Annotated in this window: 59 protein-coding genes, 1 rRNA gene, 1 pseudogene and 2 riboswitches (1 of these 63 cut by a window edge); of the genes and pseudogenes, 21 read left to right on the forward strand and 40 right to left on the reverse strand. The window is 38.2% G+C overall.

From position 1 onward, the window contains the following. Both ACH6EI_RS23235 and ACH6EI_RS23240 read right to left on the reverse strand, forming a co-directional pair. Positions 1 to 219 (reverse strand): 16S ribosomal RNA (locus ACH6EI_RS23235); the annotation flags it as partial. 343 nt (positions 220 to 562) lie between these two features. Beyond that, a complete protein-coding gene (locus ACH6EI_RS23240; RefSeq protein WP_013055174.1) occupies positions 563 to 1,429 on the reverse strand; it encodes a nucleotidyltransferase-like protein in 867 nt (288 codons plus the stop codon). A 222-nt stretch (positions 1,430 to 1,651) separates the two neighbouring features. Here ACH6EI_RS23240 and ACH6EI_RS23245 point away from each other — a divergent pair, with 222 nt between their 5' ends. After that, positions 1,652 to 2,011, forward strand: coding sequence for a YgzB family protein (locus ACH6EI_RS23245; protein ID WP_014461817.1), 360 nt, complete (start codon positions 1,652 to 1,654; stop codon positions 2,009 to 2,011). 22 nt (positions 2,012 to 2,033) lie between these two features. Here ACH6EI_RS23245 and perR read toward each other — a convergent pair whose 3' ends face one another. The 6 genes from perR to ACH6EI_RS23275 all read right to left on the reverse strand — a co-directional run bounded on the left by perR (position 2,034) and on the right by ACH6EI_RS23275 (position 6,340). Continuing rightward, positions 2,034 to 2,468, reverse strand: coding sequence for a peroxide-responsive transcriptional repressor PerR (gene perR / locus ACH6EI_RS23250; protein WP_013055172.1), 435 nt, complete (start codon positions 2,466 to 2,468; stop codon positions 2,034 to 2,036). Between the two features lie 254 nt (positions 2,469 to 2,722). Beyond that, positions 2,723 to 3,193 carry a thioredoxin-dependent thiol peroxidase gene (bcp, locus tag ACH6EI_RS23255; RefSeq protein WP_028412424.1) on the reverse strand — a complete coding sequence of 157 codons (471 nt, stop codon included), beginning with the start codon at positions 3,191 to 3,193 and terminating at the stop codon, positions 2,723 to 2,725. 69 nt (positions 3,194 to 3,262) lie between these two features. Then, complete coding sequence (locus tag ACH6EI_RS23260; RefSeq protein ID WP_013081554.1) at positions 3,263 to 3,655, reverse strand: ion channel; 393 nt, start codon at positions 3,653 to 3,655, stop codon at positions 3,263 to 3,265. 92 nt (positions 3,656 to 3,747) lie between these two features. After that, positions 3,748 to 4,533: an ABC transporter permease gene (locus tag ACH6EI_RS23265; RefSeq protein ID WP_013055169.1), complete on the reverse strand. Its 786-nt coding sequence runs from the start codon at positions 4,531 to 4,533 to the stop codon at positions 3,748 to 3,750. A gap of 9 nt (positions 4,534 to 4,542) precedes the next feature. Beyond that, positions 4,543 to 5,334, reverse strand: a complete 792-nt coding sequence (locus tag ACH6EI_RS23270) for an ABC transporter permease (RefSeq protein WP_013055168.1) — start codon at positions 5,332 to 5,334, stop codon at positions 4,543 to 4,545. Next, positions 5,327 to 6,340 carry an ABC transporter ATP-binding protein gene (locus ACH6EI_RS23275; protein WP_028412425.1) on the reverse strand — a complete coding sequence of 338 codons (1,014 nt, stop codon included), beginning with the start codon at positions 6,338 to 6,340 and terminating at the stop codon, positions 5,327 to 5,329. Before ACH6EI_RS23275 ends, ACH6EI_RS23270 begins: the two co-directional genes overlap by 8 nt. Before the next feature lie 202 nt (positions 6,341 to 6,542). Between ACH6EI_RS23275 and ACH6EI_RS23280 the strand changes: the two genes are divergently transcribed. Together ACH6EI_RS23280 and ACH6EI_RS23285 are read left to right on the forward strand one after the other, a co-directional pair. Further along, positions 6,543 to 7,841: a glutamate-1-semialdehyde 2,1-aminomutase gene (locus tag ACH6EI_RS23280; protein ID WP_028412426.1), complete on the forward strand. Its 1,299-nt coding sequence runs from the start codon at positions 6,543 to 6,545 to the stop codon at positions 7,839 to 7,841. A gap of 327 nt (positions 7,842 to 8,168) precedes the next feature. Beyond that, the gene (locus ACH6EI_RS23285; protein ID WP_028412427.1) at positions 8,169 to 9,257 is read left to right on the forward strand and encodes an FUSC family protein; all 1,089 of its coding nucleotides are present in this window, start codon (positions 8,169 to 8,171) and stop codon (positions 9,255 to 9,257) included. Positions 9,258 to 9,292: 35 nt separating this feature from the next. Here the strand turns inward: ACH6EI_RS23285 and ACH6EI_RS23290 are convergent, their stop codons facing one another. From ACH6EI_RS23290 to fabL, 5 genes are all read right to left on the reverse strand, one after another. Further along, positions 9,293 to 11,044 (reverse strand): ABC transporter ATP-binding protein, encoded by a 1,752-nt coding sequence (locus ACH6EI_RS23290; protein ID WP_013081549.1) that lies wholly within the window; start codon positions 11,042 to 11,044, stop codon positions 9,293 to 9,295. 169 nt (positions 11,045 to 11,213) lie between these two features. Continuing rightward, complete coding sequence (ntdP, locus tag ACH6EI_RS23295) at positions 11,214 to 11,750, reverse strand: nucleoside tri-diphosphate phosphatase (protein WP_013055163.1); 537 nt, start codon at positions 11,748 to 11,750, stop codon at positions 11,214 to 11,216. 195 nt (positions 11,751 to 11,945) lie between these two features. Continuing rightward, entirely contained in the window at positions 11,946 to 12,206 is a 261-nt protein-coding gene (locus ACH6EI_RS23300; RefSeq protein WP_014461824.1) for a YgaB family protein, read from the reverse strand. Positions 12,207 to 12,395: 189 nt separating this feature from the next. Beyond that, on the reverse strand, positions 12,396 to 12,689 hold the full coding sequence (locus tag ACH6EI_RS23305; protein WP_028412428.1) for a gamma-type small acid-soluble spore protein: 294 nt from the start codon (positions 12,687 to 12,689) through the stop codon (positions 12,396 to 12,398). A 97-nt stretch (positions 12,690 to 12,786) separates the two neighbouring features. Continuing rightward, entirely contained in the window at positions 12,787 to 13,536 is a 750-nt protein-coding gene (gene fabL / locus ACH6EI_RS23310) for an enoyl-[acyl-carrier-protein] reductase FabL (RefSeq protein WP_028412429.1), read from the reverse strand. A gap of 116 nt (positions 13,537 to 13,652) precedes the next feature. Here fabL and ACH6EI_RS23315 point away from each other — a divergent pair, with 116 nt between their 5' ends. Further along, positions 13,653 to 13,877, forward strand: a complete 225-nt coding sequence (locus tag ACH6EI_RS23315; protein WP_014461827.1) for a hypothetical protein — start codon at positions 13,653 to 13,655, stop codon at positions 13,875 to 13,877. Positions 13,878 to 13,911: 34 nt separating this feature from the next. Here ACH6EI_RS23315 and mutY read toward each other — a convergent pair whose 3' ends face one another. Further along, on the reverse strand, positions 13,912 to 15,006 hold the full coding sequence (gene mutY / locus ACH6EI_RS23320; protein WP_397378171.1) for an A/G-specific adenine glycosylase: 1,095 nt from the start codon (positions 15,004 to 15,006) through the stop codon (positions 13,912 to 13,914). Positions 15,007 to 15,248: 242 nt separating this feature from the next. Between mutY and ACH6EI_RS23325 the strand changes: the two genes are divergently transcribed. Further along, on the forward strand, positions 15,249 to 16,229 hold the full coding sequence (locus tag ACH6EI_RS23325) for a metal-dependent hydrolase (protein ID WP_074682687.1): 981 nt from the start codon (positions 15,249 to 15,251) through the stop codon (positions 16,227 to 16,229). A 63-nt stretch (positions 16,230 to 16,292) separates the two neighbouring features. Here the strand turns inward: ACH6EI_RS23325 and ACH6EI_RS23330 are convergent, their stop codons facing one another. Then, positions 16,293 to 16,562, reverse strand: a complete 270-nt coding sequence (locus ACH6EI_RS23330) for a YfhJ family protein (RefSeq protein ID WP_028412432.1) — start codon at positions 16,560 to 16,562, stop codon at positions 16,293 to 16,295. A gap of 135 nt (positions 16,563 to 16,697) precedes the next feature. Here ACH6EI_RS23330 and ACH6EI_RS23335 point away from each other — a divergent pair, with 135 nt between their 5' ends. After that, on the forward strand, positions 16,698 to 16,853 hold the full coding sequence (locus ACH6EI_RS23335) for a small, acid-soluble spore protein K (protein ID WP_028412433.1): 156 nt from the start codon (positions 16,698 to 16,700) through the stop codon (positions 16,851 to 16,853). An 84-nt stretch (positions 16,854 to 16,937) separates the two neighbouring features. Here ACH6EI_RS23335 and ACH6EI_RS23340 read toward each other — a convergent pair whose 3' ends face one another. Beyond that, positions 16,938 to 17,252 carry a YfhH family protein gene (locus tag ACH6EI_RS23340; RefSeq protein WP_028412434.1) on the reverse strand — a complete coding sequence of 105 codons (315 nt, stop codon included), beginning with the start codon at positions 17,250 to 17,252 and terminating at the stop codon, positions 16,938 to 16,940. Positions 17,253 to 17,334: 82 nt separating this feature from the next. Here ACH6EI_RS23340 and ACH6EI_RS23345 point away from each other — a divergent pair, with 82 nt between their 5' ends. After that, positions 17,335 to 17,988, forward strand: coding sequence for an SDR family NAD(P)-dependent oxidoreductase (locus tag ACH6EI_RS23345; RefSeq protein ID WP_028412435.1), 654 nt, complete (start codon positions 17,335 to 17,337; stop codon positions 17,986 to 17,988). 108 nt (positions 17,989 to 18,096) lie between these two features. Here ACH6EI_RS23345 and recX read toward each other — a convergent pair whose 3' ends face one another. After that, positions 18,097 to 18,906, reverse strand: a complete 810-nt coding sequence (gene recX, locus ACH6EI_RS23350; RefSeq protein WP_098999469.1) for a recombination regulator RecX — start codon at positions 18,904 to 18,906, stop codon at positions 18,097 to 18,099. Positions 18,907 to 19,003: 97 nt separating this feature from the next. On the opposite strand from recX, the gene ACH6EI_RS23355 reads away from it, so the two are divergent. The 4 genes from ACH6EI_RS23355 to ACH6EI_RS23370 all read left to right on the forward strand — a co-directional run bounded on the left by ACH6EI_RS23355 (position 19,004) and on the right by ACH6EI_RS23370 (position 22,128). Continuing rightward, positions 19,004 to 19,906 (forward strand): TIGR01777 family oxidoreductase, encoded by a 903-nt coding sequence (locus tag ACH6EI_RS23355; protein WP_098999468.1) that lies wholly within the window; start codon positions 19,004 to 19,006, stop codon positions 19,904 to 19,906. 60 nt (positions 19,907 to 19,966) lie between these two features. Next, positions 19,967 to 21,094 (forward strand): amidohydrolase, encoded by a 1,128-nt coding sequence (locus ACH6EI_RS23360; RefSeq protein ID WP_033580772.1) that lies wholly within the window; start codon positions 19,967 to 19,969, stop codon positions 21,092 to 21,094. 255 nt (positions 21,095 to 21,349) lie between these two features. Further along, positions 21,350 to 21,910: a GNAT family N-acetyltransferase gene (locus tag ACH6EI_RS23365; RefSeq protein WP_013055149.1), complete on the forward strand. Its 561-nt coding sequence runs from the start codon at positions 21,350 to 21,352 to the stop codon at positions 21,908 to 21,910. A gap of 101 nt (positions 21,911 to 22,011) precedes the next feature. Continuing rightward, on the forward strand, positions 22,012 to 22,128 hold the full coding sequence (locus ACH6EI_RS23370) for a YfhE family protein (RefSeq protein WP_013055148.1): 117 nt from the start codon (positions 22,012 to 22,014) through the stop codon (positions 22,126 to 22,128). A gap of 423 nt (positions 22,129 to 22,551) precedes the next feature. On the opposite strand, the gene ACH6EI_RS23375 is transcribed toward ACH6EI_RS23370, so the two are convergent. The 7 genes and pseudogenes from ACH6EI_RS23375 to ACH6EI_RS23405 form a co-directional block, all read right to left on the reverse strand. Further along, a complete protein-coding gene (locus ACH6EI_RS23375; RefSeq protein ID WP_028412439.1) occupies positions 22,552 to 24,693 on the reverse strand; it encodes a PAS domain-containing sensor histidine kinase in 2,142 nt (713 codons plus the stop codon). A gap of 229 nt (positions 24,694 to 24,922) precedes the next feature. After that, positions 24,923 to 26,266, reverse strand: coding sequence for an amino acid permease (locus ACH6EI_RS23380; RefSeq protein WP_028412440.1), 1,344 nt, complete (start codon positions 26,264 to 26,266; stop codon positions 24,923 to 24,925). Between the two features lie 159 nt (positions 26,267 to 26,425). Further along, positions 26,426 to 26,506: riboswitch (glycine riboswitch) on the reverse strand. Positions 26,507 to 26,705: 199 nt separating this feature from the next. After that, positions 26,706 to 28,055, reverse strand: a pseudogene (locus ACH6EI_RS23385) (FAD-binding oxidoreductase). A 282-nt stretch (positions 28,056 to 28,337) separates the two neighbouring features. After that, positions 28,338 to 29,723 (reverse strand): 23S rRNA (uracil(1939)-C(5))-methyltransferase RlmD, encoded by a 1,386-nt coding sequence (gene rlmD, locus ACH6EI_RS23390; protein WP_098999467.1) that lies wholly within the window; start codon positions 29,721 to 29,723, stop codon positions 28,338 to 28,340. Between the two features lie 162 nt (positions 29,724 to 29,885). Further along, a complete protein-coding gene (gene pdaA, locus ACH6EI_RS23395; RefSeq protein ID WP_028412443.1) occupies positions 29,886 to 30,695 on the reverse strand; it encodes a delta-lactam-biosynthetic de-N-acetylase in 810 nt (269 codons plus the stop codon). Positions 30,696 to 30,789: 94 nt separating this feature from the next. Then, positions 30,790 to 32,331: a fumarate hydratase gene (locus ACH6EI_RS23400; RefSeq protein WP_098627107.1), complete on the reverse strand. Its 1,542-nt coding sequence runs from the start codon at positions 32,329 to 32,331 to the stop codon at positions 30,790 to 30,792. A gap of 162 nt (positions 32,332 to 32,493) precedes the next feature. Further along, positions 32,494 to 32,679 (reverse strand): SE1561 family protein, encoded by a 186-nt coding sequence (locus tag ACH6EI_RS23405; RefSeq protein ID WP_013081532.1) that lies wholly within the window; start codon positions 32,677 to 32,679, stop codon positions 32,494 to 32,496. 203 nt (positions 32,680 to 32,882) lie between these two features. Between ACH6EI_RS23405 and yfkAB the strand changes: the two genes are divergently transcribed. Next, positions 32,883 to 34,001, forward strand: coding sequence for a radical SAM/CxCxxxxC motif protein YfkAB (gene yfkAB / locus ACH6EI_RS23410; RefSeq protein ID WP_028412445.1), 1,119 nt, complete (start codon positions 32,883 to 32,885; stop codon positions 33,999 to 34,001). A gap of 36 nt (positions 34,002 to 34,037) precedes the next feature. Here the strand turns inward: yfkAB and ACH6EI_RS23415 are convergent, their stop codons facing one another. Beyond that, on the reverse strand, positions 34,038 to 34,838 hold the full coding sequence (locus tag ACH6EI_RS23415) for a YfkD famly protein (protein WP_028412446.1): 801 nt from the start codon (positions 34,836 to 34,838) through the stop codon (positions 34,038 to 34,040). A gap of 140 nt (positions 34,839 to 34,978) precedes the next feature. Beyond that, positions 34,979 to 36,034: a calcium/proton exchanger gene (gene cax / locus ACH6EI_RS23420; RefSeq protein ID WP_034263745.1), complete on the reverse strand. Its 1,056-nt coding sequence runs from the start codon at positions 36,032 to 36,034 to the stop codon at positions 34,979 to 34,981. A 200-nt stretch (positions 36,035 to 36,234) separates the two neighbouring features. Here cax and ACH6EI_RS23425 point away from each other — a divergent pair, with 200 nt between their 5' ends. After that, positions 36,235 to 36,648, forward strand: a complete 414-nt coding sequence (locus ACH6EI_RS23425) for a pyridoxamine 5'-phosphate oxidase family protein (protein ID WP_034263743.1) — start codon at positions 36,235 to 36,237, stop codon at positions 36,646 to 36,648. 19 nt (positions 36,649 to 36,667) lie between these two features. On the opposite strand, the gene ACH6EI_RS23430 is transcribed toward ACH6EI_RS23425, so the two are convergent. From ACH6EI_RS23430 to ACH6EI_RS23440, 3 genes are all read right to left on the reverse strand, one after another. Next, on the reverse strand, positions 36,668 to 37,051 hold the full coding sequence (locus ACH6EI_RS23430; protein WP_034263756.1) for an OsmC family protein: 384 nt from the start codon (positions 37,049 to 37,051) through the stop codon (positions 36,668 to 36,670). Positions 37,052 to 37,257: 206 nt separating this feature from the next. Further along, complete coding sequence (locus ACH6EI_RS23435; RefSeq protein WP_048021570.1) at positions 37,258 to 37,746, reverse strand: phenolic acid decarboxylase; 489 nt, start codon at positions 37,744 to 37,746, stop codon at positions 37,258 to 37,260. A gap of 25 nt (positions 37,747 to 37,771) precedes the next feature. Then, a complete protein-coding gene (locus ACH6EI_RS23440) occupies positions 37,772 to 38,227 on the reverse strand; it encodes a DUF3237 domain-containing protein (RefSeq protein WP_028412450.1) in 456 nt (151 codons plus the stop codon). Positions 38,228 to 38,408: 181 nt separating this feature from the next. Between ACH6EI_RS23440 and ACH6EI_RS23445 the strand changes: the two genes are divergently transcribed. Further along, a complete protein-coding gene (locus tag ACH6EI_RS23445; RefSeq protein ID WP_098999466.1) occupies positions 38,409 to 39,593 on the forward strand; it encodes an MFS transporter in 1,185 nt (394 codons plus the stop codon). A gap of 14 nt (positions 39,594 to 39,607) precedes the next feature. On the opposite strand, the gene ACH6EI_RS23450 is transcribed toward ACH6EI_RS23445, so the two are convergent. Both ACH6EI_RS23450 and ACH6EI_RS23455 read right to left on the reverse strand, forming a co-directional pair. After that, positions 39,608 to 40,534 (reverse strand): cation diffusion facilitator family transporter, encoded by a 927-nt coding sequence (locus tag ACH6EI_RS23450; RefSeq protein WP_098999465.1) that lies wholly within the window; start codon positions 40,532 to 40,534, stop codon positions 39,608 to 39,610. A 15-nt stretch (positions 40,535 to 40,549) separates the two neighbouring features. Beyond that, complete coding sequence (locus ACH6EI_RS23455) at positions 40,550 to 40,867, reverse strand: ArsR/SmtB family transcription factor (RefSeq protein WP_098999464.1); 318 nt, start codon at positions 40,865 to 40,867, stop codon at positions 40,550 to 40,552. Between the two features lie 208 nt (positions 40,868 to 41,075). Here ACH6EI_RS23455 and ACH6EI_RS23460 point away from each other — a divergent pair, with 208 nt between their 5' ends. Both ACH6EI_RS23460 and ACH6EI_RS23465 read left to right on the forward strand, forming a co-directional pair. Beyond that, complete coding sequence (locus ACH6EI_RS23460; RefSeq protein ID WP_013055132.1) at positions 41,076 to 41,225, forward strand: BH0509 family protein; 150 nt, start codon at positions 41,076 to 41,078, stop codon at positions 41,223 to 41,225. A 225-nt stretch (positions 41,226 to 41,450) separates the two neighbouring features. Then, positions 41,451 to 43,370 (forward strand): heavy metal translocating P-type ATPase, encoded by a 1,920-nt coding sequence (locus tag ACH6EI_RS23465; protein WP_028412454.1) that lies wholly within the window; start codon positions 41,451 to 41,453, stop codon positions 43,368 to 43,370. A gap of 229 nt (positions 43,371 to 43,599) precedes the next feature. Here the strand turns inward: ACH6EI_RS23465 and ACH6EI_RS23470 are convergent, their stop codons facing one another. The 3 genes from ACH6EI_RS23470 to ACH6EI_RS23480 are packed head-to-tail and all read right to left on the reverse strand — an operon-like array spanning position 43,600 to position 45,305. Then, on the reverse strand, positions 43,600 to 44,439 hold the full coding sequence (locus ACH6EI_RS23470) for a YihY/virulence factor BrkB family protein (protein WP_034267022.1): 840 nt from the start codon (positions 44,437 to 44,439) through the stop codon (positions 43,600 to 43,602). A gap of 14 nt (positions 44,440 to 44,453) precedes the next feature. Next, positions 44,454 to 44,792: a hypothetical protein gene (locus tag ACH6EI_RS23475; RefSeq protein WP_013055129.1), complete on the reverse strand. Its 339-nt coding sequence runs from the start codon at positions 44,790 to 44,792 to the stop codon at positions 44,454 to 44,456. A gap of 39 nt (positions 44,793 to 44,831) precedes the next feature. Continuing rightward, entirely contained in the window at positions 44,832 to 45,305 is a 474-nt protein-coding gene (locus ACH6EI_RS23480) for a low molecular weight protein-tyrosine-phosphatase (protein WP_028412456.1), read from the reverse strand. Between the two features lie 176 nt (positions 45,306 to 45,481). Between ACH6EI_RS23480 and ACH6EI_RS23485 the strand changes: the two genes are divergently transcribed. Next, entirely contained in the window at positions 45,482 to 45,709 is a 228-nt protein-coding gene (locus ACH6EI_RS23485; RefSeq protein WP_013055127.1) for a DUF1128 domain-containing protein, read from the forward strand. A 182-nt stretch (positions 45,710 to 45,891) separates the two neighbouring features. Further along, positions 45,892 to 45,993, forward strand: a riboswitch (purine riboswitch). An 83-nt stretch (positions 45,994 to 46,076) separates the two neighbouring features. Beyond that, on the forward strand, positions 46,077 to 47,813 hold the full coding sequence (ade, locus tag ACH6EI_RS23490; RefSeq protein ID WP_099330594.1) for an adenine deaminase: 1,737 nt from the start codon (positions 46,077 to 46,079) through the stop codon (positions 47,811 to 47,813). 238 nt (positions 47,814 to 48,051) lie between these two features. Here the strand turns inward: ade and ACH6EI_RS23495 are convergent, their stop codons facing one another. The 4 genes from ACH6EI_RS23495 to hmpA all read right to left on the reverse strand — a co-directional run bounded on the left by ACH6EI_RS23495 (position 48,052) and on the right by hmpA (position 52,355). Beyond that, positions 48,052 to 48,798 (reverse strand): CAP domain-containing protein, encoded by a 747-nt coding sequence (locus ACH6EI_RS23495; RefSeq protein WP_028412458.1) that lies wholly within the window; start codon positions 48,796 to 48,798, stop codon positions 48,052 to 48,054. 358 nt (positions 48,799 to 49,156) lie between these two features. Then, a complete protein-coding gene (locus tag ACH6EI_RS23500) occupies positions 49,157 to 49,669 on the reverse strand; it encodes a type 1 glutamine amidotransferase domain-containing protein (protein WP_013081517.1) in 513 nt (170 codons plus the stop codon). A 143-nt stretch (positions 49,670 to 49,812) separates the two neighbouring features. Further along, positions 49,813 to 51,102 (reverse strand): lysine N(6)-hydroxylase/L-ornithine N(5)-oxygenase family protein, encoded by a 1,290-nt coding sequence (locus tag ACH6EI_RS23505; protein ID WP_028412459.1) that lies wholly within the window; start codon positions 51,100 to 51,102, stop codon positions 49,813 to 49,815. A gap of 71 nt (positions 51,103 to 51,173) precedes the next feature. Beyond that, positions 51,174 to 52,355 carry an NO-inducible flavohemoprotein gene (gene hmpA / locus ACH6EI_RS23510; protein ID WP_099330593.1) on the reverse strand — a complete coding sequence of 394 codons (1,182 nt, stop codon included), beginning with the start codon at positions 52,353 to 52,355 and terminating at the stop codon, positions 51,174 to 51,176. A gap of 216 nt (positions 52,356 to 52,571) precedes the next feature. On the opposite strand from hmpA, the gene ACH6EI_RS23515 reads away from it, so the two are divergent. Next, positions 52,572 to 53,021 carry an Rrf2 family transcriptional regulator gene (locus tag ACH6EI_RS23515; RefSeq protein ID WP_028410145.1) on the forward strand — a complete coding sequence of 150 codons (450 nt, stop codon included), beginning with the start codon at positions 52,572 to 52,574 and terminating at the stop codon, positions 53,019 to 53,021. 172 nt (positions 53,022 to 53,193) lie between these two features. Continuing rightward, positions 53,194 to 53,325 carry a YflJ family protein gene (locus ACH6EI_RS23520; protein ID WP_016762840.1) on the forward strand — a complete coding sequence of 44 codons (132 nt, stop codon included), beginning with the start codon at positions 53,194 to 53,196 and terminating at the stop codon, positions 53,323 to 53,325. A gap of 48 nt (positions 53,326 to 53,373) precedes the next feature. Here ACH6EI_RS23520 and ACH6EI_RS23525 read toward each other — a convergent pair whose 3' ends face one another. Both ACH6EI_RS23525 and ACH6EI_RS23530 read right to left on the reverse strand, forming a co-directional pair. After that, the gene (locus ACH6EI_RS23525) at positions 53,374 to 54,459 is read right to left on the reverse strand and encodes a nitric oxide synthase oxygenase (protein ID WP_098999462.1); all 1,086 of its coding nucleotides are present in this window, start codon (positions 54,457 to 54,459) and stop codon (positions 53,374 to 53,376) included. A gap of 99 nt (positions 54,460 to 54,558) precedes the next feature. Further along, positions 54,559 to 55,491, reverse strand: coding sequence for a D-2-hydroxyacid dehydrogenase (locus ACH6EI_RS23530; RefSeq protein WP_098999461.1), 933 nt, complete (start codon positions 55,489 to 55,491; stop codon positions 54,559 to 54,561). Positions 55,492 to 55,752: 261 nt separating this feature from the next. Between ACH6EI_RS23530 and ACH6EI_RS23535 the strand changes: the two genes are divergently transcribed. Further along, positions 55,753 to 56,707: the 5' portion of an ABC-F family ATP-binding cassette domain-containing protein gene (locus ACH6EI_RS23535; protein WP_028412463.1), read on the forward strand. 602 nt of this gene lie beyond the right edge of the window; the window shows 955 of its 1,557 coding nt (coding positions 1–955); it begins with the start codon at positions 55,753 to 55,755; its stop codon lies beyond the right edge, outside the window.

Below are 56,707 nucleotides of genomic sequence, written 5' to 3' on the forward strand. Positions count from 1 at the left end.
AAACCATCTTTCAATCATCTCCCATGAAGGAGAAGATCCTATCCGGTATTAGCTTCGGTTTCCCGAAGTTATCCCAGTCTTACAGGCAGGTTGCCCACGTGTTACTCACCCGTCCGCCGCTAACGTCATAGAAGCAAGCTTCTAATCAGTTCGCTCGACTTGCATGTATTAGGCACGCCGCCAGCGTTCATCCTGAGCCAGGATCAAACTCTCCGAAGAAATGTTTGACTTGCTCATTTTAAAAAATAAAAATTAACGTTGACGTTTGTCGCTTTGTTCAGTTTTCAAAGTTCAAGCGCCGCTCTTAAGCGACTTTTTAATCTTACCAGTTTATCTCTTTCTTGTCAACAACTTTTTTAAGAAGTTTTTTCAAGTTTTTGATAAATTTAGTATCGCTCATCAGCGACGTATATAAATTTACCACGGATATTTTAAAGCGTCAATAGATTTTTTAAAATAAATCGTGTTTTTTTAGAAAAACCTTTTATCCAGACTATAAAATCATGTGTCAGGGCATCTATACGTCATAACCATACCGTATCAGATACCCTTTCTCTCTCTATCATTTCGCCACATAGTGTCTATGGTACAAACTCTTTCCTTTGGTTTCTACTTTTTTTACCATAATGATATCTTTTTCAATTAAAAACTCAAGGAGTATTCCTAAGTCAATAGCATAAGGGCGTATTTCGGGATGGTGAACAAGTTCATTAAACGTCCATTCCTGCTTTTCACTTTTCATAATATGAACAAGATGCTTCGCACCCAATTCAGTTTTTTTATTGACTAGAAATTCACTTGCTAAGAAAAGCAGCTCCAAACGCTTGCTAACCTCTTCTTGGCTAATAATTAGCTCTTCGTAAAGACGATGAATTTCAGGTTCTATTTTTTTCACTTGGTTCCACACTGTCACTTCTGGGTGAAATCCATTTTCCAACACAGACAGTCGTGCTAAATGATGAAGAGCATGAATGACATGATTGAATGCATCTAAATAATGATTAGACGCATAAAAGTCTTTTCCTTCTTTAAATCGGCGAATCAACTTAGCAAACTCGACACCTATTCTCTTTGTCCGATCTTCTCTAGGGAAATCAATTAAGCGTTTCTTTAAGTTTTCCATATATTCGTTTCGATCAAATAGCACTTTACCATTTAAGATCCAATCAATAATACGGCGGTTCGTCCCATTCATAATCCATTCACTCATTTGCTGTTCAGAAGCCATATAAAGTGCAGCACGCTCATTTTCATATTCGTATTGTTTAATAAAAAGAGAAGTTTCTGTGGTTTTGGTCACAATAAATAAGATAGCATCCAAATTATCCGTCACTGGAGATTCTGATTTCTTTTTTTCAATCAGTAAAATACCGAGTGTGTCTTTATTGCTAGCTCTTTCTTGATATATTGGCCGTAAAACATCTTCCATTTTGAGCTCTCCTAACTGTAATAGACAAATATTTTTCAAAATTTTAAAGGCTATGGACTAAGATTTCTTTTTTTATTATATACGATGTATAACGGATATCCCACTCAGAATTATGGAAATCATTCAGAAAGCTCAAAAACTACGGATAATTTTCCGAAGATTCAATTTTTATTACCATTCACTGTCTCACTCTATGATATATTGGTAACAGGGGGGATACTGATGGGGATAAAGTATTCAAATAAAATTAACAAGATTCGCACGTTTGCACTCAGCCTGATCTTTGTTGGTTTCATTGTTATGTATGGGGGAATTTTCTTTCGGTCTTCAGTCTGGCTAATGACTATTTTTATGCTTTTAGGTTTACTGTGCATCGTAGCTAGTACCGGCGTTTATTTCTGGATTGGCATGCTTTCTACAAAAGCAGTTCAAGTAACCTGCCCTACATGTCAAAAGCAAACCAAAATGCTAGGGCGCGTAGATATGTGTATGTATTGCAACGAGCCGCTTACGCTTGACCGGTCTCTTGAAGGAAAACAATTCGATGAAAAGTATAATAGAAAAAAACAAAAAGAAAGCTGATAGTATCACTACTATCAGCTTATTAATGCGCTTTTTTAGCCGTACAATCAGGACACGTTCCGTAAATTTCCATTCGGTGGTGACTAATATCAAAGTCAGTAATATGAGCAGCCAGCTTTTCTACTTCGTCTAAACCAGGATAATGAAAATCCACAATTTTTCCGCAGCTTTCGCAAATCACATGGTAATGCTCTGTTGTAACATAATCAAACCGGCTTGATGCATCACCGTATGTTAGTTCCTTTACAATACCTACTTCGCGAAATACTCTTAAATTATTGTAAACGGTTGCTACACTCATATTTGGAAACTTACCTTCCAGCGCTTTATAAATATCATCTGCTGTTGGGTGTGTCATAGAATTGATTAAATACTCTAAAATAGCATGACGTTGTGGTGTAATACGAACGCCAGTACCTTTTAACGTTTCAAGGGCTTCTTGTAAATGATTTGACACGTCATGCACCCCTCTTCTATAAGTATTATTACTTTATAATTCTTATAATTAGTCTACATGTTTTACCCACGTTTTGTCAACTTGATGCCTATTCCTATTTTATGTAATAAGTAGAAATTATTCATATATGTTATGCAAAAAAAGAAGTGTGGAAATCAATCCACACTTTTAAATATATTAACATCTGAGGAGGTATGCCCTACACTGATATTGTATGTTCAAAGACTAAAACTGCTCTAGTTATCTGCCTGTTTTTATGCCATTTTTTCTTTAATAAATGATAAAGCTTCTTCCACATGCCCTTTTACTCGAACCTTGCGATACTCTTTTACGAGCGTTCCTTCTTTATCAATGATAAAAGTGGAGCGTTCAATGCCCATATATTCTTTTCCAAAGTTTTTTTTCAGTTTCCATACTCCATATTCTTCAGCTACGCTGTGATCTTCGTCAGCTAAAAGCAAGAATGGGAGACCGTGCTTATCAATAAACTTATGGTGTTTGTCGATTGGATCCGGGCTCACTCCTAAAATCACCGCATCTAGCTCTTCAAAATTTTCATGCTGATCTCTGAAATCACAAGCTTCCGTTGTACAGCCTGGCGTCATATCTTTCGGATAAAAATACAGCACAACGTTTTTTCCTTTCATCGAAGCGAGTGATACTTGCTCTCCATTTGTAGACATTAATACAAAATCGGGTGCTTTTTCTCCAACTACAGCTGTCATATTTATCTGCTCCTTTACGCTTTTCATTTTCTTTGAATAGCGTACCCAATATTAGATAAGATGACAAGTTTAAGTGCGGGTAACAGTTCGCATCACAAAGATTGCAGGCATAATGTAGCCGATAAACGCTTCAAAAGTTGCAAATAATTTCCCAATTCCAACCGGATACATATCTCCGTATCCTACTGAAAATAACGTCGCTGCGCTGAAATACATGCTGTTAAACAGCGTATAAAAGTAATGACCTTCATGTTCAAACCCTCCGCTTAACACTGGAATACTTCCCATCTCACACACTGTATAAATAAGGCTAAACCCCAATAAAACTGTGATATATGAATAAAACAAGACAAAGAAATGACCAATTGAGAAAAAATGAAATTCTCCAAGTTCTTTTTCAAAAAGAAACTTCATACTACCAATTACAAAAACAATGATAACGAGGATTAGAAAAATAACCATCATTCTACTCCTTTAATTTATACTCTACTACCACTATACGCGCATCCTTGTCCATTCATTACTACTCAGAAGCCACGAAAAAGAGCAGGCATTTAATTGCCTGCTCCTCTGTATTTTTTGACACCTGTATTCCATAAGAAAATAGAGATTACAAAAAAGACGATTCCCATCACCGGGGTTAAAAATGCATATCCGTACCATTCTGACCTTCCTAAGAAATAAGCAGCTGGATATACGCCTACAAATGCAAAAGGAAGAATCCACGTTAAAACATATCGGATGACATTGTTATAAATATCTACAGGATACCTTCCGTAGTTTCCAATATTATAAATAGTAGGCATAATAGAGGTTCTGGCATCCGACCAGAAGCCTATGCTTGCTAAGGCGATGAAAATTCCTGCGTATACAAGCGCTCCTCCTAAAATAAACAATAGAAAAATAAAAACATCATACCACTGGAAATGAAGATGTAAAGAAGACGCAGCATAAGCCATTACGGCAATCCCTGTGATACCACCAAACAATGATTCCAGTTCCATCCGCTCTAAAATAACTTGAAACAAACTGTGAATCGGCCGCGTTAAAATTCGGTCCATTTCACCTTTAACAATGTAGCGCTCGTTGAAATCCCAAATGTTAAAGAAAGACGAAAAAATAGCAAAAGGGACCAAAAAGAAACCATAAATAAAGATAATTTCCTCTCGTGACCATCCGTGCAGCGACTGAGTATGTCCAAATACAACTAAAATAAAAATCAAATTAACTGTTTGAAACAATAAGTCTGAAATGATTTCAACTACCATATCGGTGCGATACTGAAGCCTTGTTTTCATATATTGACTAATGTACTGAAAGAAAATCGAAAAATAAAACATTTTCATAGACTACCCTCCTTGAATAACCATTTTTTTCTTCGCTATGTTCCACAAACACGCAATAGGAATAAATAGAAGCCCTGACCAAACTGCTTGTGTAATAAGAGCATTTATTACTTCCTGCCCTTTAAATCCATTTGTGAAAATCATGCTCGGAATATAACTAATGGCCTGAAAAGGGAAATAGCTCATAATATGTTGCGCCCATAAAGGATAGAAACTGATGGGCAGAAGAAGTCCTGAAAACAAATCAATAACAACGCGCTTCGCTCGAATGAGTCCGTCATTGTTAAAGAGAAAGAAAGTAGTAATACCCGTTAATAAATTAATTTGTGTATTAATAATGAAACTAAAAATTAAAGACAGTCCAAAATAAAGCCATGTTGCGGCATTGGCTGAGAACTGTACTGGAAATAAAAACGCGACAATAATCATACCGGGCACTGAGAAAAACAGCAGCCGAAAAATCCCTTCTCCCAGTCCTTGCATTGTTTTCATACCAAGGTAGCTATAAGGCTTAATTAACTCTACTGCCACCTTGCCATCTTTAATTTCCATTGCCATTTCACGGTCAATGTTATTAAAATAAAAGGCTCTTGCCATCCATGAAACGGCTACATACGTTGTCATTTGGGTAATGGATAACCCTTGAATATTCTCTTTTCCTCCATAAATAGCGGACCATAAAAAGTAGTAAGCACCAATATTAATCGCATAAATCAATATTCCGCTGTAATAATTCGTCCGATACGCCAGCATCATTAAAAAGCGAATGCGTATCATCTCTATATATTTATCCATTCACAACACCTTCTTCATAAATGTTGCGGATGATTTCTTCCGTTGAAATTTCTTCAATGTTAATATCACTGATTTCGTGCTTTGCCACCACTTTAGCAATCAGCTGTGACAGTAAGTCTCCTTTATTTTGAAGCTGCGCTGTCCACAAATATTTTTGATCACCTTCAATCCAGTTAACAGGCATCCCTTGCGTCAATAGCTTCAACTGCTCTTTATTTGGCGCGGTTCCAAATTCAAACGTGACTTGTTTAAGGTCTCCCCAATTCGAACGCAGCTTTTGCAGTGATCCGTCATAAATAATACTGCCTTCATCGAGCATTACAACGCGTTCACATAAAGCTTCAATATCTGCTAAATCATGTGTCGTAAGCAAAATCGTCGTATTATATTTTTCATTAATTTCTTTTAAAAATTGGCGGATTTTTAATTTAACCAGCACATCTAAACCGATCGTCGGTTCATCTAAAAATAGAAGCGGCGGATTATGAATAAGAGCAGCAGCCAGCTCACAGCGCATTCTTTGACCTAGAGAAAGCTTTCGCACCGGCTTATCTAGCAGCGGTCCAATATCTAACGTTTGAATAACATGTTCCATATGAGCGTTATAATCTTCATCTGACACTTTGTATACTTTTTTTAACAAGCGAAAAGATTCTTGTACGGCAATATCCCACCACAGCTGAGAGCGTTGACCAAAAACAACTCCAATCGTTTGGGCAAACTTCTCCCTTTCTTTATGAGGATTCATTCCATTTACGGTAATCTCCCCTGAAGTAGGAGTTAAGATTCCTGTCAGCATTTTGATTGTGGTCGATTTCCCCGCTCCGTTTTCTCCTATATAACCTACCATTTCCCCTTGTTTTACGGTAAACGAAATATCGTTCACAGCTTTCATAACTCTATAATTACGGGTAAATAAGTCCCGGAATGCCCCTTTAAGGCCAGAGCGGCTAGAATAGGCTTTAAATTCTTTCCGAAGTTGATTCACCTCAATAGCATTTTTCATTGTATTCCCTCCGTTACGTCGACGTATTAGTGGTTTCTTTTATTGTTTCCGGCGCCCTTGCTAGCAACTCCTCTGCGAGATGAGGAACTATTTTCTAGCAGTTAGCTCACAAATTTCTATCATACACGTTCTCGAATGTTTTTCAAGAAACAAATAAGTTTGATAGAATAAAGAAGTTGAACTTTTCATTAGGAGGCATAACATGCAATTTACAAAATCAGAACAATTACACGCTGAAGCGCTCGAACATATTGTAGGCGGCGTTAACAGCCCTTCACGTTCATATAAAGCCGTAGGAGGCGGAGCGCCTGTTGCAATGGAAAAGGCAAGCGGAGCTTATTTCTGGGACGTCGATGGAAATAAATATATTGACTATTTAGCAGCTTACGGCCCTATTATTACAGGACACGCTCATCCTCATATCACGAAAGCTATTACAAAAGCAGCTGAAACTGGTGTTCTTTACGGTACGCCAACTGCTCATGAAGTCACATTTGCTAAAATGCTCAAAGAAGCGATGCCCGCATTAGATAAAGTGCGCTTCGTCAACTCTGGAACAGAAGCAGTTATGACAACAATCCGTGTAGCACGCGCTTATACTGGACGCGATAAAATCATTAAATTTGCAGGTTGCTATCACGGCCATTCCGACCTTGTATTGGTAGCAGCTGGATCTGGCCCTTCTACGCTCGGAACTCCTGACTCTGCAGGTGTACCAAAAAGTATCGCTAATGAAGTCATCACAGTTCCTTTTAACGATATTGAGCCTTACAAGGAAGCATTAGAAAAATGGGGCGATCAAATTGCAGCTGTTTTAGTAGAACCAATCGTTGGAAACTTCGGAATTGTTGAGCCAGAACCTGGCTTTTTAGAACAAGTTAACGAATTAACTCACGAAGCTGGAGCACTTGTTATTTATGATGAAGTGATTACAGCATTTCGCTTTATGTACGGCGGAGCTCAAGATTTACTTGGTGTAAAACCTGATCTGACTGCATTTGGAAAAATCATCGGCGGAGGTCTTCCAATCGGAGCCTACGGCGGTAAAAAAGAAATCATGGAAAAAGTGGCGCCGCTTGGACCGGCTTATCAAGCAGGTACAATGGCAGGAAACCCAGCGTCTATTCTTTCTGGGATTGCTTGCCTGGAAGTACTAAAGCAAGAAGGTGTTTATGAACAGCTAGATAAGCTAGGGGCGATGCTCGAAGAAGGTATTTTAAAACATGCTCGTACATATAACATGCCTATTACGATCAATCGATTAAAAGGCGCTCTTACTCTCTACTTTACAACAGAAACGGTTAAAAACTATGAACAAGCAGAAAATACAGACGGCGAATTATTCGCACGCTTCTTTAAACTAATGCTCCACCAAGGCGTCAACTTAGCTCCTTCGAAATATGAAGCATGGTTCCTTACTACAGCTCATACAGAAAAAGATATTACCGACACTTTAGAAGCTGTAGAAAAAGCATTTAAACAGTTAAGTGAAGAACGCTAATTTTTACTCTAAAGCACTCGTTTGAAAATGAGTGCTTTTTTATCTTGCCTTTGGGTTTCCTTATAGAACATTCCCACCTTTCATAACCATTTCTTACGCGTCATCTCCTTTTTGTCATCCTGTCGAAAAATCCCGAGAAATACCCTTATTTTTCTGCTTGTTTTCTCTTGATATCCATTCTTAAACCTTGTATAGTATGTTATTGTTTATATTATTTCCAACAGGTTATGTAATAAAGAAGGATTGATTTTTGCAATTTATCATTTGTTTTGGGGAACATTCTTCATAACGAAAAAACTTTTTTACAGAAAGGAACTACGAACGCACATGAAACTTGGTGCCCGCATCTTAAAAACGGGAATTGCCATTACACTTTCATTGTTATTAGGTGAATTTCTAAGTTTACCATCTCCAATATTTGCGGCAATTGCGGCAGTTTTTGCAATTCAACCGTCTATTTACAGATCTTATTTAACAATATTGGAGCAAATACAGGCGAATGTGATTGGAGCTGCTTCTGCAGTTTGTTTTGGACTTATTTTTGGTACCCACCCCATCATTATTGGTTTTACCGCTGTTGTTGTCATCGCAGTCAACTTAAAATTACGTATTAATAATACAATTGGGCTTGCGCTTGTGACAGTAATTGCAATCATGGAAAATCCAGGAGATAATTTCGTTGAATATGCGCTTATACGCTTTGGTACAGTGTTACTTGGGGTATTCTCAGCATTTATTGTCAATCTTATTTTTATTCCGCCAAAGTATGAAACAAAGCTGTATTATAAAATTGTAAGCACAACGGAAGAAATTATTAAATGGATTCGCATGAATCTTTATCACGCATCTGAGCACACATTGTTAAAAGAAGACATTGAAAAAATGAAAGACAATGTGGCTAAAATGAATCAACTTTTCGATTTTTACAAAGAAGAACGCACTTATTCAACCAAAAAACGTTTTGTTAAGTCACGCAAGCTCGTTTTATTTCGTCAAATGATTACCGTTACAACACGCGCTCTTACAACCCTGAAACTACTTCATCGAGTGGAAAATGACCTTCAAGTCATGCCGCAGCAATTTCAAGATTTAATCAAATCTGAAGTTGAGTGCCTGTTAATGTATCATGAGCAAGTATTATTAAAATTCATTGGGAAATTACGCGTACAGCCAACCACTACTGTACCAAACGAAGCCTGCGTTGGAAAACGAGCTTTAATCGATAAATTTATGCAGTACAAAATATACGATAATGATGAAGAGAATAAGATTATTTATCATATCTTCCCTTTAATTTCCGTCATCATTGAGTATAGTGAAGAGTTAGAGCATCTTGATAAGCTGATTGATACGTTCCAAAACTATCACAAAGATGATAACTCATTTGATATTAATCATCAGCGACAAGAAGATTAAAAACACCACCTATTGTTAGACAATAGGTGGTGTTTTTAAATTGTATCAAGCTGCTGAACGTTAAAGAGCTGATAGTAATGACCTTTTTTCTTAATTAACTCCTCATGAGAACCTCGTTCGACTACTCTTCCATTTTCTAAAAGTACAATTTCATCAACATGAGTAATTGTAGATAAACGGTGGGCTACAATGAAAGTCGTACGGTCTTTTGCTAGTTCAGCTAATGCTTCTTGAATATAGTGCTCACTTTCCAAATCTAGAGCTGAAGTGGCTTCATCAAAAATAAGAATAGCTGGATTTTTTAAAAATACGCGCGAAATGGAAATACGCTGCTTTTGTCCCCCTGATAGCTTCATTCCCCGCTCTCCCACTTTTGTATCATATCCTTCGGGCAAATTCATAATAAAATCGTGGGCATTTGCGGCTTTTGCCGCAGCAATTACTTCTTCATCTGTCGCTCCTGGCTTTCCAAGCAGTATATTGTTTTTAACCGTGTCACTAAACAACACCGTATCCTGCAGGACGATTCCAATCTTATCTCGCAGGCTGCGTACTTTATAGGTTTTGATATCAATGTCATCAATGAGAATTTTCCCCTCTGTCACATCATAAAAGCGCGGAATTAAGCTGATAAGCGTGGATTTCCCTCCTCCGCTCATTCCAACAAACGCAACGGATTTTCCTTTTTCTACATCTAAATTAATATCATGAATCACAGGTTTTTCTTCTTCTTCATAAGCAAATGAAACGTGCTCAAACTGCACCTTTCCATGAAGCTCAGTACATTCTTTTGCATCTTTCTTGTCTGTAATATCGTATTCTTCATCAATGAACTCAAACACCCGGTCCATAGATGCAACAGACTGCGTGAGCGTAGTCGATGAATTGACCAAGCGGCGAAGCGGATTATACAAGCGGTCAATATAGGCCACAAATGCTACCATCGTTCCTACGCTAAGACTTTCTGTGATGACTTGATATCCAGCAAATGTAATCACGATTAAAGGTGCCAAATCGGTAATGGTGTTCACTACTGCAAATGTTTTGGCATTCCAATTCGTATGATTGATTGCTTTTTGTAGAAAATTTGAATTTTGCTTATCAAATTGTTTCTGCTCATGAGGCTCAATAGCAAAGCTGCGAATAACAGAGATTCCTTGAACCCTTTCATGCAAGTGACCCTGTACTTCCGCTAAAGCCTGCGAACGGACTCGCGTTAAATGGCGCAGACGACTGTAAAAATATTTTACAGAGAACGCATAAACCGGCAGCAAAATAATCGATACCAGTGTTAAAGGTACATTCATCGTAAACATAATCACAATGGCTATTACAATCGTCATCATATCAAGCCATACGTTCATTAAGCCTGTGATAACAAAGTTTTTTGTTTGCTCTACATCATTAATGACTCGTGAAATCACTTCACCCGCTCGCGTGTTTGCATAGTAACGCAAGCTAAGCTTTTGAATATGGCTAAACAGCTGATCCCGAATATCATATAATACTTTGCTCGATACCCACTGAGCATAATACTGCCTGTAATATTCAATGGGAGGTCTTAACACTAAAAATATAACAAACGAAATCCCCATAATCGTCACCATTTTATGAACTTTTTCAGAGGAAGACATGCCATGTCCATTTACGATATCGTCCAAAACATATTTCAAAAGCAGCGGAATTAATAAAGGAATAGCAAATTTAATAATACCAATTAAGACAGTGCCGACAATTTGCCATTTGTATGGCTGTACAAACTTCATGTAGCGTCTTATACTTCCCATAAAATCTCCCCTTTCTATCTATGAGGGCAAGCTTTCTTAGTATATGTACACGCGTCGATTTTTTAGTGCTTTTATCTCTTCTAAAAGATGGCGACCATAACGCCAAAAAGAACATTATATCAAACAGTCAGCTTTAGACGGCCTAACATAATGTTCTCTAGCTCATTCATCAAGAATGCCGATATGTTAAAAAACGTTCATACCAAATGTCAATGAAATCTGGAGCAAACGGGCCTTTTCGCTGTCGAATCCAACCTTTTAACTCCTCGACGTGATTATGTAAAATACGGTCAATCACTTCTGGATAATTCATTTCTTTTCGATGCTTCTCATATTCATCTTCATCAAGAAGGGTGTATGTCATATCTGGATAGACTTTAATATCTAAATCATAATCAATATATTTGAGCGCTTCATTGTCATCATAAATGAACGGCGAACTGATATTGCAGTAATAATAAATTCCATCTTCACGGATCATCCCAATGACGTTAAACCACTGCTGAGCATGAAAATAACAAATTGCCGGCTCTCTTGTGACCCATGTTCGTCCATCTGATTCTGTAACGACTGTACGATCATTTCCTCCAATCACTAAGTTATTGGTTGCTTTTAATACGGTTGTCCGATCCCACACGCGATGAATATGTCCATTATGCTTGTAGCTGTGTATTTGAATTGTTTCTCCTTCCACCGGAATTCCCATCTCCAATACCTACTTTCATTTTAGCACTTAAAAAAATTCATATAACGTCTCCATTTGTCTTATGTTTATTATAACGGTTTCTCTCTCATTTTAACACAAATGTGCTAACCTTCTTGAGTTCAAAAAAGTCACTCCCCCTACTTTTCCTTTGCTTAGCAGCCTTAAAAAAGAGAGGAAGTGACACATCAATGTTCATTAAGCAAGTGTAGAGCAAGCCCCTTCACTTTTATATGTACGAATAATGTCTTCGGTTTGTGCTTCAAACGTCAATTGAATCTCTTTTAATTTTAGCTTCATTTCACTAATTTCATCTTGCACAGAATGAAGTTTTGCTTCTTCATGAAGTTTTACTAGTTCACCTTCGATTTCCTGACAGCGCTCAATCTCAGACTGCAAAAACAGAAGTTGATCCATGGTCTCCAATTGTTGAGTCACTAGCTGATCAAATTTTTTCATACGATAGCTCCTCCCTATTTGCTTTAACCATACACGCGGCACTTCTGTTAACATTCTGTTTAGGTGAGACAGATTCCTTTGACGAGTTGTGTAAAGTTTCAAGAAGTTTTGTCATACTTTGTTGCTTTTTATATAAGAAAAAGCGAACTTAACATCGCCGTTTGAAAGACGTTAAGTTCGCTTTTGATATTAACCTTGGTATTTACCAGCGTTTTGGTTTTTCTTTGCTTCAGCTTGTGCGTTTTGTTGTCTCACTTCTTGAGCACTTGTTTCGCTAGCAAATTCAGTACCGAAGTTGTTTTTAGATGCTTGAGCATTTTGGCTTTTGTTTGCCGCTGCTTGTGCATTTTGTTGCTTCACTTCTTGTACATTTGTTTCGCTACCAAATTCAGTACCGAAGTTGTTTTTAGATGCTTGAGCATTTTGGTTTTTCACGTGTTGTGTGCTTGTACCAGATGCTGTTTTGTTAGTTTGTTTTGCCATTGTAATCACCTCCACGAAAATTAATATGCCCGGGAGGTAAATAGGGTATGCAAACTTTTTTCAGTATTTTAAGGCGCAAGCACAAAATACATTTACCTTACATTAAAAGTGAACGCCCTCCGTCAATAATAAGCGTTTGACCGCAAATCATATTTGCTTGATCGGAGACTAAGAACATCACTGCATCTACCATGTCTTTTGGCTCCACCATACGACCAGCTGGAGTATGTTTGCGCGCATCATCTAACAGTTCATCACGATTTGGGAAGTGCTTTAATGCTTCTGTATCCACAGCACCTCCAGATACAGCATTTACCACAATATTTTTTGGAGCAAGCTCCACTGCTAAATAGCGGGTCAATGCTTCTACAGCAGCTTTTGACACGCCTACTGTTGTATAATTTTCCAAATAGCGAATAGAACCGAGCGAACTGATGGTAACAATCTTTCCTCCGCCTACTTTTTCCATACGTTTAGCCGCTTCTTGTGCACAGAATAAATATCCTTTGCTATTGATGTCCATTGTCCAATTCCAGTGAGTTTCTTCTAATTCCATAATAGGACGTAAAACTCCTGAAGCTGCATTACTTACAAATACGTCTAAGCGACCGAATGCGTCATCAATTTGCTCAAACATTTCTTTAATTTTCTCTACTTTTCCTACGTTTGCTTTAACAACTAATGCTTCTCTGCCTAATGCTTTAATTTCTTCCGCTACTTCCTGCGCTGCACTTTTGCTTCGTGCATAGTTTAATACAATATCGTATCCTTCTTTAGCAAGACGTAAAGCAATCTCTTTACCAATACCTCTGCTGCTTCCCGTAACTAGTGCTACCTTTTGTGACATGATGTCATCTCCCTTATGTATCATATTATCTTTACATTGTACTGATTTTATCGCATAAGAAACAAGTAATATAGGGAAAATAGATAAAACTTGATAAAATGAACGAGGTGAATAGAATGTATGTAGGTAGAGACATGACGGCTCTTTCAATGATTTCTAAAAGCGAGTGGAAAGACAGCGAGCTTGCGTTTTTCCATCACTCTTTACAGCAAATGACGCCGTATTTAAATGCTGAAGGACAAAGTATTCATCAGCAAATTATTAAAGAAATTGAAGCACGAGGCGGGTTACAGCGCCACGAAGCAGATTATACACACGGCACGCACGTATCATATGATTAAATAAAAAGAAGCGCGGAGTTTATCCACGCTTCTTTTATTTAACAAGCAAATATTCTTTTAAGATTTTTTGATGGGAAACCGGAAATGCATATTGTTCTAAGTCTTTTTCAGAAACTACTTTCAAATTTTTTAATGCACTGATATCACTTGCAAGCTCTGCTTCATATACTGTGATGTTCCAGACGATATGAGAAAACACGTGCTGAATTGTGGTAAAAGGCGCATGGATTTTAATATCAGCTCCGTACTCATTTTGAATAAACGCCTGAAGCTGCTGATGATCTGGCGCTATACTAAGATCTACTTCTATATTTGGAAATTCCCATAGATTAGCTAAAAGTCCTTTGCTTGGACGCTTATGAATTAGATAATTTCCTTCACCGTCTTTAATCACCGCTGCAGCAAGCTGAAGAGCACGCGGCGCTTTTTTCTTTGATTTAACGGGAAGCTCATTCTGCACTCCTTCTTCAAAAGCGCGGCAGTGTTCGCGAACTGGACATAACAAACAGGAAGGAGAAGTTGGTGTACAGACAATGGCACCAAGTTCCATCATACCTTGATTGAAATAGGAAGGGTTATCTGTTGAAATAATTTCATGCACGATTTCTTCAAACAACTTTCTTGTTTTCGTTTTTGCAATATCATCCCAAACGGATAAAATGCGCGATAGCACACGCATGACATTTCCATCTACAGCAGGCTGCGGCACTCCGTATGCAATACTTAAAATGGCCCCTGTTGTATAAGGACCCACTCCTTTTAGTTTGGAGATTTCTGCTGGCGTATTTGGAACTTCTCCCCCGTATTGTTCGTGAACTTCTCGAACCGCAGTTTGCAAATTACGGGCACGGGAATAATAGCCTAATCCTTCCCACGCTTTTAACACATCATCTTCATTCGCATAAGCTAAGTCTTTGATAGTGGGAAATTTGCTAATAAAATTATTAAAATAAGGAATGACCGTATCTACTCTCGTTTGTTGAAGCATAATTTCAGATACCCACACCTTATAAGGGTCCTGATCTTGACGCCAAGGTAAAATGCGCTGTTCCTGCTCAAACCAAGAGATTAAGTCATTTTGAAATGCTTGAATATCAAAATTTTGTACAATATCTTTACTTTGTTTCACGTCATAGCCTCCGAGGTATTAACTATACATATACAATGTGTTGCTTTTTGAATCTTAGTAACTTTATGATAACCTTATAACAACTACAAATATGAATAGTAAAATGAATTGTTCAAATAATGAATAAAAACAGCCGATTTGCTGCGTTAATAATAAAATGAGATTTTTTGCTTTAAATCAAGCTCTCATGCTGAATTAGAATAATCTAAGATCGTCATCATCTTACAAAGGAGGAGTTCGCTCTGGATACTGGTACACACATTGCAATGGGAATCGCTCTGGGCGGCCTTGCAACATTAGACCCCACTGTATCTGCGAATACAGCCACAATGGATGCTGTGATGATTGGCGTAATGGCCGGGTCATTAGCACCTGATTTAGACACTGTTTTAAAGCTGCGAAACAATGCACAGTATATCCGCAATCACCGTGGAATTACACATTCTATCCCGGCTGTTATTTTATGGCCTTTGCTTATCGTGCTCATTCTTTCGCTTCTGCTGCCAGGAGCTAACTTGCTGCACCTATGGATGTGGACCTTTGCAGGCGTCATTATTCACGTTTTTGTTGATATCTTTAACGCTTATGGCACGCAGGCTTTACGGCCTTTCACAAATAAATGGATTGCGCTTGGCGTAATCAACACGTTTGATTACGTGATTTTCTCAGCCCACGTGCTCGCAATTTTAATCTGGTTTATTGGAGCAGAGCCAGGACCAACATTCATTACGCTATATGTGTTATTGGCGTTTTACTATGGACTGCGCTTTTATATGCGCCACCAAATCGCCAAGAAGCTTCGAAAACAGTTTCCTGATGTTATCAAGCTCAATATCTCTCCTACGCTGCGTTTCACTCACTGGCACTTAGCCGTGACGACCGAAAAGTACTTTCATGTAGGAAGAGCAATCGGAGAAGAAATTTTTATTTATGATACGTTTGATAAAGTTCCAATTCCTGAATCGGCCGTAATTGAAGTAGCGAAAAAAGATGAAAATTTATCTGCTTTTCTTTCCTTTTCACCTATTTATAGATGGGAACTGGACGAATATAACGACCACATTGAAGTGCGTTTTATTGATTTACGCTACCGCAGCAAAGACTACTATCCATTTGTAGCCGTGGTCCAGCTTGATTACGATTTAAATATTATTTGTTCGTACACTGGTTGGATTTTCAGTGAGAAAAAATTGCGTAAAAAGCTTGATTACCTCCCGCACTAATCATAACAAGAACAAATATGAAACCCAAAAACGAACCGTCTTGAGAAGACGGTTCGTTTTTATTTAATGTTTTAAATAGTCATCGTTATTTAATAAATGCTGATATTTAGGGTTTTTAACCGCGATTTCATGAAGTTTGTCACCGTAGCTGTTGATGTACATCGTAACAACCTTTTCCGTCGCTTCTTTCCCTTTATAATCATATCCTGCTTTTGCGTAAGATGACTCAAAATCTTCCCAGAAAAGTTCGACCCATGTACGGGCTTGAGCGTATGAAAGCGAACTATTTTTGCTTAATAGCTGATTCGTTAATCTTTCGAATATATCGTTCATAAGAACACCTCGATTACCAAAATTCTTTATGAGTATGTTTGCACTTTTAACTTACACTATAAATGCGGAGTTATTCACTCCCTCATGTACTATATCATAACCGCAACGCTTTCTGTTGTAAAAGGAGAGGTATCGATGCGCAATAAAGCAAAAGATTTTACAAACCAACATCATACTAAGTTTGAAGGCGAACCTCGAGCAAAAGCAGAATACGCTTCAAAACGTGCAAATGGAACGATCAATACGCATCCGCAAGAACGTATGCATGCTTCTAATGAGCGCGAAGAATAACCGCTTGCTTTGCTTATTTGTTTAAAAGTAAAGCGAATATAGATATCAAACAAGCAGCACACTTCGTGCTGCTTGTTCGTCCCTTTATTTTTTCAACATGGAAATAGGCAATGCCTCTTCGTTTTGCGGTGAGCCAAGTCTAAACCCCCATGCAAAAACTCCGTTCATATAATCAATTTTAAAATATGAACCCGGATCTCCTTGAATTTCATATACTTCCCCTGCTTGAAACGTTTCAGGATCCAATAAGTACGATCTAGCCATTGTTACTTTTCTTTCTAATACTGCATACTCATTGACCATGCCAAGCTGTTCAGCTTTTCGTGCTTTTTCTTGAAGAGACCCAATTTCTTGTTGAAGTTCATACGTCGTCATATCACTGTAACGTTTTTCAGACATGCTGCTTTCCCCCTTGTTTGCTTTCATTTTATTATAACAAAAGGTATAACTAAAGGGAGACTATGAAAAGGGAGTTTTGGGAATGAAAACAGTGCTAATCACAGGCGGTGCGACGGGTCTTGGAAAAGAACTCGCAAAACTTTACGCAAAAGACTGCAACGTCATTCTAGCTGGACGCAATCAACAGAAATTAACTGAGGCCCAGCATGAGCTAGGAGAAAACGTATATACGATGTCTGTAGATATTACACAGTATGAAGAAGTAGGAAAATCTGTAGAAAAACTGCTGATGCAGCATTCAGTAGATATCCTTATCAACAACGCAGGCATTGGACATTTTGGTCCTTTGACAGATTATACAAAACAAGCAATCGATGAAGTCATCGATACAAATGTAAAAGGAACTATTTTTTTAACACAAGCGCTTATGCCTCATCTCTTGACGAGACCTGAACCTAAAGTTATGAATATCATTTCAACTGCAGGACTTCGAGGGAAAGCCAATGAAAGCGTCTATGTGGCAAGTAAATTTGGCGTAAGGGGATTTACAGAAAGTTTAAAAGTGGAGTACCAAGATACCAACCTTCATGTGACGGCAGCTTATATGGGAGGCATGAATACTCCTTTTTGGGATCACAACAACCACATTAAAGATAAAAGCCGCTTGCGCTCAGCTTCAGAAATCGCTGAGATTATTTATAAACAGCAGAATGATTCAGAAGATATTTTGTTTTAAAAAGATTGAAGCATCACAATAAAAAAATCCGAACGAGTTGGATTCTCTATCAAGAATCTCGATTCATCGTTCGGATCTTCCTTCAACTAACATACTTTTTTCCCCGCTCTATTCCTCTTCAATAGAATCTAGAAATGATTGAATTTGTTCAATGGAGAATCCTTTTCTATAAAGAGCCTGCTTCATTTTTTGCTGATATTCCCAGCCTTCATACTTTGAAAAACGACGATGAGCTTTCATTCCTTGATATTGCAGAGCTTCCCAAACCTCATCGCTTTCTTTTTCTGTATCCGTTCGCTGAAATGCTTCTTGAATAACAGAAAACGAATAGCCCTTCACTGCCAATGCTTGTTCCATTTTTTGTTTCATCATTACTTGAGATAATTTTTTATATTTCCCTTTTAACTTTTCAATTAATTTTACAGCAGTTTGAATTTGCTGTTCTTCAGGGTATTCACATAAACTAAGGGTAATAATGGAATCAGAAATCCCCTTTTCTTTTAATTCTCTTTGAATCACATTTGGTCCTTTTGGTGTTGTGTTCATCTGAGTTAACACAAATGCTTTGGCAAACTCTTCATCATTTAAATAACGGTGGCTGACTAGTTTCTGAATAACTTGTTGAATAATAGTAGAGTTAATTTCTTTTTTCTTTAAATAATCGTGTACCTCTTTTTCAGAGCGCATTCGATAAGATAAGTAAATGATCGCTAAATTATAAGCTTTTTTCTCATCATCTGCGTACTGAATTTCCGTTAATTCAAATTCATCAAGCTCACGACCTTTTTTTAAGTCATATTTGATGAGGACATTTTCGTCAACACCAAAGCCAAACTCTTCACCTTTACCATAATCTAAATACACATTATAACGTTCACCGCTATTCTTTTGCGTTGTGATCTTTGTGACAACAGGCATTAACCTTCACCTCATATTTCTTATTAAATTGATGGCTGAAGAACCGCCAAACGTATCATACACATTTTTATTTATCTCAATAAAGGAGGAAGTTCGTATGAAAATTGTTATTGCTGGAGGAACTGGATTCGTAGGTAAAGCTTTAACAAAACATTTTTTAACACAAAAACACTATGTATATATTTTAACACGCAATGCAGATAAAGCTGCAAGAGATCCGAAACTTCAATATGTAGAGTGGATGCAAGAAAACAGCCAACCTGAAGAGCATGTAGAAGGAGCAGACGTTTTTATCAATTTAGCTGGCGTTTCACTTAACAGTGGCCGCTGGACGGACGAACGCAAAAAAGCCATCGTGGAAAGTCGCCTTTCTTCTACTCAAGAAATTCTTCGCATTATGGCTTCTTTACCCGAAAAACCGTCACTTTATGTAAATGCAAGCGCCGTTGGTTATTACGGGACATCAACGAAAGAAACGTTCACAGAAGCTTCTCCATCGATCGGGACAGACTTTTTGGCTGAAACGGTAAAAAAGTGGGAAAATGAAGCGCTAAAAGCCATGGAACTCAATATTCGTACTGTCTTAACAAGGTTCGGCGTTATATTAGGGAAAGATGGCGGAGCACTTCCTTCTACGGCCCTTCCTTATAAATTATTTGCAGGAGGAACAGTCGGTTCCGGAGAACAGTGGATGTCTTGGGTGCATCTTCAAGACGTCGTGAAGATCATTGATTACTGTATTCATACCGAACAAATAGAGGGAGCTGTTAACGTCACTGCCCCAAATCCCGTTCAAATGAAAGAGTTTGGAAAGACGATTGGAAAAGTGTTGAATCGTCCTCATTGGATGCCCGTACCTAGCTTTGGCCTTCAGCTGCTGATGGGAGAAATGAGTATGATTATTTTAAAGGGACAGCGCGTTTTACCTGAAAAATTGATTCAACAGAATTACATTTTTACATATACTGTATTAGAAGATGCATTGCGAGATTTACTCTAGTTATTTTCTGTTATTTCCCTAAAACAGGTGACTAAGCTGCCGATAGATAGGAGTAACTTTATGAAAACCATTCTCTTAAAAAATGCAACGCTCTATCCTATTACGTCAAAACCTATTTATAATAGTGATGTGCTCATTCAAGATGGAAAAATTGTTTTAATTGGGCCAAACTTGCAGCCACCTCTTCGAGTAGAAGTCATTGACTGCAAACAGCGTTATTTATTCCCTGGATTTATTGATGTTCATACACATCTAGGATTATATGATGAAGGAACCGGCTGGGCCGGGAATGATGCTAACGAAACCATTGAACCTATGACTCCACATATCCGAGCTTTTGACAGTGTACATCCTTTAGATCCTGGGTTTAAAGATGCCATTGAAGCGGGTATTACGTCTGTACACATTATGCCAGGAAGTGCAAATGTGATTGGAGGCACAACTTCCGTTATTAAAACAGCTGGAACAAGCATTTCTCAAATGTTAATTCAAGAGACAGCTGGACTTAAGATTGCGCTAGGAGAAAATCCAAAACGAATTCACAGCCACGGCAATAAAGAATCGATTACGCGAATGGGTATTATGGGGATGCTGCGAGAAGCCTTTTATCACGCAGCAAGCAGTGACAACAAAGATGATTTGCGCATCAAACCTCTCACTCAAGCACTGAATAGAGAAATTCCAGTTCGGATTCATGCTCATAGAGCCGATGATATTCTATCAGCTCTTCGCTTAGCAGATGAATTTCATTTAGACGTCCGTATTGAGCACTGTACAGAAGGCCATTTAATTGCTAAAGAGCTGGGTGGAAGAAATTTAAAAGTGAGCGTAGGTCCAACTTTAACACGCCGCTCAAAGGTTGAACTTAAGAATAAAACGTGGAAAACCTATCAAGCTCTTTGCAATGAAGGAGTAGAAGTTTCCATTACAACGGACCATCCTTATACGCCTATTCAGTATTTAAATATTTGCGCATCCATTGCCGTACGTGAAGGACTCGAAGAGCAAAAAGCATTAGAAGGCATCACGATTACTGCTGCTCGGAATCTCCGTATTGATCATCGAATCGGCAGTATCGAAGCAGGAAAAGACGCTGATTTAGTGCTATGGAGCCATCATCCCTTTCACTACTTAGCAAAGCCTATTTTCACCATGATAGATGGTAAAATATTATTTAAAAAAAATTAACATTTTACCTATTTTCTTTTTTTATTTTTTTTAGTATGATACGTTTAGAAGCATGTGAATTTCACAAAAGCATAAACATCACACGTTGACTTTTTATGTTTGTTGACTTGTAATGGGAAGGCAAATGGTGCGCCACCAGGTAACTGGTTCTAGTGGGTTCGATTCCCACCCCGAAATTTTTTTAATTATTAAAAAATTTCGAGGGTGGGGACTTGATTGGAGTCTGTATATACCCTCGATCAGGAGGGAAAAGTTATGTTAAAAAAACGTGACCTAAATGACTGTCAATCTCTATACGAACTCATGGTACATCCTGATGTCTTCCCTTTTGTTCGTCATAAAGCCCATTCCTATGAAGAATTTTTATTTGTGACTAAACAAACGATGGAAGCAGAAGATCATGGAGAAATTATTTCTCGCACGATTTTAGATGAATGGGGTAACCCTATCGGCACCATTAATTTATTTGATGTACAGGATCAAGCTGGTTTTTTAGGCACTTGGCTTGGCAAACCGTTTCATGGAAAAGGATATAATCAAATTGCAAAAGAAGCGTTCTTTAATGAACTGTTCTTTGAGTTAAATATAGAGCGAATTTTTATGCGAATCCGCAAAATCAACATCAGGTCTATTAAGGCTGCCGAAAAACTGCCTTATGCAGTACTTGCGAATGAAACACACAAAGCTTTATACGATGAAATTAATCAACATGAAGACGTATATGATTTATACGAAATTCCAAAAGACTTGTATACATTATACTACCTGCGTCACGAACAAGACGTTCAAGAAGATCACCAGCTTAAAGAAGCGTAAGAGTCTCTCCGTTACACGGGGAGCTTTTTTTATGATTAAAAACGAGAGATTCTGGAAAAAATAAGTAGCATGATCGAAAAACGTTAATTGGAGGTTTTTTTATGTCTGAAAAAAAACGAAAAGAAAACGCAAAAAATACGTTAAGTAGCGCTCAAGAAATCTATTACGGCCGCGAGTTTAAAAAAGCAGACCGTGCAGGCGGCTACACGAAAAAATAAGTGAGGCAAAACATCTCTATCCAACGCTTGATCATCCCAACGTCCTTTCTGTACACTGTGTATCGGAAGGACGTTTTATATTATGTAAAGATAATAACGCAAAGATTTCATGCGTATGATTTACGATTTTTTAATACTTTACTATATCCACAAAGTTTACCCACAATTATGTGGATAATGTGCATAACTTTATCAGATATGTATATTACCGCTTTCATAACTTGAAATAACAGTGGGTAATTTTTATGTAAATTTTCTGAAAAAATGTGAATAATGTGGATAAAGTTGTGAATATCCTATACAATTCAGCAGTTAACTTCTTGTTAACCTGTGGATATCTTCTTTAGCACTTTCGTTTGTTTTAGTAACATGAAAGCTTTTGATATATTATAAGTATAATAATAAAAAGTAGGGGAACTTCCCCTACTTTTTTATGATTGGAAACAATATATCCACACTTGTTCCTTGATTTAACTGACTAGAAAATGTCATCTGCGCATGATGAGCTTTAATAATCCGATAGCTGACCATCAGCCCTAAACCTGTACCTTTTTCTTTTGTACTATAAAAAGGCTCACCTATCTTCGCTAACCGTTCAGGAGGAATACCTTGCCCTTCATCAGCAAGCTGCAGCCAAAGGTGGTTTTCTTTTGCTTTAATCGTAATATGAATACCCCCTCCTTCAGGCATTGCTTCGATAGAGTTTTTAATAATATTAATAAATACTTGTTTTAACTGATTTTTATCTCCATATACCTGCGGTAATTGCTCATCCCTTTCAAATATGAAAGCTACCTTTTTTTCTACTGCTTCAGGTTCAAGAAGCGAGCACACTTCTTGAACAAGCGCTTGCATATTCAAGGGTTCAACATTCATAACCTGAGGTTTTCCTAACATCAAAAATTCTTCTACGATTCCATTCATTCGTTCTAATTCAGTTTCCATGATATCTATATACAAAGCATCTTTGGGATTTTGTTCTTTTAATAAGTGAACAAAACCTTTTAAAGAAGTCAAAGGATTTTTGATCTCGTGAGCAACTCCAGCTGCAAGTTCTCCTACAACGGCAAGCTTCTCAGAAGTTCTAAGCTTCTCTTCTGCTTTTTTACGCTCCGTAATATCTGTCGATACGCACAGCATTTGAATCACTTCCTGTTTTTCATTCATAATAGGAAGTTTTGCTGTTTCGACCCAGCGCCGGTTTCCTTTCGAATCTTTAAACTGTTCTTCTAATACCATCCCTTTTTGCGTACAGTTTGAAAACGTCCCTTTATATAAAAGATCTGATTGAAGGTTGAATTGATATTTATCAATTGGTTGTCCAATCAAGTCATCAGATTTTTCACCTAGCAGCATCGCAAAAGATTCATTAACAAGAATGAACTCCCTTTTTTGATTAATGGCATAAATATAGCTTGGATTAATGTCAATGACTTGTCTTAAAAACGTTTTTTGTTCCTGCAGCTGATTTTCTTTTTGCTGTAAATTTGCTTTAGAATGGCGTATATAGCTAATCATTTCATTAAACTGTTTAGATAAAGTACCGATTTCCCCCCGCTCAATTTCTCGTTCCGGAATTTTTTGATTAAAATTCCCGCGAGCTACTTGTCCCGCCAATTCATATAGTTTACGAATAGGATTCACAATTTGCCTTGCATATAACGCAGTAAAAAAAGAAAGTAGTAAAATTGTAATACCTGAAACGGTCCAAAGCGTTTTTTCAAACGTTTCATAAGGCCTGTAAATTTCTTCAACGGGTAATTCAGCGACAATTCCCCAATCCAAAACAGGAATATATTCAAATGACGCAAAGAAGTACTTACCTTCGGTGTTCACAACGCGCTGATATCCTGATTTATGATTCATCGTTTCCTGAACGATTTCATTTTCCCTGGCATTTTCACCGATTCTCTGTTTCTCAGGGTGTGAAATAATTCTACCATTGCGGTCTACAATAAACGTATAGCCGTTCTCTCCTATATCGAACGTTTGAAAAATGGATTGAAAGCTTTTATTTTCTTCAATGCGCAGCGCTAAATTTATAACTTTTTTTACATTTTGCTGCTCATCCAAAATAGGAATTGCCATCACCACAATGTAATGCTTTGTGTCTGCTGAAACGACATCGCTTAAATATATTTTTTTAGTTCGCAGCGCTTCTTGAAAATATTTTCTTTTACTTAAGTTCACGTGCTTCATACTCTTTAAATCATCTGGGTAATAATGCTCCACATACCCTTTTGTATTAAAAATGGTTCCGCTATCGATATACGGTGAAATATTAACTATTTTCTGCAGTTCTTTGTCTATCTCTTGTTCATCATCTGATAAAAAAATAGGATCTTGCTGTACCTCGTCGCCCAAGCTCCAAATATCTTTAATAACGATGTTAATTTGCTCTTTCATTCTCTTGACGGTTTTATCAGTTACCTGTCGATATTGATCTTGAGAAATATTAGGCAGCATCACTCTTGAAACTATAAACATTAGCGTCAGTACGGTACAAATAAGAAGCACATTAATCGTGAAGATTTTCCAAAACGTATGAGATTTAAACCATTTCATGTTTGTTCACCTTAATTCAATGAAGTCTACCTCCATTGTACTGCAAAATGAAAACTTTTCCATGTAAATGATAGAATTCCACCTTTAGACATAGAAGAAAAGCATTTGGTTCTACATTACTATCAGAAAACTATGAGCTTTTTCACTGCATTTTCTTCATACAGTAGAAATCAATTATTTATCTTCCAATAAAAAGACCCCATCACGAAATGATGAGGTCACCCATTTACTATTTCTTCTTCCTTCTAGCCCCGTAAAAACCAAATAAGAGAATAAACCAAACGGGTGTCAACAATAAGGCTGGGCGCGTCGCATCAGAAAACAGCATAATAATAAGAATCACTGCAAACAACGCTAGCACAACATAGTTTATAAATGGTGTTAACGGTGCTTTGAATGTTGATGCTGCATGCAGCTGCGGACGTGTTTTTTTATATCTTAGATGGCAAATCAAAATGATACTCCACACCCAAATGAAACAAATAGCGCTGATGGTTGTTACGATGCCAAAAGCTTGATCTGGTATCAGTTTGCTTAACAAAGCTCCCGCCGAGATAACCAGCGTAGATACAAACAATCCGTTGCTTGGTACGTGGTTTTTGTTCAGTTTTGCAAACGTAGATGGCCCTTGGTCATTTTTACTTAAGTTATATAAGATACGGCTCGTTGAAAACATTCCGCTATTACAAGCAGAAGCGGCTGAAGTTAATACAACAAAATTAATAATTCCAGCAGCAAGCGGAATTCCGACTAAACTAAAGGTTTTAACAAATGGGCTTTCTGCTGCATTCAATTCCATCCACGGGTTAATAAATAAAAGGACGATAAGCGCTCCAACATAGAAAAATAAGATTCGCAGCGGAATTTTATTAATGGCCGATGGAATATTTTTTTGGGGATTTGATGTTTCTGCTGCCGATACCCCAACCAATTCAACCCCGACGTATGCGAAAATAACCATTTGGAATGAAAGTAAGAAACCTGAAACACCGTTTGGAAACAGTCCTCCATGATTCCAAAGATTTTGAACCGTAACGGATCCTGCATCTGTTTTAAATCCGATTACCAGTAAAATAACGCCAATAACAATTAACGCAAGAATCGTAATAACCTTTATTAAAGCAAACCAAAACTCTAATTCTCCAAATAATTTTACGGTTAATAAGTTAAGTCCTAATAAAATGATTACACAAATAAGTGCAGGAATCCACTGAGGAATATTGAACCAATATTTCACATATACGCCAACGGCAATCACATCAGCCATAGCTGTCATGATCCAGCAAAACCAGTACGTCCACCCTGTGACAAATGAAGCCCATGGTCCAAGATACTCTTCAGCAATATCTGTTAACGATTGATAACCTGCTTTAGACAGCAGTAGTTCTCCTAGCGCTCTCATCACAAAGAAAAGCGCAATACCCACAATTAAATAAGCAAAGATGATAGAGGGACCTGCAAGCTGTATGGCTTTACCAGAACCTAAAAATAATCCCGTCCCAATGGTTCCTCCAATCGCGATTAGCTGAACATGACGATTGGATAAATCCCTCTTTAATTCTCGTTGTTCCAACTCTAACTCCTCCTAACAATAAAACCTTTGATACGATCGTGCGAACTACAAAATAAAGTCCAATAAAAAAAGAGATTGGATGCGCTCCAATCTCATGGTCATAAGAATAACAAATATTATGGTACATGCTACCAATTAGTAACATACCAAATAAATATCCGGTACTCTTCTGTCCTTTTGCCTGAGATTGTGAACCCTTCGGCGTCGCGAAACTATCGCGATCTCTCCAGAAGCTGCTCCTGCTATAGTGTGATCCATAGCAATCATAGCTTTCTACGTATTAAATTTTTCGATCAAGATAATGACTGTCGAATAGTTGTTTATTCTAATACCAGTTGGATGCTTTGTCAACAAGAAAGATGACTTTCATTTATTTACCTTCTTCGAAAGAAGGTAATGAAACAGGTTCAATCGTCAACTTAGTATCCTTTTCTACATGCTACCTGAGTCCCTGCGGAAACCTAAATACGTTAAATGGATCGTACTTTTTATTTACTCTTTCTAACCGCTCTGCGTTGTCTCCAAAATACTCACGCTCATAGTTTCTAAGGTTGCTGATAGGGAAATTCACATAGGAACCTACCGTAATACTTTTAATATATTCAAATCGCTTGCGAAGCCATTCTCTGTTTGCGCTTGCAAACGCATCGTCTGTCCACACGGATTGAAAGCCCAGAATATATCTGGAGTTTCTGTAAAAGAAGGCTGTTTCTCTTTTACCAACACTGCGAATTTCTCCTCCTAGTGCATAAAAAGAAATCGCGGCGTAAACGGACCCTTCCGCTGGACGCTGTATGAGATCTGCAAGATTTTCAAGCTCGCCAACTGAATAACTTCTTTGCACAAATCTTCCCGTTGACTTAAATTTTTCAGACGGAGGATAGGTTGCTTCTATCTTTTGTACCGCTTCAAGAAAAGATAATGACTCTAGCTCGACTCGGAACCCCTCCACCTCTGCAAAAGGCTGCAAGATCTTTCGAGCTCTTTCTGGAGATCCGTAAAAGAAGCCGTTCGCAAATATGCCCAATCCTTCTCCTTCTGCATTATAAAAACTGGCAACTAGCGTCATACGTTTGTCCAGTTCAGGCAGCCAGTTTTGCCATATATTCATCACTTGTGCCTGTTTTTCCTTTGTAGTACCTACATAAAAGAACCGAACGAGCGTCACAGAGCGGTTCGCTGGCTTTGGAAGCTGAAACGTCATGCTTACTACAACGCCAAAATTACCGCCACCGGCACCTCGGCATGCCCAAAAAAGATCAGCGTTACACGATTGGTTTGCCTTAATGAGCTTTCCTTCATAATTGACCAATTCTAGCTCCATCAAGCTGTCACACCCTAATCCGTAAAGTCTGCTCGAAAGCCCCCAGCCGCCTCCGAGCGTAAAGCCTGATACACCAACAGTCGGACACGTTCCTCCTGGAAACACATATCCGTTCGAACCGATGAAATCATACACTTCCGTATTCTTTGCTCCCGCTTCCACCTTTAAGATGTTCCGTTTCCTATCCAACTTCAACGCGTTTAACCGACTAATATCAATGACTAAAACACAGTCACCTGTAGAATACCCTTCATAATGATGACCGCCAGATCAAATCCGAATCTCTACACGATGCTTACGTGCCCAGTGGATCGCATTTACAACATCCTGCTTTTTTTCACAGTACACAATCACAAGCGGAAATTTATCAATAGCGCGATTCCATTCCTGACGAGCTTCCTCATAAATGGGGTCTTTCGGCGTTACCACTTTACCTGTAAGCCCTTTCAAAAACATTGAGTCCATTTGACCTCTGCCCCTCTGTATATACTTTTTAGTAGTTTTATTACTATAGTATTCTTGGGGTGGTTGAGGGTTTGGGTTTTCAAGACTAGATTGGCGTTTATCATCTCTATAAAAAATGAAATATAAGTACTAATAAAACTTCTTTTCGGTGCTCCGATGCTTTCTAAAACATAACTTTCCAATAATTCAAATTAGATATATTAGAATATTTTTTCTTCCAACAAGAGTCCACTTCAAATAAAAAAAGAGCAGAACCAAATCTGCCCTTTACTCTTCATCTATTTATTTCTTTAACGTCAAACTCACCACATTCTCCACGTGCGCCGTATGAGGGAACATATCAACAGGCTGAATGTAATCAACGTTATAAGCCTTCGACAGCTGCTGCACATCTTTCGCTAATGTGGATGGATTACAAGAAACGTAAACCACTTTCTTTGGCTTTACTTGTAAAATTGTTTTTAGAAGCTTGTCATCACAGCCTGTTCGCGGCGGGTCAACAACGATAACGTCTGGCTTCCAGCCTTCTTTTACCCACTGCGGCATCCATTTTTCAGCTGGACCTGTCACGTATGTGGCATGTTCAAATCCATGATCTTTGGCATTTTTTCTCGCGTCTACAATGGATTCTTCAATCGTGTCCATTCCGCGAATTTCTTTGGCATCTTTAGCAAGCCATAAGCCAATCGTCCCTACTCCGCAGTAAGCATCTACGATTTTTTCACTGCCTGTTAGCGCAGCTGCTTTTTTTACTTCGTCATATAGCTTCACCGTTTGAAGAGGATTCAGCTGGAAAAATGCACGCGCTGAAAGTTCGAATGAGATATCACCTAACGTTTCTTGAATCACCGATTTTCCAGCGAGCGTAAACGTTTCGTCTCCAAAAATAAGCGATGTTTTTTGGCCGTTTACGTTTTGTACGAGCGATTTCACTTCCGGCAGGCGGCGCTGAATTTCTTTCATCAGCAGCTCTTTTTTCGGAATTTCTTTTTTAGCCGTGATTAAAACAATTTGCACTTCACCCGTTTCAAATCCTACTCGAGATACGATAGTACGCACAATTCCACGGCGTTTGCGCTCGTTGTAGATAGGGATTTGAAGGTCTTGTAAAATTCGTTTTATTTCTTTTGTCACGTGATTTGTAGCTTTATGCTGAATGGGACAGTTTTCAATATCAATCAAGCGGTGAGAATTCAGTCCATACAAACCAGCAATGACTTTTTGTTTGTCCACGCCGACTTGAAACTGAGATTTATTACGGTAGCGCCACGGATCTTCCATACCAATCGTTTGGCGAGTTTTTTCCTCTACTTTTTTTAATGAACTGTGACGTTCGAACGCTTGCAGAACAATATCCCGCTTGGATTCTAGCTGACCTTCATAAGATAAGTGCTGAAGCTGGCAGCCTCCGCACTGGTCGTAAATCGGACAGGGTGCTTCTACGCGATGAGGAGATTTTTTGCGAATTCGCTTGATTTTCCCTTCGGCAAACTTATGCTGAACATTTGTTGCTTCTACAACCACTTCTTCATTCGGTAATGCTCCCGGTACAAAGACGACTTGGCGCTTAAAATAGCCTACGCCTTCTCCATTAATACCGAGTCTTTTTATCGTCAACGGAAACGTTTGTCCTTTTTGAACTTTCATTTCAGTTTTTGGTTTATTCATGAGACCAACTCCGATTAGTTTAAATTCTTTATATAGTTATTAACGGTCTTTAACTGCTTAAAACCTATTGGACCGTATCGCTTTAAAAAAGACATCAACGCATATTATAACACTTCAACAGCAAAAAACCGACAGGAGAAACATTCCCGTCGGTTTTTATCTTTATTTCGTTTTAGAAGGACTTTTTTTCAATTGTTTACGTTCGTTCATTAAATCATCAATACTTTTAAACGTATAGCCCTGCTTTTTTAAATCCACAATCGCTTGATCTAACGCATCTGCGTTATCCTTTGAAACGGTATGCAGAAGCATGATCGCACCTGGATGTATTTGAGTCATCATATTGTCGTATGAGTAGCGCCAGCCTTTTTGTTCATTCACTTTCCAGTCAACAAATGCTAGTGACCAAAATACATTCGTATAGCCTTCTTGCTTTGAAAGAGCTAGCGTTCGTTCGCTAAATACACCTCTAGGTGAGCGGAGATACTTCATTTCATCACGACCGGTAATATTCTTGTATTCATCTTTTACTTTTTGCAGCTCTTCTTTAAAACGTGCATCATCCACTTGAGTTAAGTCAGGGTGATGCCATGAATGATTGCCGACAATATGCCCTTCTTTTACCATTCGCTTAATTAGCTTAGGCTCTTCTTTTAAATAGTGTCCTGTTACAAAAAACGTCGCAGGAACCTTTCTTTTTTTGAGCACGTCTAATACCTGCGGGGTATAACCATTTTCATAACCGTTATCAAACGTTAAATAAATATTTTTTTTAGTTGTATCGCCGAGGTAAAACGCATCATACTTAGCAAGAATGTGTTCATAAGCTGTACCTGCGGATGCGGGCTTGTGATTTTTACTTTTTTGAAATCCCCAGCTGATCGGAGTGTTTGGATACATTTGTGCTTCAACAGATGCTAGGCCTGTTGACATCACGAATAAAAAAACGAGAAAAAAGGTGAACCGGCGCATAAGAAGCTCCTTTCGGAAGTCATTTTACGCTTAGTATCCACTCAATTTTCTCGTTCATGAACGTTACTTTTTACCATACGCTCCGGACGTATGTTTATTTAAATACCGGTTCTTTAAATTGCTCAAGCTTTTCAAATGAAGACTTGTCTACATCTGCATGCAAGCTGTTTCCGTGTGAATCCATCGTCACTACAGCTGTAAAACCTTCTACTTTTAAATGCCACATTGCTTCAGGAATACCGAACTGCATCAAATCAACGCCTTCTACGCTCTTGATACAATCAGCATAGTACTGCGCAGCTCCTCCGATAGCATTTAAGTACACACCGCCGTGCTCTTGAAGAGCAGCAAGCGTTTTAGGACCCATACCGCCTTTACCGATAACCGCGCGGATACCAAATTTCTTCATAATATCTCCTTGGTAAGGTTCTTCACGGATACTTGTTGTTGGTCCTGCAGCGGTTACGTGCCATTTTTCATCTTCATCTTTTAACATAACCGGGCCACAGTGATAAATGATTTGTCCATTTAAATCAATTGGCGCATCGTGGTCTGTTAAATGTTTATGAATAGCGTCGCGTCCTGTGTAGATCATACCGTTGATGCGCACTACGTCACCAACTTTTAATTCACGAATTTGCTCTTCTGTAATAGGTGCTTGTAATACAACTTCTTTTGTTTCATCCGCATTTTGTTTCTCTTCTGCACCTGCATTTTTATTAAAATCTACTTCTTCGCCTTCTTGATACAGCCACTCTTGAACGCTTCCTGTATCAGCGTTGATTTTAATACCTAAGCGACGGTAAGCCCAGCAGTTATACGCAACTGACACATAGAAGCTAGCAGGAATACGATTGATTACGCCGACTTTACAGCCAAGTAATGTCGTTTCTCCGCCAAAGCCCATTGTACCGATTCCTAACTTATTAGCATTTTCCATTACATACTCTTCTAATTCTTTCAGCTGAGCGTTTGGATTTTCGTCATCTAAGTTTCGGAACAGCTGCTCTTTTGCTAATTCATAGCCTGTTGTACGGTCGCCACCGATTCCAACACCAATGACGCCGGCGCTACAGCCTTGGCCTTGCGCTTGGTATACTGAGTGCATCACACATTTACGAATACCGTCTAAATCACGACCAGCTCGGCCTAACCCTTCTACTTCACAAGGCAGGCTATACTGAATGTTTTTATTTTCACAGCCGCCGCCTTTTAAAATAAGACGCGCATCAATATAGTCATTTTCCCACTGTTCAAACTTAATAACCGGCGTGCCTCCGCCTAAATTATTACCGCTGTTTTCTCCCGTTAACGAATCTACAGAATTAGGGCGAAGCTTTCCGTGCTTTGTTGCTTCTTCAATTGCCCAATAAATCGCTTCTTTAATTTGAAGCTGATTCACTCCTACAGGGGTTTTAATTTTAAATGTTGGCATACCTGTATCTTGACAAATTGGCGATAAATTATCATCCGCCATCTTAATATTATTGGTAATGGTCGCTAAAGACATTGCTGCACGCGTTCCTGCATTTTCACGCGCTTTTGCCTTTGCGATAGCACGTCGAACGTCTTTTGGCAATTTTGTAGATGTTTCAACAATTAAATCGTACATGCTTTGTTTTAAAGCTTCAATCATCACTTAATTCCTCCCATATCCCGCTAATGTATGTATTTATCTATCTGTCGTACAACTTTCAAAATTTATTATACTCCTTCAAAAATTGTTTCGAAAGACCTTTATAGGAGGATTTCTACTTCAAGCAAAAAAGCGCTAGTCTTTCTAGCGCTTTTTTCTTCTTCATTCTTTATCTTTTTTAAACTGCTCACATTTTGCTTCTAAGTCATCAATCATTGTAATCAAACGGTCAATATCTTCTAGATCTGTGTTTTCAGGCTCCATAGAGTCTAATACATGTACAAACATATTTAAACGATCTTTTAAATAACGTACTTGTGAATCTTTATCTCGAACGGCGTTTCCCATTTTAAACCCTCCTGATGTAGCTTTTCATTCGTATTTCCTTATATCCTAACGAATACTTTCATATTTGACAACTAAAAGCAATAAAATCCATAATAGTCACTGGTGTCCGTTTTGAATGGGACGTATAATTTAGTCTAGCAGGACGGACCGTGAGATGTTTTCATCATCATTTCACTTTACGGAAAAATAAAAGGAGTTTTTTTATGGCCACTTTACAACGAATTACCCCGGAATTCGATCCGTGGGAAGCGTATTTAGATATGAAACAATATGGCAAACCGACGCTCACAAACGTTGAATTTACAACAACGACGCTTTGTAATATGCGATGTGAGCACTGCGCAGTTGGATATACGCTGCAGCCAAAAGACCCAAACGCACTGCCTCTTGATTTAATTTTAAAACGTCTCGATGAAATTCCAACACTTCGAGCGTTAAGCATCACGGGCGGAGAGCCTATGATGTCTCTATCTTCTGTGAAAAATTATGTGGTGCCTTTATTAAAGTATGCACACGAACGAGGTGTCCGTACACAGATTAATTCAAATTTAACATTAGATCTTGCTCGTTACGAACAAATCATTCCTTATTTAGATGTTTTACATATTTCTCACAATTGGGGAACGATGGACGACTTTGTTGAAGCTGGCTTTGCAATGATGGAGCGAAAGCCTACTTATGAGCAGCGCGCCAAATATTTCGACCGTATGATTGAAAACAGCCGCGCGCTTGTAAAAGCAGGTGTAACGGTATCAGCTGAAACGATGTTAAATAAACGTACGCTTCCTCATATGGAAAAAATTCATCGTCAAATTGTGGATGAAATGCTTTGTCAGCGTCACGAAGTACACCCTATGTATCCAAGTGACTTTGCCAGCACCTTAGAGACATTATCTCTTCCTGAAATGCGTCAAGCGATTCATCACCTTCTTGATATTCGAGATGAAAATGTGTGGATGCTATTCGGCACGCTGCCGTTTTATGCATGCAGTAATAACGAGGAAGACTTAACGCTTTTACAGCGCTTGTATAGCAGTAAAAATGTAACCGTTCGAAACGATCCAGACGGACGTTCTCGCCTAAATGTAAATATTTTCGACGGAGATATTATCGTAACTGATTTTGGTGATACGCCTCCTCTTGGCAACATTCAAGATACAAAGCTTACAGACGCTTTTGATACGTGGCAGCAAAGCACAATTTCTAAAGAACTTAGCTGCCATTGTTCAGCGGTCTCTTGTTTGGGACCTAATATTTTGGTAAAAAACAGCTATTATCAAGATACTGATTTTAGCAAACTCCAAGCGAAGATTACAAAATAACAAAAAGAGATTCCACCACTGGAATCTCTTTTTTTGTTATCTCGGCTGATCGTAAGCCCCGAAACTTAAGGAGACATAATCTTGTACTGGAATCCATGCTCCAATTCCTTGAGAAGTTACATTTCTCACCACAATTGAACGCTTGCTGCCTTTTACCGTTACATATACTTCCCCATACGTTACTTTTCCCTTTTCACTTACAGCAGGCGTGTACGCATAGAGATAACCTACTTTTTTAGGAGCTACGTTATACACCTGGTCTTTTTTCGTTCCGGCACCTACAAACGTTTGAAATGATAAAGTGAGCTTTGTTTTTTTAGCTGCTTCAATTAGCATCATTTGTTTAACATGATCAGGCTGAGGCACTTTTGCCGTTAATCCGCCTTTTACATGGCTTTGATTTTCCTGACTGTACATCATTTTGTACTGAGTTTTTCCCGCTCTGTTATCATAATGATTCGTATTGATTCGCTGGTGCTGCCAGTTAACGTTTGTTTCTGTTGATTCATAATTTAACGGCCACTGTCCTAAAAAAATGGTTGCTCTGAATCCAATTGCCCATGGAGTTTTAGAAATGTTTGATTCATTTAATATACGAATTAAATCAGGGTTTTCAATTTTTACATTTGACGTTTCAATGAGCTCTTTTGTGAACTCACTCGGCTGCAAATAAGGCGTGTCTTGACTAGCATTTGGATACGTATTTTCTTTTGAAATATTTAAAGCTGAAGAAGGCACGTTGATGGTAGGCTGAGCTGTTTTTGCAATGGCGATCTTCGTTGAACATGAAAATGAAATAATGATGGTAAACACAAATAAAAGCAATTTACGTAACATCTAGAAACTCCTTTCAACATCGTTAATGAATGCAACCATAGTTTTTTCAAACATCCCCTGTTTTATCCTGAATACCAAAAGGGAAATTCTTCTATTCACTTACAAAAAAGAAACGTCCACATAAAGTGAACGTTTCTTTTTTAAATAAGATAAAAACCAATTCCCATAATAATATAAGCACCTAAAAGAGTTGCGCCTTCAAACCAGTTTGTATCTCCGTCATTAGAAATCGCAATCGTTAAAAATACGGCTGTTACCATCGCAATCAACTCAGGCCAAGTAAAAACAAGAGACATTTGGCTTTCGAACATTAGCGAAACAAGTACTAATATTGGTGCTACAAACATCGCTACTTGTAAAGTTGATCCAACAGCAATTTCAACAGCTACACCCATGCGATTTTTAACGGCCATAATAATAGCGGAAGCATGCTCTGCCGCGTTCCCAACAATCGCTACAATGATGACCCCGATAAACAGCTCACTCCAGCCAAAGCTTTCCGAGACAATTTCGATTGTGCTTACCAAGCTTTCGGATACGTAAGCCACCGCTAACGTAGACAAAAAGAGAACCGCAATCGCTTTCCACATTGACCACTCTGGCTCCTCATGTTCTTCCACTTCTTCACTTTTATGCTGATACACGCCTCGATGCGTGACCAGCTTAAAGAATAACGCCGCTAAGTATAAGATGATGAGAATAATGGAAATTCCGACACTTAGAGACATGGTCTTCGCTTCGTCCATTTCGCTAGCAAACACTTCAGGAATAACAAACGCAACGATAACAGCAAAGATCAATAATCCAGAATTATGTCTTGCATCATAGACATTAAATTCTTGACGCTTAAATTTAAGTCCCCCGATAAAGAATGAAAGACCGCCTACAAGAAGGAGATTTCCTAATACAGAACCGGTTAACGATGCAAGCACCACGGCTGTAAGGCCTTCTTTTAAAGCAAAAATCGAAATAATTAATTCTACAGCGTTACCAAAGGTAGCATTCAATAGACCGCCTATTCGAGGACCAGCTACAACAGCTAAGCTCTCTGTAGCTCTTCCCATAAAAGCTGCGAGGGCAATGATTGTTAAACAGTAAATAATAAACATAAGAACATCTGACCAGTGCATCATGTGCCCAATAACAGATAGCGGCACCCCAAGAATAACCGCTATCAGAAAAATCCGATTGATCATCGATATGTACACCTACCTTATTCATTTTTTTACAACAAAATCAATCATATCAAATTAATGGAATTTGTATAGACTCACCGTCAATGTTAGTATTTTTAACCTATTTTTATAAATGATAAACCTCTAATTGATTTTTGATTAAGATATTTAAAAATCAGCCAAACTACCAAGGATAATGAGATAGAATGAGGAGTGAAAAAATGAGTAATGATGTAAAAAATCAAATTTTATCGGTACTGGATGACTATACAATCGGAACGTTAGCTACGATTCAAGATGGAAAACCTTATTCACGCTTTATGATGTTTTTTCATGAAGATCTTGTGCTTTACACCGCCACCAATAAAGATACCCACAAAGTCGAAGAACTAGAAAAAAACCCTTACGTTCATATTTTGTTAGGCTATGATGGGCAAGGTTGGAGTGATCCGTATGTAGAGGTAGAAGCCAAAGTAAATGTAGAAACAAACGAAGAGTTAAAAAAGAAATTTTGGAATGAAAAGTTAAAAGAGTGGATTAAAAGTCCAGATGACCCAAATTTTTTGCTTCTTCAGCTGACTCCTGAACGCATGCGCTATTTTGATAAAGCCGGAAGCAAACCAAAAGAAATATAAAAGTGGACAATGTCCACTTTTATTTTATTTCGAAGGTTTCTGTCACTTCTATACTGTCAATAACCGACTGTAGCATTGAACAATTTTTTCGGGCTAGCTCAATCGATTTTTCAATTTTGTCTAATGGCAGGTCTTTTCCCGTGATGATATAGTGCAAATGAATTTTTTCGATTCGCCCCGCTTTTTCATCATTGCGCGTTACATCAGCTTGGATGCGTAAATCGGAAAAAGCGATTCTTTTTTTCTCTAGAATCTTTCTTAACACGCCTCCGCTGCACACGGCAATGGATGATGTCATTAGCTGATACGGACGAAAGCCATGCTCTTCATCTCCGGCGATATGTAGCTCTCCATAAGGAAAATCTGTCGTAAACCCCGCCTCTTTTTTCATGTTAAATTCCATTTTCTTCACTCCTTTCCTTCATTATAAACCGTTTTTTATATAACCAACTACTCTCACTATAGATCACTTGTTACACCGCGGTTTATTTCCGGGCACCATCACAATAAAAAAATCCGAACGAAGTTGATTCTTGATCAAGAATCAACTTCGTTCGGATCTTCCTTCAACTAATATACTTTTGTCCTAGCCTTTTGTATGACTCCGTATTAAATTAATTTTCCAGCGCGAATATCATCCGTCATTCCTTCGTAAGGCGCTTGAGCGATAACTTCCTCATTGTTTACTCCGACATTTGTGATGAATGTAATGTCAGCAAATTCGGGAACCACGTATTTCGGATATGTTTCGTATTTTTCACGGGATTCATGCATTAAATCAAGATAATCATTTTGATAGCACACGGTAATTTCAGGATGTTCATGTACCCATTTTGGGAAGAAAATAATTCCGTGCATGCGTTTTTCATCAGGCATAAAGTTCAAAGATACATCTGTCCCCGTTGGTTCAGTCCAAGATACTTTATATACACCTTCTGTTAATTTCACAATATCTACTTTTTGGTCACGAACCCATCGTCCTGCCACCATTCCGCTATGAATACGATAATCGATTGTATTTTCGTTTTTAATATAGATTTCATATTCCCATCCGTTTTCGTATGTGTAAATCATATGATTTCCAATAAATTTTTCCATGTCTATACCTCTCCTTTGATTTGATTTATAAAACTTCGTATATGTCTAGCACAACGCTTTCTGGGTTTCTTACAGCAGCGCCTATAAACATGCGGTCCTGTAACCACTTATACTTTGCACTTCCAGTTTCAAAGACAGGAATCGTACGAAAGTAAACGTGCTCTGGGGGTATAATTTCACCTTCAGCAGCCTGTTCTCTAAACTCTTCACTAACCTGACGTATTCCATTGTTTTCAATATAAATAAGTTCATCATCTTCTGTTTGAATGACATATCGTGCAGATAAATCGACGCGGCCATCCCAACGAATAATTTGAGAATCCGCTCCACTTGGAAGAATTAAGCCTTTTATTTCCCCGTCTGCAGTACCTGACTTAATGGGAATAAACTGTTTTTTTCCTAATCCTGTATGACCAATAACGACGGGTGTACCAACATTAATTGTGAATGTTGCTATTTTCTTCAGCCCTGGTTCTATCATAGCAATCACCTCTTAATTGTAAATAAAAACATGTAAATATTTACACGTTTTATTCTACTCCCCTTACATAAAGATGTCAAATGGACAGCACGGCCTGTTTATATCCTTGTCAATAAAGTGTTTTCCTTGTACGATTAAACAGTTGGATTGACAAAATATAGATAAAAAGAGGTTAAATGCTATGGGTGCTACTCATCAACAACGTTTCTGGATTTTAGTTAGCCTTGTCGCCATTTCTGGATTCAGCCAAGGCATGCTGCTGCCTTTAATTGCTATTATTTTTGAGAAAGATGGTCTTTCCTCTACTATAAACGGATTAAACGCAACTGGATTGTACCTGGGCATCTTATTTATTTCTCCTTTCATGGAAGCGCCGCTTCGCAGATACGGATACAAGCCAATTATCGCAGCAGGAGGACTTTTAGTTATTGTATCTTTAGCTTTGTTTCCCCTGTGGAAATCTGTTGTATTTTGGTTTGTGCTCCGTTTATTTATTGGAATAGGAGATCACGCGCTGCACTTTGGAACTCAAACGTGGATTACATCGTCTTCCCCTGCTGATAAAAGAGGTAGAAACATTTCACTGTATGGGCTCTTTTTTGGTATTGGTTTTGCTGTTGGTCCTTTAATGACGCCGTTAATTGAAATTAATCAAGCGCTGCCTTTTATGATTTCTTCTGCTCTATGTCTTCTAACGTGGGTATTTTTATTTTTGATAAAAAATGAATTTCCCCTTCAGGGAGTTGAGGTTAATTCATTAAAAGAAACGGCTAAGCGATTTTCTAAAGCGGCTAAATATGCTTGGATTGCTTTTTTACCGCCTTTTGGATATGGTTTTTTAGAGTCATCACTGAACGGCAGCTTTCCTGTATACGGTTTACGAATTGGATTGCAAGTAGAGTTTATTTCACTGCTGCTGACTTCCTTTGCAGTTGGAGCTATTGTGTTTCAGCTTCCTCTTGGCATACTGAGCGATAAATTCGGACGGAAATTGGTATTAGGATGGATTTTATCAATTGGAGCCGTGACTTTTTTTACAGCAAGTCTCTTGGAAGACACCGCTATTCCATTAGTAGCGTGTTTATTTATAGCAGGCATGGTTGTAGGTTCTACGTTTAGTTTAGGAATCAGCTATATGACGGATTTGATTCCTACTCGTCTGCTTCCTACAGGTAATTTACTATGCGGCATTGCTTTTAGTATCGGAAGCCTTGCCGGTCCTTACATAGGCGGTACTTTTATTCAGTTCTTTCATCATGTCAGCTTTTTTAATATTATTAGCGGGATGCTTGGCTTTATTTTTATCCTTCTTTTTGTATTCGGACAAAAAATGCCTATGCAGCAAAAAACAAGCGAGAACTTATAAGTTCTCGCTTGTTTTTAAACTTTTAGCGTCCGGTGCTGAAGAGCTGATTTTTCAATTTGTATCGTCGTATGCTCAATACCACAGTGATCGTGTACTAAATCAATGGCTTTTTGCAAAATCTGCTGACAATCTTTTTCATCTTCTACGCGCATATGACAGCTCAATGAGTCCAGTCCTGAAGTAATCGTCCAGATGTGTAAATCATGCACATCTTTGACTCCTTCAATGTTTTCAAGAAGGTTTTTTATTTCACTGTGATCCACTCCTTCAGGAGAGCCTTCCATCAAAATATGAACGCTATGAGCAAGCACGCCCCAAGCGCTTTTTAAAATTAATACAGACACAACTACAGAAATAATCGGATCAGCAATATACCATCCAAACAGCATCATAAGAAGTCCCGCTACAATAGCTCCAATAGACCCTAAAGCATCTCCCAATACGTGTAAGTAAGCGCTGCGCAAATTTACATTTCCTTTTACATCGCCTTGTCTCATAAGTGACCATGCGCTGATTAAATTAGCGAGTAAACCAACAGCAGCAATCAGCATCATGCTGCCGCTTGCTACAGACTGCGGCTCCAGTACGCGCTGATAGGCTTCATAAATGATAAACCCTGCTATTACAAACAGTGCCACTCCGTTAAAAAGAGCCGCTAATATTTCAAAACGATAATAACCGTACGTTTTTTTAGCCGACGCATCTCGGTTAGCAAACCATATGGCTACGAGGCTAAGAGCAAGTGAGCTTGTATCCGACAGCATGTGTCCGCTATCGGATAATAGCGCTAAACTATTTGTAAAAAGCCCTCCAACAAACTCAAGAACCATAATACCCGCGGTGATAATTAGTGCAATTAACAGACCTTTTTTGTTGCCTTCACGCTGTGTATCAAAATGGTGATGATGACCATGATGATGGTGGTGATGATCATGACTCATGCAAAGCCCCTCCTTCTAATTGTTATGTGCGCATTCTACGTGCTGAATCACTTGATGCAATATTCCAACCACGTGTTCATCATCGTACGTATAGAAATACGTATTCCCTTCACGGCGATATTTTACTAAACGTAAATGACGCAAGTGAGTTAACTGATGTGAAATAGCTGATTGTGAAACACCAAGCACTTCAACCATATGACCGACTGAACACTCTTCTTGAAATAGCAAATAGAGAATCTTCATTCTCGTAGGATCTGAAATAGCTTTTAGTATTCTTGATGCTTCTTCTACTGTTTGAGGTGATAAAAACGAATGTTCATCTTTTTTCATAACATCTCTCCGTTCATTATATGCAAGTATATGAGCATATGTTCATATATAAATTATAAAATACCTTTTTCTCTATAGTCAATTATTTACGTCTTTCAAAATTTTTTTGCCTATTTTAAAAAAAAATCCACACAAAATACTTTTTCTGTTATATAATACAATTAAATATAATAAACTGTATTAAAACAGATGGAGAGGAGAATAATAAATGAGCAGACAAGAACGTAAAAACATGATTACATTTATTGAAACAATGAAGGGGATCGACCGTGAAACCTTAATGTACATGACGGATGCCGATATCGAGCACATTTACACTTCCGCTTATAAATATTATGAAGAGCATTTAGATATGTAGTACGTTTTTTACAGAATGCAGACGTCCAGCTGCATTCTGTTTTTATTTTTTAAGCATTAGTTGTTACCTCCTTGCTTGTTCCGTGCTATACTATACTAAATATCCCAATTCAAAAGATAATAAATGGAAAAAGTGTGCTGCTATCGCTGAGATGGCAGCTTTCGTGCTTTTTTAGGGGTAATGATTGTGATTATTTTTCTCAATTATCGTTCAAGGAGGATTTGTATGGAAAATGCGTTACCTAAAAAACAAGAACAAACGCCGCAAACATCTTCTGCTGTCAACGTATTAAAAACACATGGTGAACTCATTGCTGCACTGTTGAGCGGAGTGCTTATTTTAGCCGGCTGGCTGATTTCAAAACAGCAGGATACAGCTGTATCTATTACGCTCTTTGTATTAGCTTATGTGATAGGTGGATTTGCTAAAGCAAAAGAAGGCATTGAAGAAACGATTGAAAATAAAGAATTAAACGTCGAAATGCTAATGATTATTGCGGCCATTGGAGCGGCTGTAATTGGCTACTGGACAGAAGGTGCTATGCTTATTTTCATTTTTGCACTAAGCGGTGCATTAGAAACGTACACCATGAATAAAAGCAACCGAGAAATTAGCGCCTTAATGAATTTGCAGCCGCAAGAAGCAACGCGGCTGATTGGAGACCAAGAAGAAATTGTCTCCATTTCAGATTTACAAATCGGAGACTTGCTGTTAGTTAAGCCGGGTGAACGAGTGCCATCCGATGGTATTGTTGTCTCAGGTCAAACAACGATTGATCAGGCGGCTATTACGGGTGAATCTGTCCCTGTACTAAAACAGCTCGACGATGAAGTATTCGCGGGCACGGTGAATGTGAAAGGCGCCATTACCATTAAAATGACAAAGCCAAGTGCTGAGACGCTGTTTCAAAAGATCATTCAACTTGTTCAAACGGCTCAAAGTGAAAAGTCTCCTTCTCAATTGTTTATCGAACGATTTGAAGGCACATACGTAAAAATTGTTCTATCGGTTGTGGCAGTTATGCTGTTTCTCCCCCACTATGTGCTTGGATGGAGCTGGACCGAGACATTTTACCGAGCAATGATTCTCTTAGTTGTAGCGTCTCCTTGCGCCCTAGTTGCATCTATCACCCCTGCTTCGCTGTCTGCTATTTCAAACGGAGCAAAAAAAGGAATTTTGTTCAAAGGCGGCGTGCATTTGGAAAGGTTAAGCCATTTAAGCGCAATTGCTTTTGACAAAACAGGCACGTTAACAAAAGGAAAGCCAGAAGTGACAAATGTTATTGTACGTTCTGATATAAACGAACAGGAATTTCTTATTAAAATAGCATCCATTGAACGTCAGTCTAATCATCCGCTTGCTCAATCCATTGTTGACTTTGTGAAAAACAAGCAGGAATTGACGCTCGTTCAGCCAGATTCACTTGAAGACGTTCCCGGATACGGTGTGATTGGGTCTCTTCAAGAAGATACGTGGAAGATAGGAAAAGCAGATTTTGTAGGTAAAGAAGAAGCAGCTGAATTTGAAAATGGGATTTCATCTACGCTTGCCAGTGAAGGAAAAACGATTGTGTACGCAAAAGACCAGCATGGTATTGTGGGATTGCTTGCGCTAAAAGACGTTGTACGAACAGAAGCTGTAGAAGCTGTTAAATCTCTGAAAGAGCAGGGTATTCATACCGTCATGATTACAGGAGACAGCGAAAAAACAGCCGAGGCCATTTCAAAAGAATGTGCCGTCGATGAATACATTGCAGAATGTTTGCCTGAAGCGAAAGTAGATAAAATTAAAGCGTTAAAAGAAAAATTCCCTACCGTTTCAATGGTGGGAGATGGCATTAACGATGCACCTGCTCTCGCTACTGCTAACGTTGGAGTAGCCATGGGAGAAGGAACCGATGTGGCACTGGAAACGGCAGATATTGTTTTAATGAAAAATGATTTATCAAAAATTTCGGATGCAGTAGCTCTTTCCAGACGAATGAACTCAATTGTGAAGCAAAACGTTATTTTTTCTATTGCCGTCATCTTTTTATTAATTTGTTCGAATTTTTTCCAAGTGCTTGATATGCCATTTGGTGTTATTGGTCACGAAGGCAGCACCATTTTAGTTATTTTAAACGGCCTTCGCTTGCTAAAATCTTGACGAAAAAAAGCCTAACGTATTTGTTAGGCTTTTTATTATGGAAATCAATGCCTTAATGGTAACCGTTTTGTCCATTTTGGCTGTTGCTTGTTTTATGCTTGGGCTGGCTCTTTTTATTTTGCTTTGTATTGCTTCCGTCTTTTTTCGTATGCTTTGTCATGATGTAAAACCTCCCTTTCACTTTGTTAGTATGCTCATATCTTGCGAATGATTTCATCCCAATTTGTGACTATGAAGATTTAACTCGACGGTCGTAGAAAATAGCGTTAATTTCTCCTCCAATAACGATAATCATACCTGATAGATACAGCCAAATAAGCAGGATAATAATTCCGCCCAAGCTTCCATATGTAGCTGTATAGTTATTGAAATGATTTACGTAATACGCAAACAGCATCGATACCACTGTCCACCCGACCGTAGCAAAAGCCGCTCCTTTTACAACATTTCGAATCAGCAGCTTTTTATTAGGAGCAAAGTAATACAACCCCGTAAAAACAGTAAACAAAATGAGACCGCTGATAATCCAGCGGGAGGCAGACCATAAAGCGAGAAAAGTTTCTGAAAATCCAAACGTAGACGATAAATAAAGACCAATCATATGACCGAAAACAGGAAGTAAAAGCGCTACAATAATAACAAATATCATCGCAAAAGTAAGGAGAACTGCCATGCCTCTCGCCACTAAAAACGGCCGATTTTCTTGTACGTGATACGCTCGGTTAAATGCCCTTACGATCGCATTAATTCCATTTGAAGCAGACCACATCGTGGCAATGATACCAAAGGATAATAGTTTTTCATTATGAGAACCAATGATATGAGAAACGTTGCTTTCAATCATGTGCAGCGTTTGCTGTGGCGCTACATTTTCGACCAAGTCAAGCAGATCTGTTGATTCCAATGGCAAAAATCCAATCAGCGTAATTAAGAAAATTAAAAAAGGAAATAGCGAGAGCAGCAAATAATAAGCCAATTCAGCTGATAAGCTGGGCAGCTCATCTCGATGAATGCGGCCCATGAGTTCTTTGCCAAACTTTACGATGTTATTTATGTATATTCCAGCCATATGTGCCTCCTTATTTATTTTTGTTCATCACCATACTTCTCTACAAATGCTTCTTTTGTATCGTTTACAATTTCCATCACCTGAGGGGTTGTTTCTTTTAACTTTTCTACTTTTCCTGCTACAAATGATACATCTTCAGAAACTTGCTCGATGGTCGTGCGGATCGTTTCATATTTCTCTTTCACAGTATCCGTTACAAGTTCAGGATGCTGAATAAGAGTTGTTGTTTTGTCTTTCAATTTTTTACTTCCTTGAATAACGGAACTTCTGGTTTCTTTATCAAATAAAGAAACAGCTCCTCCTATAATTGCTCCAATGACAATACCTTCTACTAGCTTATTTCGTTTACCCATTTGTCGTTTCTCCTCCGCTTTTTATTTTTTTAGTATCACTTATTCCGAGAAATGCTTCTCTATAATTTCGTCTAAAAGCGCCTTGCATCCTTCTTGAACTAAGTCATATACTTCGTCAAAATTTCCCGTGAAATAAGGATCAGGCACATCTTCAATATGTAAACCAGGCACAAAATCCAAAAGTCTTGCAATATAACCTGTTTTAGTATGTCCAGCCATTCTTCTCAGATTTCCTACATTTTCGACATCCATTCCAATAATATAATGAAATTTAGCTATATCCTCTTGAATCACTTGTCTTGCTGTTTGCCCTTTAAAATCAATGTTGTTTTTCGTTAAAATAGATTGCGTCCCTTCATGAGGAGGATTTCCTTTGTGCCAGCCTCCTGTGCCTGCAGAATCTACGTGAATTTGTCCTTGTAGCCCTTTTTTCTTCACCATATCTTTAAAGACCGCTTCTGCCATGGGTGAACGACAAATATTTCCCAAACAAACGAATAATACGTTAATCATAGTCTCGACTCCTTTCCCTTATTACAAACATTATATACAATCATTTTTAAACTAAAAAATAGTTTTCTTTTATTTATATCGTTTCCACTCTTCTGTGGATAAGAACCTGACATAAAAGTGTTCACACGATAAAAACATGTTACAATAAAAAAAACGCAACTGGAAGGATGAACAAAGTGGATTTATCAGTAAAATCTCCAGAGAATATTAAACATATGGTCGATAGCATCAGTGAAAAATTGCGCATGCTAAATATCGGAGCAATTAAAGCCGAAGCTTTTGACGAAGAAATGTATGAAGACTTAAAGTACTTATACGATATGGTAATGAGAAAAGATTCTTTTAGCCCAAGTGAAATGCAAGCGATCGCAGAAGAATTAGGTACACTGCGTAAACAAGCTTAATGACACCTCCGTCAATGACTAATAGCCATTGACGGTTTTTTCTACATTTTTTTCTATACATGAATGCTGCACCTTTTAGCGAGCAAATAAGAGTTAAATCGTTTACATACACATAGATGAAATATTCCCAAAAATCTTTCTTTTTTATTAGGAATTGACGTTTTTATTATTTGTCTATAGAATGTATCGAAATACCTAAAGCTCGTATAGTCTTGGAAATAGGGTCCAAGAGTTTCTACCGAACTACCGTAAATAGTTGGACTACGAGGGTTGAACATCATTCATACTACATGTTTATTCTTCTTTATGTTCTCCCTTACATAGTCCTTCATTGTTATTCAGTTATACAATGAGAGGAGTCACATTCATGTCAAATACAAAAACAACCTTAAAAAAACAGCTTGCTGTTGCCAATAAAAAAACACCTGCAGATCTTGTAGTGAAAAACGGGAAAATTATCGATGTCTTTACGCTTTCCATCATTGAAGCCGATATTGCGATTGCTGATGGAGTGATTGTTGGAATAGGTCAATACGACGGGAATAACGTCGTTGATGCAAAAGGAAAATACATTTCGCCTACGTTCATTGATGGACACGTTCACATTGAATCATCAATGGTTACACCTAAAGAGTTCTCAAAACTTCTTGTACCTAGAGGTGTTACAACTGTCGTAACGGATCCTCATGAAGTTGCGAATGTTTCAGGGAAATCTGGCATTGAGTTTATGCTTCAAAACTCGGATTCCATTCCTTTAGACGTATTTGTGAACTTACCTTCAAGCGTGCCAGCAACTCCTTTTGAAAGCTCTGGAGCCGTCTTAAAAGCAGCTGACTTAGCGCCATTTTTCTCTCACTCTCGCGTGCTTGGATTAGCAGAAGTGATGGATTTCCCTGCTGTTCGAGATGGAGATGACGATATGCTCGATAAATTACAAGCAGCTAACGATGCAAACGGCGTAATTGATGGGCACGGCTCAGGGCTAGATGCCACGGGCGTTAACATTTATCGTACCGCTAATATTTCAACAGATCATGAATGCGTAACAGCAGAAGAAGCAATTGAACGTATTCAGCGCGGGATGTATGTTCTAATCCGCCAAGGTTCTGTTGCTAAAGATTTGAAACAATTGTTACCTGCTGTAAATGAACGCAACGCGCGCAGATTTTTATTCTGTACCGATGACAAACATCTAGATGATTTATTAACGGAAGGCTCTATTGATTACAATGTTCGTTTTGCTATTGAACTCGGGCTGGATCCGTTAATTGCGATTCAAATGGCTTCATTAAATGCCGCTGAATGCTACGGGTTAAAAGATAGAGGGGCGGTTGCTCCTGGTTACAAAGCTGATTTTATTCTGTTGGACGACTTAACTGATATATCTGCAGCACATGTTTATCAAAACGGAGAGCTTATTGCTGAAAATGGAGAGATGCTGTCTGTGCAAGAAGAACAAATTGATCTTCCGACAGAACTAATGAATTCTGTTCATTTGAAAGAGTTTTCTATTAACAAACTTACGATACCACTTCAGCACAATCGGGCTAATATTATTGAAATTAATCCAAACAGCCTGCTTACAAATCATATTGTAGAAGAAGTTCAAGTAAAGCAAAACGAATTTCAGCCTTCTGTAGAAAACGATCAGCTGAAAATGGCTGTTGTTGAGCGCCATCATCTAACAGGAAATATTGGTCTTGGGATCGTAAAAGGATTTCAGTTAAAAGATGGAGCGCTCGCTACTACGATTGCTCACGATTCACATAATATCGTAGCCGTAGGAACAAATGATGAGGATTTAGCAAAAGCAATTGCGGCAATTGAAGAAATCGGCGGAGGTATTGTTATTGTAAAAGATAATGAAGTGATTGGTTCCCTCCCTCTTTCCATCGGAGGGTTAATGTCACCTCACCCTTACAATGAAGTAAATAGCTTACTTAAGCAGCTTCACGGGGCTCTTCATGATCTCGATATCTCACAGAAATTCAATCCGTTGCTGACTTTATCTTTCTTGAGCTTACCTGTTATTCCATGTCTAAAATTAACCGACAAAGGATTATTTAACGTAAAAGAATTTAAGCATATCCCTGTTCAAGCATAAAATAAAAAGGACTCTTTCGAGTCCTTTTTATTTATACCCTTTAGAGGGGGTAGTTCGAGTTTTACGATTTTTATAATGACGATATCCTTCTTTTAACAGGATAGGAAAAACAGCGACTAGAATTTTTTTTACTATACGTCCCAATTTAAGGCACTCCTTTACGTGTTCTTACTTTACTATACCCAAATTGGACAGCTAAAAACGCAAAAAAGAGCAGGTATATCCTGCTCTTTTTGTATTACTTACCGATAAATTGTTGAGTCCAGTACGTAGTATCACCTTTTACGTATCCAACACCAATTTCAGTGAAATCAGGGTTTAGAATATTTTTGCGGTGACCGTCACTATTCATCCAAGCATTCATTACATCTTCAGGAGATTGCTGACCTTTTGCAATGTTTTCACCTGCAGTTGTATATTCAATGCCGAATTGTTTCATCATATCAAATGGTGAACCATATGTTGGTGAATTGTGGTCAAAGTACCCTTTGTCCATCATATCTTTTGATTTAGTGCGCGCAACGTCACTTAATTTTTTGTTAAGTGTTAAAGGCTTTAAACCTTGTTTTTGACGTTCTTGGTTTACTAAATCTACTACTTTTTGTTCAAATTGACTAGCATCTTTTGTTTGTTCTGCTTTATCAGTATTTTCTGATTGTTGAGCTTTTGTGTTTTGCTGTGTTTGCTCAGGAGCTTTTGCCTCTTCACTTTGCTCTGGTGCTTTTGCTTGTTCCTGTGGAGCTGCTTCAGCTTGATCTGGTGCTTGTGTTTCTTGCTGTGGAGCTGCTGCTTGAGCAGATTGTCCTTGAGCGTTAAATTTCTTTAATAGCTCGTCTACATTTATATTTTGTGCTGCTTGAGCATCTTTAATGGTAATTTGTTTTGGAGTGTTGCAATCAGGAGCTGCTGCATTTGCTTGTCCTGCTGTTAGTAATCCTAATGATACGGCACCTGCGACAGTGGCAATACGAAACCTTTTCTTCATGTTTGAAATCCTCCTATGTGATAATAAAGTTTTTTGTAAAACCGCAACGCATCTAAGCTTGTAGCAAGCCAACCTCGTGATGCATCCTCATTGTTGCACGAAAACTATGAAACTCGCAACGTCTTTTAAGCTACCAAAATTATACTCACACTTATGTAAAAAATATTTCGATTATATTACGCGACTTCCAGCTATTGATAGTAAAAGGTTTTCATATACTTTGAAAAACAGCTTCATCCAATGCGGTAATATAACTGTAAATTCCTCGTCAAAAACGTTACATACAAAAAAGGCGACAACAGAGTGGTAAACCACCCTGTTATCGCCTTTTACAGAAAGTTTTACTAATATTATTTACTTATTTTAAGACGTTTACTGATTCACGTACGAATGCTTCCATATCATCTGGTGTACGGCTTGTAACTAGTTGATTACCGCATACCACAACTTCTTTATCATGGAAGTTTGCGCCTGCATTTTTCAAATCAATAGCAATTGATTTGAAACCAGTTACGTCACGTCCTTTTAATGTTTCAGCATTGATTAGCAGCTGTGGCCCGTGACAAATAGCCATAACCGGTTTGCCTTCATCCATAAATGATTTTGTAAAAGCTACGACTTGATCGTCCGCACGCAAGATATCTGGTGAGAAGCCTCCGGGTAAAAACAATGCGTCAAAATCTTCTGGTTTTACATCGGCAATTGCTTTATCAATTGTTAATGTTGTTTCGCCTTGTTTACCTGTTACTTCGCCTGTTTTCACATCGATTTTTGTTAGCGTATGGCCTTCTTCTTCAAAGGCTTTGGCTGGATCTGTATATTCCACATCTTCAAATAAATCTGTTACTAATACTGCAATTTTCTTACTCATTCTAAGCAACTCCTTAATTGATTTGTGTACTAATGTTCTATAAATAAAATACCCGTACACTATTCTTTTAAACATGGTTTATGAGTAAAAAACTTTTCTACAATAATCTAAAAACACAGTGTAGGTTTTTATAAATCAGACATTCAAAACAAATTAAATGTCTGAAACGTCGTCTCTTCTGGAACTGGATACACATCTCTACCTGCAATTACGTTCAGAATACGCTGATTACGCTGAACGGATAAACCAAGATTTGTTGCGCCAGATCCGTGTGAATGTTCAATGTTAGTTAACGTAAAAAAGTGGTGGTTACGGGGTTGTTTAAAGACAAGCCGGTAATCTTTTGTGACGTTGAAACGCTTGTCATCTTCCCATTCGATATCATCTTTTATTCGTTCGATGAACGGCGAAATCTTTGGCTTATAGCCCGTGGATAATATCAAACGATCCGCTTCGTATTGAAAAGAGCGATCAGCCTTTAATTGTTTACACTCCAGCTCATATCCATTTGCTTTTTTATGAATGTCACTTACTTCAGTCGAAGCTTGAATCGTAACGGGTACTCTTCCTTTAAGTGAACGATGATAGAGTAAATCATAGATTTTCGTTAAGGTAGAAGATTCAATTCCGTGACGTAGGGGGTTTAAATCTTCTACCGTGCTTGTACGTTCCTCAAAAGCCAGCGAATGAAAGTAATCTACATAGTCTGGCGAAAATAACTCTTGAGCAAGCTTGGATTGATCAAGCTGAAAAAAATTAGAGGATCTTGTAAACCATGTAAGGTGGTAATGATGTTCAGTCTGTTCTTCTAGTAAATCCAGAAAAATCTCGGCAGCACTTTGCCCTGAACCAACGATCGTTACATGCTTTCCTTTTTGAATCTCTTCTTTTTTATGTAAATAGCCGCTGCTGTGTAAAATATGCTCATTTAGCTTTTCTTCAAAAGCCGGAGGCACAAGTGGAATGCTTCCTGTTCCCATTACAACGTGTTTAGCATTTACCGTTTGAATTCCCTCAGGTGTTTCTACCTTTACTTCATAATACTCTTCTTCATTTTTTGGTATCACGTCCACAACTTTTGAAGAAAAGTGGCAGGAAGATAGCTGCTCCGCTACCCATTTTGCGTACTCGTTGTATTCTTGACGCGGAATGTCAAAACGATTAAAGAAAAAGAACGGATACAAGCGCTTTTGCTTGTGAATATAATTTAGAAAAGAATAGGGGCTTGTTGGATCTGCAAATGTAACTAAGTCTGCTAGAAACGGAATCTGCAAATCCGTACCGTCAATTAACATGCCCGGATGCCATTCAAATTTCTCTTCTTTATCAAAGAAGACTGCATCAATTTCATCAAGAGGCTCAGCAAGGGCCGCTAAGCCTAAATTAAAAGGGCCTATTCCTATTCCCACCATGTCATACTGCTTATTTGTCATCTTTAAACTCCCTTTCATAAAAAAGCTAACAGTATTGTCTACTGTTAGCTTTTTACCCTTTTTCCATACATTTATGCGGAAGGAGTCATACTCATTTTCGGGCCAAACGATTCATACATGATATTTTCTTGGGAAATGCCCATTTCATCTAGGCCTTCTAACACCATTTGTGTAAATGAAGAAGATCCACAAACATAATAATATGCATGTTTATCGCCGGCATATTTAGCTAGCTCTTTTTTAGTTAAGCGACCATACGTTATGTTTTCATCATGCTGATCTGTTTGCGCTTGACTATAGAAAACGTGCTGTTCAAACGTATATGTCTCTGACAACGATTGAAGCTCTCGTTTCATTGCATGAAACTGCTCATTTTTAGCACTGTGAATAAATGTTACTTCTTGATTGTTTTCCAATGCTTGATGAAGCATTGACATCATTGGAGTAATTCCTACACCTCCGCTGATAAATACTGATTTATTATTTTCTTTTAAGACAAAATCTCCTGCTGGAACGCTGACTTCAAGCAAGTCTCCTTCTTTCAATTGATCATGTAAATACGTTGACACGACCCCGTCTTCCATTTGTTTTTCTTTTTTCACCGTAATTTTATAGTATGGTTGGTTTGGATAGCCAGATAAGCTGTACTGGCGAATGGATAAATATTCTTGACCAAGAATTCGTACACTCACGTACTGACCTGGCAGAAAAGCAGGCAGTGCTTTTTGATCAGGTGATACTAAATAAAACGAGTACACGCCTTCTGCTTCTTTTACTTTTTTATGAACCATTAGTTTTTTATAATCTTTCCATCCTTTTTCTTCAGCTTCTTCATATAACTCTTGCTCCACACTTATGAATACGTCTGCAATGGCACCGTAAGCTTCTTTCCAAGCTTCCATAATCTCATCGGTCGCAGCTTCTTTTAAAACATCTTTAATTGCCTTTAATAAGAACTCGCCGACAATTGGATAGTGCTCTGCTTTCACGCCGATACTGCGATGTTTATGGGCGATTTGCTTCACAACTGGAAGCAGCGTTTCAAGCCGATCGATGTACTGCGCAGCGGCATAAACTGTATTAGCTAACGCCATTTGCTGACGTCCTGTTTTTTGATTTGTTTGGTTGAATACATTTTTTAAAGAAGGATACTGTTCAAAAAGCATTTTATAAAAACGAGTTGTGATTGCTTGACCATGCTTTTCTAAAACAGGAACTGTACTTTTTACAATAGAAATAGTTGTTTGTTTCATAACTTTCGCCTCCGAAAGATTCATTTTTAAAAGATATATTTTTAATACATCTTTATAATACTCATATCCTACTTAAAAAGATATATTTTATATACACATTTAAAGAAATGTTCACAAATTCACCCTGTCAAAAATGTGAGCATTCTTTCTGTATTTCTTAGATATAGACATGCTATTATAGATATATCAGCTGCTGATAAGAGAAGAGGTAAAAAGATGAGGCTCACACAATATACAGATTACTCACTGCGAGTTTTATTATATTTAGGCGTTCGCGATAATAATAAACTAAGCAATATAAAAGAAATTGCTGAAGCGTATAATATTTCAAAAAACCATCTTATGAAAATCATTCACGAACTTGGAAAACTTGGCTTAATTGAAACGATCCGAGGACGAAACGGCGGTATTCGTTTAGCTCAGCTTCCAAAAGACATTAATATTGGCAAAGTGGTACGTCAAACTGAAGAAGATTTTCATATTGTTGAATGTTTTGACCGTGAAGGAAACTTCTGCATTATTAGCCCCGTCTGCAAGTTAAAAAGTGTTTTGCATGAAGCCATGCAAGCCTTCATTAAAGTGTTAGATCAGTATACATTAGAAGATCTAATCCAAAATAAAGACGAATTAAACCTCCTCCTCCTATCTCAAAAAAACGAGGAATGAACAAACTAAAATTCACCTGAAATCATTCTCGTTTTTTTGACCTTTTTCCCTTTCATCATAAAATAAAAGATGTTACAATGAGGCACGTATTGGAAAGACAAGATGTCTCCATTCGAGCAGACAATGAACCTCATTCTGTTCATCCTAAAAAATGACGAAAGGGTGTTTGAGTATGCACGTAGGAAGCAAAGGTTGGTATGTTGAGGAACTTAAAAAACGAGGAGTTCGCAACCATGAAGGCCGCAAAGTGGAAAAGTACAAAACATATGTACTTGCTAACTTGCTTGATAAACACAAAAATTAATTAACGTGTAATAAGAGAGTACAAATTTGTACTCTCTTTTTTGTTCATTTAATAAGCAGCGTCTTGATAAAAATAATTTGGTGATAATACTTTATTTTTATAAGGCTTATGAAAAATATGTGTGGTAGCTGGTGAAACCGGTGGGATTAACCATGTCCAGTTCCCAGTCACTTCCCGGCCATTTTTTTGTTCTCTTTCTTCAAACAAGTGAAATTGCTGAGCAGCCGTGTGATGGTCTACAATGCTAACGCCTTCTCGTTTAAAAGAAGAAAGCACTGCAACGTTTAATTCCACAAGAGCTTTGTCCTTCCAAAGCGTAGCATTATAATTCATGTTCAATCCCATTATAGAAGCTACTTTTGGAAGTTGATTATAGCGATGCGTGTCCGCTAAATTTCGGGCACCAATTTCAGTCCCCATGTACCATCCATTAAACGGTGCTGCGACGTACTCAATCCCTCCAATTTCTAGCTTCATATCTGAAATCATTGGGACAGCGTACCATTTTAACTGTAAGTCTTCAAATTCAGGAAGTTCTGGATGCGTAATAGCTACTTCCTTCACTAAATGTTTTGGAATCTCAAAATATCGAGGCGACTCTTCATTCACTTGCAGGACAAGAGGAAGAACATCAAAGTGAGTTCTCTCACCTTCCCATCCTAATTTTTGACAAACTTCCGTGAACGCAACAGAATCAGGGTCTCCTATCATACCATATTCCGTCTCATACCCAGCATAGCGGATTAGCTGATGATTCCATATCCTAACCGGTTCTTTTGCCTTCATTTTTGGTTTAAACACCGTAATAGTAGGACGGATTTTCCCGTCATTTGTTGCATATTCAATATGATGAAAAAGGGCGTCTCTTACCTCTTCAACTGTGATCGCCTCTCGCTTATCAAATACATTAAGCGATTGCCAAAATAGTCGTCCGATACATTTATTGCTGTTTCTCCAAGCCATACGAGCTCCGTGCTCTAGCTCTTCAAATGTATGATCATAATGTCCGAGTGACATAATTTGCTGATGAATTTCTTTTAACCGCTTATTTTTATCCGCTTCGCTTTTTTCAAGTTCAGCGTAACACGTCTCTATAAATACACGTGCTTGTTCAAATAATTCTTCTTGCTTCAACGTTTGTTCCCCCCTAGAAGAACAGATTTCATTCTTTTCGTTCAAGAAAAGCAAGTTTCAGTATACCATTCTCATAGCGGAAACGCGCATCATAATGCTTTAATAGCCTCTTTCAATATTAACCAAGTTAGAAGTCAATTCGCCCTGCTCAACTTTTTGCAGCGTTTCAACAAAGCATTCGACGGCTTCTTCAGGCGTAGTCACCGCTGAAATATGAGGTGTTATGATGATATGTGAATGATTCCACCAAAAGGATTCTTTCGTTAACGGCTCCTGTTCAAACACGTCTATGTATGCTTTTCGAATATGTTTTTGCTCAATAGCCTCTACTAACGCATTTTCATCTACAGTTGCTCCTCGTCCAACGTTTATAAAGTATGCATTTTCAACTAAATTCATCCATTTTTGATCAAAGTAGCTTTTTGTTTCACTCGTTAATGGCATGGTGCTAATAATCCAATCCGCTTCTTTTAACAATTCTTTTTCTTTTGAAATGGAGAAGACTTGATCAAATGAGGGCTTTTCATTTCCATTTTTAGATACGCCTATCACTCGTACACCAAAAGATTTTAAAACAGCGGCAAGACGTCCGCCGATTTCACCTGTTCCATAAATTATGACCGTTTGAGTAGAAAGCTGCTGAGGCTCTATCACTTTCCACTGCTTTTGTTTTTGCTGATGCTGAAACTGTGCGTGGTGCTGAAGTTCAGCTAGCATATAGCTAAGACAATATTCACTGATTCGCTGACCGAATGAACAAACCGTACGTGTTAACATCACGCTCTTTTTCCAATTCCCACTTTCTAAGAACCGATCGACTCCTGCGCCGAGAGAATGAATCCATTTAAAGCTATGATCTTCAAAGCAATTCGTTGGACCGAAGGATAAAAGCGCATCAGCCCAGTTTAAATCTTCCATTGTAACGTCTTGCTCTTCCATAAACCGAAACGTCTGTGTGAGCTTCTTTTGATTGATTATCTCCTGCAGCTCTTTATGCATTCTTCCTGCCACTAGTATCGTATGAATCTTCATTTCTTTTCCCCCTGGCTTTTTGTTCTTCTATATACTCTATTTGAATGATCCGATATGACCGGCCCTTCGTCATGAAGGATTTTCTATATTGATATATATAGTATGAATGAAGTGAAAGGAAGACGCGAGTGAATTTTATATGACTTTCCAGGCTGGAAAACTCATATGGATTTATGTATATAAGTTCGCTATAATCGTTATGAATCAATTTGTTTATAACGAAACGTACGATAGATATTTTAAAAGAAAAGGTGTGTCAGCATGAGTGTATTAAACGTAAAAAATCTAAGCCACGGTTTTGGTGACCGTGCGATTTTTAACGATGTATCATTTCGATTGTTAAAAGGTGAACACGTCGGCTTAATTGGAGCAAACGGCGAAGGTAAATCAACATTTATGAACATCATTACAGGCAAACTAGAACCGGATGCGGGAAAAGTAGAATGGTCTAAAAAAGTGCGCGTCGGCTATTTAGATCAGCACACAGCATTAGAGCGCGGTCTTTCTATTCGTGATGTACTAAAAAGTGCTTTTCAATACCTATTTGATTTAGAAGCTCAAATGAATGGACTCTATGAGAAAATGGCCGATGTATCACCAGAAGAACTTGAAAAACTTTTAGAAGAAGTCGGTACACTTCAAGACCTCTTAACAAACAATGACTTTTACGTTATCGATGCAAAAGTCGAAGAAATTGCACGCGGATTAGGATTAGAAGATATCGGCTTAGATCGTGACGTACAGGATTTAAGTGGCGGACAGCGTACAAAAGTATTGCTAGCCAAACTGCTGCTTGAAAAACCAGAAATTCTTTTACTTGATGAGCCTACAAACTACTTGGATGAACAGCATATCGAGTGGCTACGACGCTACTTGCAAGAATATGAAAATGCCTTTATTTTAATTTCTCACGATCTTCCATTTTTAAATAGCGTGATCAATTTAATTTATCATATGGAAAACCAAGAGTTAAATCGCTATGTAGGAGACTACGACGATTTTATGAAAGTATATGAGATGAAAAAACAGCAGCTTGAAGCAGCTTATAAAAAACAACAGCAAGAAATGGCAGATTTAAAAGATTTCGTAGCGAGAAACAAAGCCCGCGTGTCGACACGAAATATGGCCATGTCCCGTCAAAAAAAGCTGGATAAAATGGAAGTAATTGAACTAGCTCAAGAGCGTCCAAAACCAGAGTTTAACTTTAAGAGTGCTC

The sequence above is a fragment of the Priestia sp. JSM ZJ58 genome (assembly GCF_044383985.1).
Taxonomy (GTDB): Bacteria; Bacillota; Bacilli; order Bacillales; family Bacillaceae_H; genus Priestia; species Priestia zanthoxyli.

Bases quoted from the DNA above. Each gene is read 5' to 3' on its own strand.
- ACH6EI_RS23240 (WP_013055174.1), bottom strand. From the start codon at position 1,429: ATGGAAGATGTTTTACGGCCAATATATCAAGAAAGAGCTAGCAATAAA.
- ACH6EI_RS23245 (WP_014461817.1), top strand. From the start codon at position 1,652: ATGGGGATAAAGTATTCAAATAAAATTAACAAGATTCGCACGTTTGCA.
- bcp (WP_028412424.1), bottom strand. From the start codon at position 3,193: ATGACAGCTGTAGTTGGAGAAAAAGCACCCGATTTTGTATTAATGTCT.
- ACH6EI_RS23260 (WP_013081554.1), bottom strand. From the start codon at position 3,655: ATGGTTATTTTTCTAATCCTCGTTATCATTGTTTTTGTAATTGGTAGT.
- ACH6EI_RS23265 (WP_013055169.1), bottom strand. From the start codon at position 4,533: ATGTTTTATTTTTCGATTTTCTTTCAGTACATTAGTCAATATATGAAA.
- ACH6EI_RS23270 (WP_013055168.1), bottom strand. From the start codon at position 5,334: ATGGATAAATATATAGAGATGATACGCATTCGCTTTTTAATGATGCTG.
- ACH6EI_RS23275 (WP_028412425.1), bottom strand. From the start codon at position 6,340: ATGAAAAATGCTATTGAGGTGAATCAACTTCGGAAAGAATTTAAAGCC.
- ACH6EI_RS23280 (WP_028412426.1), top strand. From the start codon at position 6,543: ATGCAATTTACAAAATCAGAACAATTACACGCTGAAGCGCTCGAACAT.
- ACH6EI_RS23285 (WP_028412427.1), top strand. From the start codon at position 8,169: ATGAAACTTGGTGCCCGCATCTTAAAAACGGGAATTGCCATTACACTT.
- ACH6EI_RS23290 (WP_013081549.1), bottom strand. From the start codon at position 11,044: ATGGGAAGTATAAGACGCTACATGAAGTTTGTACAGCCATACAAATGG.
- ntdP (WP_013055163.1), bottom strand. From the start codon at position 11,750: ATGGGAATTCCGGTGGAAGGAGAAACAATTCAAATACACAGCTACAAG.
- ACH6EI_RS23300 (WP_014461824.1), bottom strand. From the start codon at position 12,206: ATGAAAAAATTTGATCAGCTAGTGACTCAACAATTGGAGACCATGGAT.
- ACH6EI_RS23305 (WP_028412428.1), bottom strand. From the start codon at position 12,689: ATGGCAAAACAAACTAACAAAACAGCATCTGGTACAAGCACACAACAC.
- fabL (WP_028412429.1), bottom strand. From the start codon at position 13,536: ATGTCACAAAAGGTAGCACTAGTTACGGGAAGCAGCAGAGGTATTGGT.
- ACH6EI_RS23315 (WP_014461827.1), top strand. From the start codon at position 13,653: ATGTATGTAGGTAGAGACATGACGGCTCTTTCAATGATTTCTAAAAGC.
- ACH6EI_RS23330 (WP_028412432.1), bottom strand. From the start codon at position 16,562: ATGAACGATATATTCGAAAGATTAACGAATCAGCTATTAAGCAAAAAT.
- ACH6EI_RS23335 (WP_028412433.1), top strand. From the start codon at position 16,698: ATGCGCAATAAAGCAAAAGATTTTACAAACCAACATCATACTAAGTTT.
- ACH6EI_RS23340 (WP_028412434.1), bottom strand. From the start codon at position 17,252: ATGTCTGAAAAACGTTACAGTGATATGACGACGTATGAACTTCAACAA.
- ACH6EI_RS23345 (WP_028412435.1), top strand. From the start codon at position 17,335: ATGAAAACAGTGCTAATCACAGGCGGTGCGACGGGTCTTGGAAAAGAA.
- recX (WP_098999469.1), bottom strand. From the start codon at position 18,906: ATGCCTGTTGTCACAAAGATCACAACGCAAAAGAATAGCGGTGAACGT.
- ACH6EI_RS23355 (WP_098999468.1), top strand. From the start codon at position 19,004: ATGAAAATTGTTATTGCTGGAGGAACTGGATTCGTAGGTAAAGCTTTA.
- ACH6EI_RS23360 (WP_033580772.1), top strand. From the start codon at position 19,967: ATGAAAACCATTCTCTTAAAAAATGCAACGCTCTATCCTATTACGTCA.
- ACH6EI_RS23365 (WP_013055149.1), top strand. From the start codon at position 21,350: ATGTTAAAAAAACGTGACCTAAATGACTGTCAATCTCTATACGAACTC.
- ACH6EI_RS23370 (WP_013055148.1), top strand. From the start codon at position 22,012: ATGTCTGAAAAAAAACGAAAAGAAAACGCAAAAAATACGTTAAGTAGC.
- ACH6EI_RS23375 (WP_028412439.1), bottom strand. From the start codon at position 24,693: ATGAAATGGTTTAAATCTCATACGTTTTGGAAAATCTTCACGATTAAT.
- rlmD (WP_098999467.1), bottom strand. From the start codon at position 29,723: ATGAATAAACCAAAAACTGAAATGAAAGTTCAAAAAGGACAAACGTTT.
- pdaA (WP_028412443.1), bottom strand. From the start codon at position 30,695: ATGCGCCGGTTCACCTTTTTTCTCGTTTTTTTATTCGTGATGTCAACA.
- ACH6EI_RS23400 (WP_098627107.1), bottom strand. From the start codon at position 32,331: ATGATTGAAGCTTTAAAACAAAGCATGTACGATTTAATTGTTGAAACA.
- ACH6EI_RS23405 (WP_013081532.1), bottom strand. From the start codon at position 32,679: ATGGGAAACGCCGTTCGAGATAAAGATTCACAAGTACGTTATTTAAAA.
- yfkAB (WP_028412445.1), top strand. From the start codon at position 32,883: ATGGCCACTTTACAACGAATTACCCCGGAATTCGATCCGTGGGAAGCG.
- ACH6EI_RS23415 (WP_028412446.1), bottom strand. From the start codon at position 34,838: ATGTTACGTAAATTGCTTTTATTTGTGTTTACCATCATTATTTCATTT.
- cax (WP_034263745.1), bottom strand. From the start codon at position 36,034: ATGATCAATCGGATTTTTCTGATAGCGGTTATTCTTGGGGTGCCGCTA.
- ACH6EI_RS23425 (WP_034263743.1), top strand. From the start codon at position 36,235: ATGAGTAATGATGTAAAAAATCAAATTTTATCGGTACTGGATGACTAT.
- ACH6EI_RS23430 (WP_034263756.1), bottom strand. From the start codon at position 37,051: ATGGAATTTAACATGAAAAAAGAGGCGGGGTTTACGACAGATTTTCCT.
- ACH6EI_RS23435 (WP_048021570.1), bottom strand. From the start codon at position 37,746: ATGGAAAAATTTATTGGAAATCATATGATTTACACATACGAAAACGGA.
- ACH6EI_RS23440 (WP_028412450.1), bottom strand. From the start codon at position 38,227: ATGATAGAACCAGGGCTGAAGAAAATAGCAACATTCACAATTAATGTT.
- ACH6EI_RS23445 (WP_098999466.1), top strand. From the start codon at position 38,409: ATGGGTGCTACTCATCAACAACGTTTCTGGATTTTAGTTAGCCTTGTC.
- ACH6EI_RS23450 (WP_098999465.1), bottom strand. From the start codon at position 40,534: ATGAGTCATGATCATCACCACCATCATCATGGTCATCATCACCATTTT.
- ACH6EI_RS23455 (WP_098999464.1), bottom strand. From the start codon at position 40,867: ATGAAAAAAGATGAACATTCGTTTTTATCACCTCAAACAGTAGAAGAA.
- ACH6EI_RS23460 (WP_013055132.1), top strand. From the start codon at position 41,076: ATGAGCAGACAAGAACGTAAAAACATGATTACATTTATTGAAACAATG.
- ACH6EI_RS23465 (WP_028412454.1), top strand. From the start codon at position 41,451: ATGGAAAATGCGTTACCTAAAAAACAAGAACAAACGCCGCAAACATCT.
- ACH6EI_RS23470 (WP_034267022.1), bottom strand. From the start codon at position 44,439: ATGGCTGGAATATACATAAATAACATCGTAAAGTTTGGCAAAGAACTC.
- ACH6EI_RS23475 (WP_013055129.1), bottom strand. From the start codon at position 44,792: ATGGGTAAACGAAATAAGCTAGTAGAAGGTATTGTCATTGGAGCAATT.
- ACH6EI_RS23480 (WP_028412456.1), bottom strand. From the start codon at position 45,305: ATGATTAACGTATTATTCGTTTGTTTGGGAAATATTTGTCGTTCACCC.
- ade (WP_099330594.1), top strand. From the start codon at position 46,077: ATGTCAAATACAAAAACAACCTTAAAAAAACAGCTTGCTGTTGCCAAT.
- ACH6EI_RS23495 (WP_028412458.1), bottom strand. From the start codon at position 48,798: ATGAAGAAAAGGTTTCGTATTGCCACTGTCGCAGGTGCCGTATCATTA.
- ACH6EI_RS23500 (WP_013081517.1), bottom strand. From the start codon at position 49,669: ATGAGTAAGAAAATTGCAGTATTAGTAACAGATTTATTTGAAGATGTG.
- ACH6EI_RS23505 (WP_028412459.1), bottom strand. From the start codon at position 51,102: ATGACAAATAAGCAGTATGACATGGTGGGAATAGGAATAGGCCCTTTT.
- hmpA (WP_099330593.1), bottom strand. From the start codon at position 52,355: ATGAAACAAACAACTATTTCTATTGTAAAAAGTACAGTTCCTGTTTTA.
- ACH6EI_RS23515 (WP_028410145.1), top strand. From the start codon at position 52,572: ATGAGGCTCACACAATATACAGATTACTCACTGCGAGTTTTATTATAT.
- ACH6EI_RS23520 (WP_016762840.1), top strand. From the start codon at position 53,194: ATGCACGTAGGAAGCAAAGGTTGGTATGTTGAGGAACTTAAAAAACGA.
- ACH6EI_RS23530 (WP_098999461.1), bottom strand. From the start codon at position 55,491: ATGAAGATTCATACGATACTAGTGGCAGGAAGAATGCATAAAGAGCTG.